The organism is Micromonospora sp. WMMD735 (assembly GCF_049178995.1).
Taxonomy (GTDB): Bacteria; Actinomycetota; Actinomycetes; order Mycobacteriales; family Micromonosporaceae; genus Micromonospora; species Micromonospora wenchangensis.
This window is the reverse complement of sequence record NZ_JBMHMJ010000002.1, coordinates 3,654,158-3,710,076: the sequence shown is the minus strand read 5'-3', so window position 1 is coordinate 3,710,076 and position 55,919 is coordinate 3,654,158. Positions and strand designations below refer to the sequence as shown.

Genomic DNA, 55,919 nt, shown 5'->3' with positions numbered 1-55,919 from the left:
GTGACCCAGTTCGCCGCTCCACCCCCGGGAGCCCCGGAACAGCGCCCCGTCGAGCACGATCCCGGCGCCGATGCCGATCTCGCCGGAGACGTGCAGGAAGCTCTGCGGGCCGCCGGGGCGGGCGTGCAGCTCACCCAGTGCGGCGAGGTTCGCCTCGTTCTCCACCACCAGCGGCGGCACCCCGTCGACCGGGTCGGTGAGGGCGGGGTGGTCGGCGAGCAGGGCCGGCACGTCGACGTCGCGCCAGCCGAGGTTGGGGGCGAGCCGGACCAGGCCGCGCGCGTCGACCAGCCCCGGCACGGCCAGCGCCGCCCCGGCCAGGCCGAGCCCGGCGGCGTCGGCGGCGGTACGCGCCCGGCGGGCCAGGGCGACCAGGTCGGTGAGCGCGTCGGCGGGGGAGAGGGGGCGCAGGTCGACCCGGCGCACCTCGTGGTGCCGGACGGCGCCGGTGAGGTCGACCACGCAGGCGGCGAGGTAGTCGACGTTGACCTCCAGGCCGAGCCCCGCCGGCCCGGTGTCGCCGAGCAGCAGTCCCCGGGCGGGGCGGCCGGCGCCGGTGCGGGGCGCGGGGTCGGCCTCGGTGACCAGCCGGCCGGCGATCAGGTCGTCGACGACGGCCGACACGGTGGCCCGCGTCAGGCCGGTGTCGGCGGCGATCTCGGCCCGCGACGGCGGCCGGCCGGTGCTGGCGATCCGCCGCAGCACCACGGCGAGGTTGAGTTCGCGCAGGCTTCCCTGGCGGACCGCGCCGACGGTCCGGGTCTCGGTCACCCCTTGACAGTGCCACAGCACGGCCATTTAATTCAACCACTGAACAAATTGCGGGCGACACACCCACCGCCACCACCATCATCACCACCGGAGGTCTGCCATGGCACCCCGTCCCACCCCCGCCGACAAGTTCTCCTTCGGGCTCTGGACGGTGGGCTGGCAGGCCCGTGACCCGTTCGGCGACGCCACCCGCCCCGAACTGGACGCCGTCGAGGCCGTGCACCGGCTCGCCGAGCTGGGCGCGTACGGCATCACGTTCCACGACGACGACCTGATCCCGTTCGGCGCCGACAACGCCGCCCGGGAGGCGCAGCTCGCCCGGTTCCGCAAGGCCCTCGACGAGACCGGCCTGGTCGTGCCGATGGTCACCACCAACCTCTTCACCCACCCGGTGTTCAAGGACGGCGGCTTCACCAGCAACGACCGTGACGTCCGCCGCTACGCGCTGCGCAAGGTGCTGCGCAACGTCGACCTCGCCGCCGACCTGGGCGCCAAGACCTTCGTCATGTGGGGCGGCCGGGAAGGCTCCGAGTACGACGTCGCCAAGGACATCCGGGCCGCGCTGGACCGCTACCGCGAGGCCGTCGACGTGCTCTGCCAGTACGTCGTCGACCAGGGCTACGACCTGCGGTTCGCCATCGAGCCCAAGCCGAACGAGCCGCGCGGCGACATCCTGCTCCCCACCGTCGGGCACGCCCTGGCGTTCATCTCCGAGCTGGCCCGCCCCGAGATGGTCGGCCTCAACCCGGAGGTCGGGCACGAGCAGATGGCCGGCCTCAACTACGCCCACGGCATCGCCCAGGCGCTCTGGCAGGGCAAGCTGTTCCACCTCGACCTCAACGGCCAGCGCGGCATCAAGTACGACCAGGACCTGGTCTTCGGCCACGGCGACCTGATGAACGCGTTCGCCCTGGTCGACCTGCTGGAGAACGGCGGCCCCAACGGTGGTCCGGCGTACGACGGCCCGCGTCACTTCGACTACAAGCCCTCCCGCACCGAGGACATCGCCGGGGTGTGGGCGTCGGCCGAGGCCAACATGGCGACCTACCTGCTGCTCAAGGAGCGGGCGGCGGCGTTCCGGGCCGACCCGGAGGTGGTCGAGGCGCTCGCCGCCAGCAAGGTCGGCGAGCTGGCCAGCCCGACGCTGGGCGAGGGTGAGGGCTACGCCGGGCTGCTCGCCGACCGGTCCGCGTTCGAGGAGTTCGACGTGGACGCGACGGCCGCGAAGGGCTTCGCCTTCGTCCGGCTCAACCAGCTCGCCGTCGAGCACCTGCTCGGCGCGCGCTGAGGCGGCCCGGCATGCCGCTCGTCGCCGGGGTGGACTCGTCCACCCAGTCCTGCAAGGTGGTGATCCGGGACGCGGAGACCGGCGCGCTGGTCCGTGAGGGCCGCGCGCCGCACCCGGACGGCACCGAGGTCGACCCACGGGCCTGGTGGGATGCCCTGCTGGCCGCCGTCGAGGCGGCCGGCGGGCTGGCCGACGTGGCGGCCGTGTCGGTCGCCGGTCAGCAGCACGGCATGGTCTGCCTCGACGAGGTGGGCGAGGTCGTCCGGCCGGCGCTGCTGTGGAACGACACCCGGTCCGCCGACGCGGCCCGGGACCTGATCGCCGAGGCCGGCGGTGGGGAGACCGGCCGCCGGTTCTGGGCCGACGCGGTGGGGCTGGTCCCGGTGGCCAGCTTCACCGCCACCAAGCTGCGCTGGCTGGCCCGGCACGAGCCGGAGCACGCCGCCCGGGTCGCCGCCGTCTGCCTGCCGCACGACTGGCTGACCTGGCGGTTGGCGGGTGCCCCCGGCCTGGCGGCGCTGCGCACCGACCGGGGTGACGCCAGCGGCACCGGCTACTGGTCCCCGGTGACCGGGCAGTACCGTCCCGACCTGCTGGAGAAGGCGTTCGGTCGGGTCGTCGAGGTGCCCACGGTGCTCGGTCCGGCCGCGCAGGCCGGCGTGCTCGACCCGGCCGTGCTCGGCGACGGCCGGGCGGTGCCGGGCGGGGACGTCCTGCTCGGCCCCGGCACCGGGGACAATGCCGCCGCCGCGCTGGGGGTCGGTGCCGGTCCGGGCGACGTGGTCGTCTCGATCGGCACCTCGGGCACGGTCTTCGCGGTGGCGGACACGCCGGCCGCCGACGCCGGTGGCGCGGTGGCCGGGTTCGCCGACGCGACCGGCCGGTTCCTGCCGCTGGTCTGCACGCTCAACGCGGCCCGGGTGCTCGACTCGGCGGCGACGCTGCTCGGCGTCGACCTCGACACCCTGTCCGAGCTGGCGTTGAGCGCCCCGCCCGGGGCCGACGGCCTGGTCATGGTGCCCTACCTGGAGGGTGAGCGGACCCCGGACCGCCCCACCGCCACCGGCTCGGTGCACGGCCTCACCCTGCGTACCGCCACCCCGGCGCACCTGGCCCGGGCGGCGGTGGAGGGGATGCTCTGCGCGCTGGCCGACGGACTCGACGCGCTGGTCGCCCAGGGCGCGACGGTCGAGCGGGTGATCCTGGTCGGCGGCGGCGCCCGCTCGGCGGCGGTCCGCCGGATCGCGCCGCAGGTCTTCGGCCGTCCCGTGGTGGTGCCCCCGCCCGGGGAGTACGTCGCCGACGGCGCGGCCCGCCAGGCCGCCTGGGTCGCCCTGGGCGGCGCGACGCCGCCCACCTGGGAGCCGAAGGACACCGAGGAGTACGCGGCGGAGCCCGTCCCCGCCATCCGCCAGCGGTATGCCGAGGCCCGCGACCACACCCTCGACCGGGTGGCCGTGCCGGGGGAGTGACCCACCCGACCGACGATGTCGGCCGGTGACCGGCGCACGGGGGCCGGTCACCGGCCGACGGCCGGTCCCGCCCCGCGTGGCCCGGCCCGCGTGGCCCCGCCCGGCGGGGGTGCCCGTCGGGTCGGGAGGCGCACCTGGTTGGCTGCCGGACATGACCGGCAGCAGGATCTCCCGGCGCGGGAACGCGGCGCACCGCCTCTACAGCGTCGTGGTGTTCGTGGTGCTCGCCTCCCTGGACAACGTGGCGATCGGCCTGGTGCCCCCGCTGTACGGGCCGATCTCCGGGGCGCTGGGCGTACCGCAGCGGATGCTCGGCCTGGTCACGGCGGTGAGCTTCCTGGTCAGTGCGGTCGCGGCGGTGGCCTGGGCGTACGTCGGCGACCGGACCAACCGCAAGCCGCTGCTGATGGTCGGCACGCTGGTCTGGGCGGCCGGCACCGGGGGCAGCGCGTTCGCCACCGGCTTCCCGACGTTCCTCGCCGCGCAACTGGTGGCCGCGGTCGGGTTGGGCGCGGTCGGCTCGGTCGGGTTCTCCGTGGTCACCGACCTGATCTCCCCGCGCCGCCGGGGGCTGGTGATGAGCTTCTGGGGGCTGTCGCAGGGGGTCGGCACCCTGGCCGGGACGCTCACCGGCGGGCTGCTCGGCGCGACCGACTGGCGACGCCCGTTCCTGCTGCTCACCGTCGTCGGTCTGGGCGCGACGGTGGCCTATCTGCTGACCTACGACATCCGGCGCGGGCAGAGCGAACCGGAGCTGGCCGCGGCGATCGAGGCCGGTGTCGAGTACGACTACCGGATCACCCGCTCCGACCTGCCGCGCATCCTGGGCCGACGGACCAACCGGTGGCTGATCCTGCAGGGCCTCACCGCGCAGGCGGCGTTCGGTTCGCTGGTGTGGCTGCCGGTGCTGTTCGCCGAGCGGGCGCAGGAGCAGGGCTACTCGACGGCGACGGCGGTCGTGGTGGGCAGCGTCTTCGCCACCCTGTTCCAGCTCGGTGGGGTGTTCTCCATCGTCGGCGGGCTGGCCGGGGACGCGCTGCAACGGCGTACCCCCCGGGGCAGGGCGCTGGTCGCGGCGGTCGGCGTGCTCGCGGCGCTGCCGTTCTACCTGGTGTTGTTCTTCGTGCCGATCCGGATCGACGTGCCCGACGGCGGCGGCACCGGTGCGGTGGTGGGTGCCGTGCTGGCCAGCGTGGTGACTGAGCCGACGGTCGGGCTGAGCCTGCTCACCGCCGTCGTCGCGTTGGCGTTGACCTCGGCGAACTCGCCGAACTGGTTCGCCCTGATCGCCGACGTCAACCCGCCGGAGCACCGGGGCACCGTCTACAGCCTGGGCAACCTGGTCAACGGGGTCGGCCGGGCCGCCGGCAACGGGCTGGTCGGCGCGGCCTTCCACGCGCTGCGGGCGGCCTTCCCGCCGCCGCTCAACTACGCCGTCGGGCTGGCCGCGTTCCAGCTCTTCTTCATCCCCACCGGGCTGATGTACTGGCTGGCCTCCCGCACGTCGCCCGGCGACATCGCCGCCGTGGGTGACCTGCTGCACGACCGCGCCGACCGCCACTGACCTGCTGGTGCCGGCCCCGCCCCGGGCTGGTTCTGCGCCGGTTGGTCTCGCGTCGGTTGGTCTGACGTCGGGTGGGTGTCGTACCGGGCTGCCCGTTCCCGCATCGACGGTCGCCATGCGGGCGTCCGTGCTGTCAGCGCCTGTCGCCTGTGCGCAAGCTCCTTGTGCCGCCCCCGTCCGGCGCAACTGGTAGCTGTCGCTGTCGGGGATGGATACCTCGGTCGGGTCCTTTCGAGCTGATGACGCCAACGAATCACCGCCAGGGGCGGGATCGGGTACGACCGAACCACCGCCCCGGGGAGACGGCTCGCCGCAGATCCGGGTCGCCGGTGACCTCACCCCGTGAATCGTTGACGCCATCAGCTCGAAAGGACGCGAAGAGCATTACCAAGGTCGCCGTGTCCCTCCGGGGCCTGCCGCCAGCCTCACACCGGCCCCGGCACGCCCCCGGCATCAGCATCAGGCACCCCGCCACCCCGCCACCCCTGCCACCAGGCCACCCCTGCCACCCCGGCCCGGTCCGGTCCGAAGTCCGGTCTGAACCGACCCTCGGTCCGAACTCCACCCCGGCCCGGGTCCGAACTCCGGCCCCGGACCGGCTGGGCGCCGGGGCCGGGGCCGGAGTTCAGGGCCGGGGGTGGGTCAGGAGTGCCGCACCCAGACCGTGACGTCGGTGGGGACCCGACCGTCGGCGTCCAGCGGCGCGCTGCTGTGCAGCAGCTCCCCGGCCGGCGGCGGCACCGCGGCCGTGCCGAAGTTGGTCAGCACGGTCAGCCCGCCGTTGCGGAAACTCAGCACCTCGTCGCCCGAGGAGAGCCACTCCAGCGTCCCCCGACCCAGGGCGTGCTCGCGGCGCAGCCGCAACGCGGTCCGGTAGGTCTCGTACGTCGAACCGGGCACCCCCCGCTGCCGGTCCAGGGCGTACTCGGCCCACAGCGGCGGCTGCGGCAGCCAACTGGCGTCGGCCGGGCCGAAGCCGTACGACGGGGCGTCGGCCTCCCACGGGATCGGCACCCGGCAGCCGTCCCGACCGCGCTGGGTGTGGCCGCTGCGTTCCCAGGTCGGGTCCTGCCGGGACTCGTCGGGCAGCGTGGTGTGCTCCGGCAGCCCCAACTCCTCACCCTGGTAGAGGTAGGCCGAGCCGGGCAGGGCGAGCATCAGCAGGGTGGCCGCCCGGCCCCGGCGCAGGCCCAGCGCGGCGTCCGGCTGGGGGTCGCCGATGCCGATGCCGTTGGGCCGCCCGCCCTGGGCGGACAGCCCCAGCCGGGAGGCGTGCCGGATGACGTCGTGGTTGGACAGCACCCAGGTGGTGGGGGCCCCGACCGCGTCGGTGGCCTCCAGCGAGCGGGTGATCACCGCATACTGGGCGGGAGCCGTCCAGGCGGCGAGCAGGTACTCGAAGTTGAACGCCTGGTGCATCTCGTCGGGGCGGACGTAGCGGGCGATCCGTTCGGCCGGCTCCACCCACGCCTCGGCGACGAGGATCCGGTCGCCGTCGTAGGAGTCCAGCACCCGCCGCCACTCGCGGTAGACCTCGTGGACGCCGTCCTGGTCCCACATCGGCGGGCGCGGCTTGTCCGCCTCGTTGCCGGAGAGGATCTCCTGCGGCTCCTCCCAGTTGGCCAGGTCGGCCTGCTTGATCAGGCCGTGCGCCACGTCCACCCGGAAACCGTCGACGCCCCGGTCCAGCCAGAACCGGAGCACGTCGAGGAACTCGGCGCGGATCTCCGGGTTGTCCCAGTTGAGGTCCGGCTGGGCGGTGTCGAACAGGTGCAGGTACCACTGGCCGGGCCGGCCGTCGGGCTCGACGAGCCGGGTCCAGGCGGGGCCGCCGAAGACGCTCTGCCAGTCGTTGGGGGGCTCCGCACCGTCCGGGCCGAGACCGTCGCGGAAGATGTACCGGCCCCGCTCGGGGCTGCCGGGGGCGGCGGCGACGGCGGCCCGGAACCACCGGTGCGCCGACGAGGTGTGGTTGGGGACCAGGTCGACGATGACCCTGAGACCCTTCGTGCGGGCTTCGGCGATCAACCTGTCGGCGTCGGCCAGGCTGCCGAACAGCGGGTCGACGTCACGGTAGTCGGCGACGTCGTAGCCCGCGTCGGCCTGCGGCGACGGGTAGAACGGCGACAGCCAGACGGCGTCGACACCCAGCTCGGCCAGGTGACCGAGCCGGGCGGTGATGCCGGGCAGGTCACCGATGCCGTCACCGTCGGAGTCGGCGAAGGAACGCGGATAGATCTGGTAGATGACGGCCTCGGTCCACCATCCGGGTGCCACGCCCACGGACTGTTCCTGCTGCCTCGCGTCGGTGTTCAGAGCCTTCTCCCTGTGTCGAGCCGGTCGAGCCGTGCGGTCGAATCCGTTCAGTTTGCCCGGGGCGGGCCGGTCGATTCCCGTACCACCAGGCGAGTGGGCAGGATCACCGGCGGGTGCGGCGCGGGGGCGTCCGCCCCGGCTGCGCGCGGGGCCGGCACCCGGCCGGCGTCCGGCTCGGCGGCGGCGACGCCCAGCGGGTCGAGCAGCATCCGGGCGGCGAGCCGGCCCTGCTCGGCGGCGGGTTGGGCGATGGTGGTCAACCCGAGCACGGCGGACAGGTCGTGGTCGTCCACGCCGATCACGCTGACGTCCTGCGGGACGCGCAGCCCGGCGTCGCGCAGCGCGGTCATCGCGCCCATCGCGATCTCGTCGCAGGCGGCGAAGATCGCCGTCGGTGGTTCGCCCCGGGCCAGCAGCTCGACGGTGGCCCGGTTGCCGCCGTCGATGGTGAACTGCGACTCCATGTCCAGGCGGGGGTCGGGGCGTAGCCCGGCGCGGCGCAGCGCCTCCTGGTAGCCCCGGCGGCGGTCGGTGTGGGTGGTGAAGGCCAGCTCGTCGTCGGGGTCGCCGGAGATGTGGGCGATCCGTCGGTGGCCCAGGTCGAGCAGGTGCCGGGTGGCCGTCCGCGCCGCGGCCACGTCGTCGATCCGCACGCAGGGCCAGCCGGGGACGGTGCTACCGGAGCTGATCGTGATGCCGGGCAGGTGCAACTCGGCCAGGGCGGTCAGGTCGGCCGGGCGCAGCGGGGTGGCGACCAGCATGATCGCGTCCACCCGCTTGTGCAGGTTGGCGGTGCGCAGCACCCGTTGCCGCACCTGCTCGCGCCCGCCGAGGTTGTAGAGCAGCAGGTCGTAGCCGGACTGGTGGAGGAAGTCCTCGACCGCCTCGACGACGGTGCCGAAGAACCACCTGGTGATCCGGGGCACCACCACGGCGACCGTGCCGGTGCGGCCACCGGCCAGCCGGGAGGCGCTCGGTGAGACCGCGTACTGGAGCTGTTCGGCGGCGGCGAGCACCCGGCGGCGGGTCGCGGCCGACACCGTCGGCAGGCCGCGCAACGCCCGGGAGACCGTGGCCGTGGAGACCCCGGCCAGCCGGGCCACGTCGTCGATTCTCGTCACGCTGTCGTTCCCCCGCTCCGCGCCGACCCCCGTCGCCGCCCGGCAGCACCGGGCGGCGACGGACGGCCGTCAACCCTTGACGCTCCCGGCGAGCAGGCCACGCACGAAGAAGCGCTGCAACGACAGGAACACCACCAGCGGTACGACGATCGAGACGAACGCGCCCGCGGTGAGCCGCTGCCACTCGTTGCCCCGGGTGCCGGCCATCTCGGCCAGGCGCACGGTGAGCGGGGCGGTCTCGTTGCCGCCACCGGCGAAGATCAGCGCGACCAGCAGGTCGTTCCAGACCCAGAGGAACTGGAAGATGCCGAACGCCGCCAGCGCCGGGGTGATCAGCGGCAGCACGATGGTGCGGAAGATCTTGGGGTGGGTGGCCCCGTCGACCCGGGCCGCCTCCATCAGGTCCCGGGGGAGCTGCGAGATGAAGTTGTGCAGCAGGAACACCGCGAAGGGCAGGGCGAAGCAGGTGTGCGCGAACCACACCTGGGCGAACTTCTGCTCGTCCACCAGGTTCCAGGCCGGCATGAGCTGGACGCCGGCGAGGGTGACCCCGGTGGAGAAGAACTTCAGCAGCGGCACCAGGGCCATCTGCAACGGCACGATCTGCATCGCGAAGATCGCGATGTAGAGCCAGTCCCGTCCCCGGAAGTTGATCCAGGCCAACGCGTACGCGGCGAGTGAGGCGAACGCCAGCGGGAAGAGCACCGACGGGATGGTGATGGCCAGCGAGTTGATGAAGTAGCTGGCCAGCTGACCCGACGACGAGGAGGAGCCGAACAGGACGTCCTGGTAGTTCTCCAGGGTGAACTGCGGGTCGGTGAAGAAGGTCCACCACCCGGTGGACTTGATCTCGGCCTCGGGCCGGAACGAGGAGACGAACAGGCCGAACGTCGGGATCGTCCAGAGCAGCGCGATGACGATCGAGACCAGGGTGGCCGTACGGCTGTTGAGCCGGCTACGGACCCGGCCGGCGGTGCTCGTCGGCTTCCCGGTGGCCTGGGCCCCGGCTCCGACGGTGGGCGTGGCGGTGGTCATCTCAGCCCTCCCGCTGTTGACGCAGGTTGCGGATCTGGTAGATCACGATCGGGATCACCAGGATGAAGAGGAAGACCGCCAGGGCGGAGCCCTGCCCGTTCTCGCCGTACCGGAACGCCTGGTTGTACATCTCGTTGGCGATCACGCTGGTGTCGTAGTTGCCGTTGGTGGCGGTCCGGACGATGTCGAAGACCTTCAGCGTGGCGATCGACAGGGTCACCACGACCACGATCAGCGCGGGCCGGATGCTCGGCATGGTGATCTGCCAGAACATCTGCCACGGGCTGACCCCGTCGAGGCGGGCCGCCTCGACGATGTCCGCCGGGATCGCCTTGATCGCGGCGGAGAGCACGACCATGGCGAAACCGGCCTGGATCCACACCATGATCACGATGAGCAGGAAGGTGTTCAGCGGTGAGTCGAGCAGCCACTGCCGGGGTTCACCGCCGAGGCTGACCACGATCTGGTTGAGCAGGCCGATCTGGTCCTGCTCCTCGCTGCGGTAGGCGTAGACGAACTTCCAGATGATGCTGGCCCCGACGAACGAGATCGCCATCGGCAGGAAGATCAGTGACTTGGCGATGGACTCGAACCGGGCCTTGTCCACCATCACGGCGTAGAGCAGGCCGAACGTGGTGGCCACCAGCGGCACCAGCAGCACCCAGATCAGGGTGTTGAGCAGCACCCGGACGATCGAGTCCTCGGAGAACATCCAGCCGTAGTTGCGCAGTCCCACCCAGTCGTTGCTGCCGGCGTCCATGAAGGAGAGCAGCACGGTGCGCAGCGCCGGCACCACCAGCCCGACGGAGAGCAGCAGCAGCGTCGGCAGCAGGAAGAAGAGCGCGAACAGGCCCTCCCTCGGCTTGCGTCGGCGGGGCAGGGGGCCGCCACCGGTCGAGGCGGCGACCAGCTGCGCCTCCCGACGGCGGGCGAACCAGGCCGGCACCACGTCGAGGAGCAGGAGCAGACCGCCCACCACCGCGACGAAAGCGATCAGCCCGTACATCAGCATGAGGAACTTCGGCTGTTCCTCAGCGAAGTCGAACTCCATCGACCCTCCCTCTCAAGGGTTCGTATCCGACGGGTGGCCCGGTCCGCACCGTGCGGACCGGGCCACCCGTCTCAGATCACTTCCAGCTGTTCTCGATGCCGTTCAGCACCGTGGTGGTGTCCTTGCCGTTGATCCAGTCGACCATGCCCTTCCAGAAGGTGCCGTTGCCGACCGCGGCCGGCATCAGGTCGGAGCCGTCGAAGCGGAAGACGGTCTTCGGGTCCTGGAGGATGCCCACGGAGAGCTTGTCCACCGGGTTCGGGACGTTGGCCAGGTCGAGCTTCTTGTTCGCCGACACCCAGTCACCGATCTTGGCGCGGCTGTTGGCGTACTCGCCGGAGGCGAGGTAGGTCTGCACCGCCTGGACCTCGGGACGGTCGGTGAAGGCCGCGACGAACTCGCCGCCACCCAGCACCGGCTTGCCCTTGGCCGCGTCGATCGACGGGAAGTAGAACGCGAAGACGTCGCCGTCCTCGGCCACCTTGGTGCCCTCGGGCCACTGGTTGGCGTAGAAGGACGCCTGCCGGTGCAGGGCGCACTTGCCGGTGGTGATCGGCACGCCGGCCTCCTGGAAGGAGGTGGTGGCGATGCTCTTCACGCCGCCGAAGCCGCCGTTGACGTACTTGTCGTTCTTGAGGATGGTGCCGGCCCGGTTGAGGGCGTCGGCGACCTGCGGGCTGTTGAACGGGATGCCGTGGGTGGTCCACTGGTCGTAGACCTCGGGCCCGGCCGTACGCAGCAGCACGTCCTCGATCCAGTCGGTGGCCGGCCAGCCGGTGGCGTCACCGGACTCGATGCCGGCGCACCACGGCTTGGTGCCGCTGGCCGCGATCGTGTCGGAGAGCTTGATCAGCTCGTCCCAGGTGGTGGGGACCGCCCAGCCCTTCTCCTTGAAGGTCTTCGGCGAGTACCAGACGAACGACTTGACGTTCGAGCCCAGCGGGGCGCCGTAGAACTGGCCGTTGATGGTGGTGTACTTCAGCCAGTCGGGGGAGAAGTTCGCCTCGGCCTCGGTCTTGGTGGCGGCGGCGACGGGCTTGAGGTTGCCGCCGTCGACGAACCGCTTGACCAGGCCCGGCTGCGGGATGAAGGCCAGGTCGGGCGCGTTGCCGCCCTGCACCCGGACGGGGAGCTGGGCCTCGAACTCGCCGGAGCCCTCGTGGTCGATCTCGATGCCGGTGCAGTCCTCGAACTGCTTCCAGGACTGGGCCAGCCGGTCGGCCTCGATGTCCCGGATCGACGAGTAGATCGTGACCTTCTTGCCGTCGTTGTCACCGTACTTCTCGTATGCGGCGCATTCGGCCGAACCCGCGTTGCTGCTCTTCTTGTCGTTGCCGGTGCCACAGGCGGCGGCGCCGAGCGCCAGCCCCAGCACGCCGGCGATCGCGAGAGCCTGGCGTGATCTGGCAAACGCCATGCCGTTCTCCTTCCTTGCCGGCGCGCCCACAGGTGGGGGAACCCGACGCCGGTCCGATGAGTCGTCCCCACATGTAAGCGCTTGCATGCCGATCGGTCCACCCCCTGGCGGACACGGCCCGGTAACAATCCCGAAATCCCCTCATCGCAGGTGGAGGCGCTCCCACCCGTGCTCACCGAGTAGGGGTCGACAGGGGTAGGCGCGGGTTGGCATCGATGGCGATATCTGCCACCCTCAACGCAAGACATTGAAGGATCTCGACATCGGAGGTGTGCGGTGCGCAGACGGTGGAGCCTGCTGGCGGCCCTGTTGGTCACCGGGACCCTGGTCCCGGCCGGTCCGGCCTGGGCCGCGCCCACGTTCAAGGTGCCCTTCCCCTGCAACCAGTCCTGGTCGGGTCAGACCCGGTCGGACCACAGCCCGGCGAACGCGATCGACTTCAACCGCACCGACGACCAGGGCGATCCGGTGGTCGCCAGTGCCCCGGGCACCGTCGACCGGGTCACCGACCTCGGTGGCACGAGCTACGGCAAGTACGTCCGGATCGACCACGGCGGCGGCTACACGACCTACTACGCCCACCTCAACGGCTTCAACGTCTCGGTCGGCCAGAAGGTCGGCTACGGCAAGGTGATCGGCTGGGTCGGTAGCACCGGCGGCTCCACCGGCCCGCACCTGCACTACGAGCAGCGCCTCAACGGCGACGACATCAAGGTCAAGTTCAACGGCACGCTCGCGCTGTACTGGGGCACCAAGACGTACACCAGCGGCAACGGCTGCTCCAGCGGCACCGGGTCGGGCACGGTCGACACCGCCGGCTCCCCGCTGACCGTGCGCTCCGGGCCGGGCACCGGCTACGCGTCGGTCGGCACGGTCGCCGACGGCGCCACGGTCACCATCGGCTGCCAGACCAGCGGCACCACGGTCACCGGCACCTTCGGCACCAGCTCGATCTGGGACCGGATCGGCTCCGGCCGGTTCATCGCCGACGCCTACGTCTACACCGGCCACGACGGCTACATCCCCAACGTGCCCCGCTGCTGACCCCGTCGGGCACCGGGCCGCCGGGCCCGGTGCCCGGTCAGCCGTTGAGCCGCCAGATCGAGAAGTTCAACGCGGCGGCGAAGGTGACCCAGGCCCAGTAGGGCAGCAGCAGGGCCGCCGCCGGCCGCCGGACCCGCCAGAAGGCGACCACCGTCACCGCGATCGCCAGCCACATCAGCACGATCTCGGCGAAGGCCAGGCCGTAGCGTCCCGCGCCGAAGAACAGCGGGGTCCAGATCGCGTTGAGCACCAGCTGGACCGTCCACGCCCACAGCGCCGGGCCGAAGCCGACCCGCCGCCAGACCAGCCAGCCGGCGACCGCGATCAGCGCGTACAACACGGTCCAGACCGGGCCGAACAGCCAACCCGGCGGGGCCCAGGCCGGCTGCTGGAGCGAGGCGTACTCGTCGCGGGTGCCGGACACCCCCAACCCGCCGATCGCGGCGGCGACCGCGACGGCCGCGCCGAAGCCGAGCAGCACCCACCAGGTTCGCGCCGTGCCGGTCCGCCGGTCGCTCCGGGTTATCTCCATGGTCAAGATATTTCCCGGGTACGCGATCCCAAACCCGTTGCGGCCCCGGACAGCACAGCGCCGGGGTCGTCGGTGCCGGATGCTCCTGTCTGGGAGGACGGAGCTTCCGGGGGCGACGACCCCGGCGGGTCAGGTGCGGGTACCGGCGTCAATTGAAGATGCTGACACCACCCGGGCCGACCAGAAGGCCGACGACGATGAGGACGATGCCCCACAGGATCTGCCGGCGGAACAGCGCGAGGATGCCGGCGACCACGAGTACGACTGCGAGAATCCAGAGAATCAGCTCCATGGCTGCTGAATACCCGGCGTCCCGATTCCGAAAACCTGCTTCTCAGTCGATCTGATCACCGCCGAGGTGGAAGACGCTGTACGCCTGTTTGATCACCGGATGGGCGACGTTGCGTACGCGTACCCCGCCCGGGGTGACACCACGTTCGCTGCCGGCGTGCGCGTGCCCGTGCAGGGCGAGCGCGGTCGGCGCCGAGTCGATCGCCTGACCGAGCTGGTACGACCCGAGGAACGGGTAGATCTCCAGCGGCTCGCCGGCCAGGGTGTCCGGCACCGGGGCGTAGTGGGTCAGCGCGACGAGCAGGTCGCAGTCCAGCCCGCGCAGCGCCTCGCCCAACGCCGCCGCGCTCTCGTTGCTGGTCCGGACGAACGACTTCATCTCCGGCTCGCCGAAGTCGCTGGCGCACCGCCCGGCGAACCCGCCGCCGAAGCCCTTGACGCCGGCCACCCCGAGCCGGCCGCCGGGGCACTCCAGCACCGTCCCGGTCCCCTCCAGCACGGTGATCCCGGCATCCTCCAGCACCTTGACCACCTGCGGCACCTGGTCGCACTGGTGGTCGTGGTTGCCCAGCACGGTGACCACCGGCACCCCGAGCCCGCCGAACTCCTCGGCGACGCAGCGCGCCTCGGCCTCGGTGCCGTGCCGGGTCAGGTCGCCGGCGAGCAGCAGCACGTCGGCGCAGTCGGGCAGCTCCTCCAGGGCCGGGCGGAACCGGCCCAGCACGTCGGCGTCCAGGTGCACGTCGCCGACCGCGGCGATCCGGATCATCGGGTCCTCCTCACGGCAGCTCCTCGACCTGCACCGGCGCCTGGGTGCGGATCACCCCGATGTCGCTGGTGATCGCCTCGTCGGGGAACCGTTCGGCCACCCGGCGCAGGATCTCCGCCCGGCGCTGCGGGCTCTCCACCTCGCCGGTGAGGACCAGTCCCGGTTCCCGGCGGACCACGGTGATGCCCTGCTCGGCGACGTCCGGGTCCTCGGTCAGCAGCCGTTGGATCTCCGCCTCGACGTAGGCGTCCGGCGGGCCGGCGCTGTGCTCGGTCACGGGGTCTCCCTTCCCTCGGGGATGCGGGCGTACGGCACCGGCGTGCCCCCGTACGGGACGACGTCGAGCCGGTCCAGCAGCATCAGGAACGCTTCGGCGTACGGCGAGTGCTGGGTCTCCTTGCGTACCCGCTCCCAGTCGATCTGTTCGCGCAGCGACCGGGCCAGCGGCAGCCCCCGGGCGAAGTCGCAGTAGTGCTGGGAGAAGCTGAGCAGCTTGTGCACCATCAGCCGGGTCGCCGAGAGCACCGGCATGCGGATGGCGTCCACCGGGCGGACCACCGTGTCGGCGAGGGTCTCGCGGGTCACCGGGGTCTCCACCGGCCGGTGGATCAGGTCCACCATCCGCCCGTCGTCGTAGACCTTGACCAGCCAGTCCTCCGGCGGGCGCTCGGCGGTGAAGCCCTCGTCGGTCAGCGCCTGCAGGGCCCGCTCGACGTCCGCCTCCTGGAGCAGGAAGTCCACGTCGTGCTCGCTGGAGTGGCCGCCGTGGGCGTAGACGGCGAAGCTGCCGCCGAGGGCGAAGGGGATCTCGTTCTGCTTGAGCACGGCGGCGACCCGCTTGAGGGTGTGCAGGAGGCTGACGTCCCCGCGCTCGGCCATCTGGTCTCTCCCGTCGTGAACGGTCGGTGGGAAATGACGTTGCGTACCCGGCGGTCCGCCCGCCCACACCTGCCGGGCGTGCCGGTCCGGTCATCGCGCCCGTCCGGGCATCGACCGGACGGGCGGGATGCGCCGGTCGGATATCCTGGGCAGGGTGGCCAGATCGCGGCGCGCGACCGACGGTGGGACCCGACTGCGGCGCGTCGCGCTGATCGGCATCGACGGTTCCGGCAAGACCACCCAGGCGTACCGGCTCGCCGCCGCCCTCACCTCGGCCGGGCGACCCGCCACCTACCACCGCAACGCGGGCGGCCGGCGCTGGCTGGGCCGGCTCGCCGCCCGGTTCGGCCGGGCCGACGCGCAGCTGCTGGTGGGCCGGGACGGGATGCTCGCGGTGGAGTCCGTGCTGCGCTGGCTGGCGATCGCCGCCGCGCTGCTCAGTTGCCTGGTGACCGGCCGTACCGCCGTGATGGACCGCTACTCCGCCTGCCAGTACGCCAGCATCCGGGCGCACGGTGGGCAGCGGTGGGAGCGGCTGGCCCGGGCCGGCTACCGGGTCTTCCCCGCACCACAGGTCACCTTCCTGCTCGCGGTCGACCCGGTCGAGGCGTACCGGCGGATCGAGCGGCGGGGCGAGGACCACGAGACGATGGGTTGGCTGACCGCCGCCGACGCGGCCTACCGGTCGCTGCCCGAGTACCCGGGTTTCGTGGTGGTCGATGCCGGCGGCGGGCCCGACGAGGTGTCCCGGCGGATCCGCGCGCACCTGGCGCGCTGGTTGCCGCCGGAGGAGGCCGGGCCGGTCGTCGATGATGCGCCGGACGGCACCGGACCGTCCACCCCGCAGGCCGCTGGCGGGCCCCGCGAGCCGGTCGCCGCGCAGACCCGCCCGTAGACCGAGCCGATTCCACCGGACCGGCCGAGGCGCGTCAGGCTGCGCAACTGGGAGTCTGGGCCGGCACGCCCCCGGAGCGGGGGATACTTCCTGTCGGATACGCGCGGTCGTGGTTGACGCTCGCGGCTCATGAAAGTAAGTTTCATCCGTGGCGAAAAGTCCGAAGATTTCCGCGAGTCACGAGCCGGGTGGACTCATCGTCCACATCAGTGGCCTGCTCCCGTCGCTGTCCCCCGCCGAGCAGCGGGTCGCCCGACTGGTCGTCGCCGACCCGGCCGATGCCGCCCGACGGACGATCACCGACCTCGCCACCGCCGCCGAGACCTCCGAGGCCACCGTCATCCGGTTCTGCCGGTCCGTCGGCATGGACGGCTACCCGCAGTTGCGGATCCGGCTCGCCGCCGAGGCCGCGCGCCGCATCGAGCCGCCGGACGCCCGGGTGGTCGGCGGGGACATCCCGCCCGGTGCCGACCTGGCCCAGATCATCGCCACCATCTCCTTCAACGACGCGCGGGCCGTCGAGGAGACCGCCGAGCAGCTCGACCCGGCCGTCTGCGAGCAGGTCGTCGAGGCGATCGTCAGCGCCGGCCGGATCGAGGTCTACGGTGCCGGCGCGAGCGGGTTCGTCGCCTCGGACTTCCAGCAGAAGCTGCACCGCATCGGTCGGGTGGCGTTCTCCTTCCCCGACGTGCATACCGCGCTGACCTCCGCCGCCCTGCTCGGCAGGGGCGACGTGGCGATCGGCATCTCGCACAGCGGCACCACCTCCGACGTGATCGAGGTGCTCGAACAGGCCCGCTCCCGGGGGGCGGTCACCGTCGCGCTGACCAACTTCCCCCGCTCGCCGATCACCGAACGGGCCGACTTCGTCCTCACCACCGCCGCCCGCGAGACGACCTACCGGTCCGGGGCGATGGCCAGCCGGCTCGCCCAGCTCACCGTGGTGGACTGCCTCTTCGTCGGGGTGGCCGCCCGGAACCGGACCCGGACCCGGCGGGCGCTGGAGGTCACCGCCGAGGCGGTGCGAACACGCCGGGTCGGCGGCGGTCGGAGGCGCTCGTGACCGCCGGTCGGGTCGGGCCGGACGACGTGGTGGGGCAGCGGGGCGGCGAGGGCGTGGTCGACCTGCGGCCGGTGGTCCGCGTCGGGGCCCCGACCGAACAGCGCAACCCGCACAGCACCGACCTCGACCTGATGTCGACCCGGGACGTGCTCACCGTGATCAACGACGCCGACCGGCGGGTGCCGGCGGCGGTGGCCGCCGTCCTGGACGAGATCGCGGTGACCGTCGACCTCGCGGTGACCGCACTGCGCGGCGGTCACCGGGTGCACTACTTCGGGGCGGGCACGTCCGGCCGCCTCGGGGTGATCGACGCCGCCGAGCTGGCCCCCACCTTCAACTCCCCGCGCGGCTGGTTCTGCGCCCACCTGGCCGGCGGGCCGGACGCGATGTGGCAGGCCGTGGAGGACGCCGAGGACGACCTGGCCGGCGGGGCCGACGAGGCCGCCAGGTGCGTCACCGCCGGGGACCTGGTGGTGGGGCTGGCGGCGAGCGGACGCACCCCGTACGTCCTGGGCGCACTCGACGCGGCCCGGCAGCGGGGGGCCGCGACCGTGCTGCTGTGCGCCAATCCGGAGGTCCGGGCGGCGGCCGGGGTCGACGTGGTCATCGGGGTCGACACCGGTCCCGAGGTGGTGACCGGCTCGACCCGGATGAAGGCGGGCACCGCGCAGAAGCTGGTGCTGAACACCTTCTCCACGGCGGTGATGGTGCGGCTGGGTCGGGTCTACTCCAACCTCATGATCGATATGGTGGCCACCAACGCCAAGCTGCGGGGCCGGATGATCTCCATTCTGATCGAGGCGACCGGCTGCTCCGAGGAGGTCTCCCGGCGGGCTCTGCACGAGGCCGACGGCGACCTGAAGACGGCACTGGTCTCGCTGCTGTCCGGGGCCGGGACCGACGCGGCCCGCGCCGCGCTGGCCCGGACCGCGCACCAGGTCCGGGGTGCCATCGCCCTGCTCGCCTCCTGACCGCCCCGCCGGCCGACCCTGCCGAGGGTGCGCGGGGGTGTCACCCTGCGGGGGTGACACAGAACACCGTGTCGCCGGGACGTCCGCCACGCCACGGATTGTTGTTCGGGGCGTGGGGTAATCCAGGACCGCCTGGTGAACCGACCGGTCCACCGGCCCGTATCTGGCAGTGACTCCGGTCGCAGCCGGACGGTGACGAGGATCGCGGTTTACCGGGGCGCCGCAATGACGCGGGGCCCGGCGTACCACCGCCGACAACCGTGCCGACCAGCGGCGATCGCGCAGCCGGCAGCCGGCCCCACGGGGCCGCTGACAGCAAACGTGGACCGGGCTTTCAGCTGGTACTCAGGCATTCGTGACACTTTCGACTCACGACATGGAATCCCCGACCCGTCTCGACTGTTGTGCAGGTGTCAGCACCGGCGGGCAGCAGGGGCGTTGCACGGGGGAGGGCTGATGGACGTGGGGATGGCAAGGAACCGGGCAACCGGCGCGAGCGAGGGGACCGTGGACACCGTGGACAAGAACATCGGCATGCGAACCGACGAGGTCGCCGAGGAGCGTGACCTGGTCGGCGTCTACCTTCACGAGATCTCCCGGACGCCACTGCTGGACGCCGCCAAGGAGGTCGACCTCTCCAAGGCGATCGAGGCCGGCCTCTACGCCGAGCACCTGCTCGGCGAGGACCGCGTCCCCGCCGGGGTCGACCGGGACGACCTGGAGCGGCTGGTCGTCGAGGGGGAGCGGGCGAAGGATCTCTTCATCCGGGCCAACCTGCGACTGGTCGTCTCGATCGCCCGCCGGTACGTGCGCTCCGGGATGCCCATGCTGGACCTGATCCAGGAGGGCAACACCGGTCTGGTGCGCGCGGTCGAGAAGTTCGACTACGAGCGGGGCTACAAGTTCTCCACCTACGCCACCTGGTGGATCCGGCAGGCGATCAGCCGGGCCATCGCGCAGCAGGAACGCACCGTCCGGCTGCCCGTGCACCTGGTCGAGGACGTCAACCGGATGCGCAACGTGGCCCGGCAGCTCACCCGTGAGCTGGGTGGCGACCCGGAGCCGGAGCAGATCGCGGCCGCCCTCGGCGTCACCGTCGAGCGGGTCAACGAGCTGGTCCGCTGGTCGCAGGACACGGTGTCGCTGGACACCCCGGTCGGGGACGACGGCGACACCAACCTCGGTGACCTGGTCGCCGACAGCGACGCCCCGTCCCCGGAGGACATCGTCCTCACCGGGTTGGAGCGGCAGCGCATCGAGGGCCTGCTCAACCACCTCGACGACCGGTCCGCCGGCATCATGCGGGCCCGGTACGGCCTGGAGGACGGGCGGGAGCACTCGCTCACCGAGGTGGCGTCCCGCTTCTCGCTCTCCCGGGAGCGCATCCGCCAGCTGGAGATCCAGGCGCTCGGCCGGCTGCGTGAGCTGGCCCGCGCGGAGGGCCTCCAGGCGGCCTGAGCTGGCCGTCCCGCAGGTGACCTGAGCTGGTAGTAATGACGGCGAACGGCCGGCGTCCGATAGGGGGACGCCGGCCGTTCGCCGTTGTCGTGCCGGTCAGCGGACCCGGCCGTAGCCGGCGATGCTCATCATGTTCATCTTCCGCTTGAGTACGTTGCGCCCGGCACTCGGCGCGTCGATCACCTGACCGTCGCCGACGTAGAGCGCGACGTGCCCCAGCCCCGAATAGAAGACGAGGTCACCGGGGCGCAGCTCGCTACGGCTGACCCGGGAGGTGGCGTTCCACTGCATCGCCGCGTTGTGCGGCAGCCGCTTGCCGGCGGACCGCCAGGCGGCGAGCGTCAGGCCGGAGCAGTCGTACCCGCGGGGCCCTTCGGCCCCCCAGACATACGGCTTGCCGATCGCCCCGTAGGCGTACCGGACGGCGGCCCCGGCACCGCCGGAGACGGCCGGCGTGTCGGAGGTGTCGGGTGGCGCCGCGCTCTTCGGCTTCTTGACCGGGGCCTCGGTCGCCCGACCGTACGCCGCCCGCCGCATGTCGTAGAGCTTCGACAGATCCTGCTCGATCCGCTTCTTGGTCTTGGTGAGCGCCTTCGACTGGGCGGCCTGCCTGGCGAGCGTCGCGTCCAGCTTGGCCTTCTGGTCGAGCAGCGCCCGCTGGTCGGCGGTGTACCCGTCGATCTGCTGTTGCCGGTGCCGGGTGAGCTGGTCGAGGGTGCCGAGCCGGTCGACCAGCGAGCCACCGGCCGGGTCGAGGATCGCCTCGGCCGTCCGCAACCCACCGGTCTTGTACGCGGTGGCCGCGATCTCGCCCACCGCCGCCCGGCTCTGGGCGGCCTGGGCCTCCAGGGGGCCGATCCGCGCGTGCAGTCCGGCCGCGGTGGCCTGGTTCGTCTTTATCTCCTCGTTGAGCTTGTTGTACGACTCGACGATCCGTTCCAGCTCGGCCGAGGACCGCTCGATCCGGGCGGTGAGGTCGGCGACCGAGGGCTCGGCCCGGACCGGGGCCGACGGGGCGATCAACGCGGCCGACAGGCCGGCGACCACCAGGGTGCGCAGCAGCATCCGTAAGGACGACAAGAGCGGAAGACTCCTCTCCCACCGGTCACCGGAGGATGCTGAGCCCCCGGCGACACCGGCCCGGGCCCGTCCGGATGGACGGCCGTGTACCGAGCCGGCCCGATCAACCTAACCTGTGGCGGGAGTGACGCGCAGACAAAGCAGCGGCGAATGTTGGCTGAGCGCTCCGGCGGGTCGTTGTGGCAGGTGACGCCGCTGATGCGGGACGGACGGCCGGTGCCCGGGTTCTGCGAGGTGTGCGAGGAAGGTCTGATTCGTCGTTCCAGACGGATACCGGTGTGGAACGCGTGCTAATAGTCGGATAAAACCGGAATGGTGGTCAGATGCCGGCGACGCGGGGACGTCGCGCTCGCCGGATGTGTCGGAAATCGGAGAGCGGTCCGGGCGGGTCGGCACCAGACTGGAGCCCCGGCCGGGAATCCCGCCGTACGCAGGTGGCGTGGTGGTGGGGCGACCGGCTCCGTCGGCCCCGGGAGGACGCCGTGCAGGCAGACCGCGCCAGCACCCGACCGCCACACTGGTCCCGACCGACCACCCTGCTCTACGCCCGGCCCGGCATCGTGGTGACCACCGAACGGTTCACCGCCGGCCGCAGCAGCTACGCCGTCGCCGACCTCACCCACCTGCGTACCGGCCGCGGGCCGCACGACCGGCTCGCCGTCCGGGTCGTCACCTGCGCCGCCGTCGGGGCGGGCACCGTCGGCGTCCTGCTCGGTTTCACCGGCGGGCTGGAACGACTCACCGCCGGGGCCTACCTGGCGCTGGGTGTGGTGTGCCTGCTGCCGGTGCTGCTGGTGCTGCTCGGCGACCGCTGGCGGCCACCGGCGCACGAGCTGTACGGCCACTGCCACGGCACCGAGCTGCTGTTGTTCAGCAGCGACGACCGGGAGCAGTTCGAGCAGGTGGTCGACGCCCTGCACCGGGCCCGGGAGCAGCACCGCTACCCCGACGCGGACGACCCGTCACCCACGGCCACCTACTGGCGACCGGCCCGCTGAGGCGGCGGCCCGTGCCGCCCGGTACGGGCCGCCGCCTCAGCGGGCCGGCGTGGTCCGGTCGGGCGGCGGCCGGTTCCGGGTCAGCGGCCGACCGGCTCCGGCGTACGGGTCGGCGCGCTGGCCGCCAGTTCGCGGGTCACCTTGCGTTCCGCGACGAACGACACGAACGGCACCGTGCCGGCGAGCATCACCAGCAGCATCCGCTTGAGCGGCCAGTCCACCCGCCGGCCCAGGTCGAAAGTGGCGGCCAGGTAGAGCAGGTAGAGCCAGCCGTGCGCGGTGCCGACGACGGCCACCACGATCGGCTCGTCGAACACGTACTTCAGCGGCATGCCGATCAGCACCAGCACGGCCAGCGCCACGCCCACGATCCAGGCGATCACGCGGTACCGGGTAAGGGCTCCGCCCACCGTCGTCCGTCCTTCCGACCGGCCTCAGCCGGGATAGTCGCCGGGTCTCGCGCCCGGATTGTCGTTCAACCAGGTCAGATAGCGGTTGTACGCGGCCAGGTCGGCGTCGTCCGCGCCGTCGACCGGGGCCGCCGGCACCCGGGCGACCCGCACCGGCCGCCGCACCACCGGGGTACCCGGCCCGGGGGTGGCCGGCTCGGCCGGTGCCGCCCCGGCCGGCGGGGGCGCGGCGGTGGGGGCGCGTAGCGCGTGCCGGACCTCCCGCCACCAGACGAAGACCACGAAACCGGCGAAGATCGGCCACTCCACCGCGTACGCCCAGCTCAGCGTGTTACCGGAAGCGGCCCGGCTGATCTGCCACCAGCCCAGCGCCAGGAATCCCGTGACCAGGACGACCAGGGCCACGTGGCGGACGATCCACGCCGGTGTCCAGAGCCGCTTCATGCCGTCGAGGGTACCGGGAGGACCCGGCGTCTCCGACGCGACGTCGTAGTCGCCGCGCCGTCGGGCGGTCCGCCGCCGCCGCGCCGCTGGTTTGGTGCCAGCCCGGCTGGGCAACCGTCTAGACAGCCAGACCAGTCGAACCCGAGGGGACGACATGACCGACTCAGCACACCGCTCCGACGACTCCAGCACCGAACAGCGCATGCCGCAATGGGACGGTGACCACGTCCACCGGGCCGCCACCGTGGTCACCGAGACCGACGGCGAGCTGCTCGGGGTGGACCCGGCGGAGCTCGCCGACGACGACCTGATCCGCGAGTTGCAGAGCCTGCACCGCACCCGGCTCGACACGCTGCGCCACGCCGCCGACTCGGCGCTCGCCAACCACCTGCGCCGCACCGCCGAGCTGGAGACCGAGTACCTGGCCCGGCACCCCGGCCGCGAGGTGGACCCGCACCGGCTGCGGGACGCCTGATGGGCACCCGCGCCGAGCGCGGCATGTCCGCGCCGCCCGAGGTGGTGTTCAGCACCGCCACCGACCCCGAGCGGATCGACGCCTGGCTGCCCGGGGCGCTGCGGACCGACGGCCCGACCCCGAGCAGCCGCTCCGACGACGAACTGCACGCCCGCTGGGACGGCCCCGACGGCACGGCCGAGCTACGGGTCGCCCCGGCCGACGCCGGTGGGGCCCGGGTCCGGCTGGACCTGCCCGCGGGCGCGGACGCCGGCCTGGCCGACGAGTCGCTTGCCAACCTCGAACGTGAGGTCGCCGAGAACCTGACCGCGGGTTGACCCCACCCGCCCACCCCGACGCGCCGCACCCGACGGTGCGGCCCACGAACGAGGAGAACCGGTGACCGACGGTGGTCTGAAGCAGAAGGTGGCGCGGCTGCGCCAGGCGTACGCGCCGCACGAGCACCGACCGCTGGGCGGCTACCTGGCGGCGATGGGCACGTACGCCGGGGTGACCGCCTCCATCGCGGCGCTGGTGAAGGCGACCGGCCGGCCGGTGCCCGAACGGCCCTCCCCGGGTGACGTGGTGCTGCTCGCCGTCGCCACCCACAAGCTGAGCCGGCTGCTGTCCAAGGACGCGGTGACCAGCCCGCTGCGGGCCCCGTTCACCCGCTACGACCGGCCGATCGGCAGCGGCGAGGTGATGGAACAGGTCCGCGACCAGGGCAGCTCCACCCGGCACGCGATCGGTGAGCTGCTGAGCTGCCCGTTCTGCCTGGCCGTCTGGGTGGCCACCGGGCTCACCGGCGGCCTGGTGCTGGCCCCCCGGCTGACCCGGCTGGTGGCGACCGCGCTGACCGCCGTCGCCGCGTCCGACTTCCTCCAGATGGGGTACGCGGTGGCGCAGCAGGCCGCCGAGGGTGGGCGGCACGACGAGGGGTGACCCGTACGCGGAAGGGGCCGGCGGATCGTGTCCGCCGGCCCCTTTCCGTCATCCGTCGCCGCCCGCTCAGGTGGGGGTGGTGCCGTGGTCCTCGCCGGCCCAGCCGCGCGACGCCTCCGGTTCCCGCTCGTCGGCGTCCGCGCCGGTGATCACGTCGCGGTCGACCGCCGTCTTGTCGTGCTCGTTGGCGAAGTCCGGTTCGGGCAGGGTGTCCAGCCCCTCGGGGGGTTGGCCGAGGGCGGGCATCCGCTCGTGGTGTTCTGTCTGGTCGGACATCTCGATCTCCTCTCGCCGGCGTCGCCGGTCAGCCCGCCGACCCGCCCAGCAGGTCGGCCACCTCGTCGACCGCGTACTCCCCCTCGGGGAGGGCGGCGACCCGGGTGAGCAGCTCCGCCGGCAGGTCCGCCCCCACCGCCGAGCGGTAGATGTCGGCCTGGCTGAGCCGTTCCTGGCCGTGGTAGATCTCATCCAGCAGCTCGTCGAGCTGCCGGAGGTCCGGCTGGGCGGTCCCGGGCAGGTCGTCGGGCGTGGCTGCGTCGTCGGTCACCCCGCCCTGCTACCCGGGGCCGAAACGGTCAAACCCGTCAGGCCGGGGTGGGCAGGGCGGCCCGGCGGGCCCGCACCGCGACGGCGAGCCGCTCCAGCACCTCTGCCGTGGTGTCCCAGCCGATGCAGGCGTCGGTGACCGACCGGCCGTAGGTCAGCTCCCGGGTCGGGTCGAGATCCTGGCGGCCCTCCAGCAGGAAACTCTCCAGCATGATGCCGACGATGCCGCGCTGCCCGGCGGCGAGCTGGGCGGCCACGTCGTCGGCCACCCTGGGCTGGTTGCGGTGGTCCTTGCCGCTGTTGGCGTGGCTGGCGTCGACCACCAGCCGCTCCGGCAGCCCGGCCGCCCGCAGTAGTTCCAACGCCCCGGCCACCGATTCGGCGTCGTAGTTGGGGCGGCCCCCGCCGCCGCGCAGCACCAGGTGCCCATCGGCGTTGCCCCGGGTGTGCATGATCGCCGGGGTGCCCGAGACGTCGATGCCGGGGAAGACGTGCGGTACCCCGGCGGCCCGGATCGCGTCCACGGCGGTGCCGATGCTGCCGTCGGGGCGGTTCTTCATGCCGATCGGCATGGACAGGCCGGAGGCGAGCTGCCGGTGCACCTGGCTCTCCACCGTCCGGGCACCGATCGCGCCCCAGGCCACCGTGTCGGCGATGTACTGCGGGGTGATCGGGTCGAGGAACTCGCAGCCCACCGGGAGCCCCAGCCGGACCACGTCGCGCAGCAGCGCCCGCGCGGTGCGCAGGCCGGTGTTCACGTCGCCGGAACCGTCGAGCGCCGGATCGTTGATCAGGCCCTTCCAGCCGACCGTGGAGCGCGGCTTCTCGAAGTAGACCCGCATCACCACCAGCAGGTCGTCGGCGTGCCGGTCGGCGGCGGCGCGCAGCAGGTGCGCGTACTCCAGCGCCGCCGCCGGGTCGTGCACCGAGCACGGGCCGACCACCACCAGCAGACGGTCGTCGGCGCGGTCGAGCACCCGGCCGACGTCGCGCCGGCCGGCCAGCACGGCCGAGGCCAGCGGCGGGTCCAGGGGCAGCTCGTGCAGGAGCAGGGCGGGGGTGGTCAGCGGCACGACACGGTCGATCCGTTGGTCGATGACCGCGCCGTTGTCCGGGGTGGGCCCGTTGTCCGGGGTCGTCACGGTGGGAGTCCTTCCGCCGACCGTGCCCGGGGCCGGTGCCCGGGTCGAGCCGGCTGCTCGTAAACAGAAGGGCAGGAAGCTCGAAGGCTCCTGCCCGGCCGGCTCGAAACGCGGTGACGTCAGCTCATGGTGAGGTCACCGGCTCCGCAGCCGGCTGCCTAAACCATGGATACGTACGCGTCACGCCGGTAAGCGTACCCGAGGCGGAGGCAAGGACTCATCCGCCCGTCGGCCAACCCTCGCCTGACGTTCATCTCCGTCACTGCCACCGTCGGTAACTTCGGCGGCACCGCTCGCATCCCCCGGAGGTTCCGATGGACCGTCGTACCGTCCTGCGCGCCACCGTCGCCGGTGGGGCCGCCGCCTTCGCCGGCAGCCTCTGGTCCGGCGTCGCGTCGGCCGCACCGGCCCAACCCGGCACCGGTCCCTACGGGCCGCCCGGCAGCGCCGACGGCAACGGCATCCAGCTTCCCGCCGGCTTCACCAGCCGGGTGGTCGCCCGCTCCCGGCAGACGGTGCCGGGTACCTCGTACACCTGGCATCCCGCGCCCGACGGCGGGGCCTGCTTCGCCGCCGGCACCGGCTGGATCTACGTCTCCAACTCGGAGGTCACCCCGAGCGGCGGCGCGTCGGCGGTGCGGTTCGCCGCCGACGGCACGGTCGTCTCGGCGTACCGCATCCTGTCCGGCACCAACCAGAACTGCGCCGGTGGCGCGATGCCGTGGGGCACCTGGCTCTCCTGCGAGGAGACCAGCCGGGGCTTCGTCTACGAGACCTACCCGCAGGGCGGCACCGCCGCGGTGCAGCGCCCGGCGCTGGGCCGGTTCAAGCACGAGGCGGCGGCGGCCGACCCGGTCCGCCAGGTGGTCTACCTGACCGAGGACGAGACCGACGGTTGCTTCTACCGGTTCCGCCCCACCGTGTGGGGTGACCTCTCCGCAGGCACCCTGGAGGTGCTGGTCGCCGGCACCGCCACCAGCGGCGCGGTGAGCTGGGCCCGGGTGCCCGACCCGGACGGCTCGCCGACGGCGACCCGCAACCAGGTCGCCGGGGCGAAGCGGTTCACCGGCGGCGAGGGCTGCTGGTACGCCGACGGCACCTGCTGGTTCACCACCAAGGGCGACAACCGGGTCTGGGCGTACGACGCGGTCGGCCAGCGCATCGACCTGGCGTACGACGACTCGCTGGTGACCGGCGGTGCCGCCCCGCTGACCGGGGTGGACAACATCACCGGCACCCGCTCCGGCGACCTCTACGTCGCCGAGGACGGCGGCGACATGGAGATCAACCTGATCACCCCGAGCGGGGTGGTGACGCCGTTCCTGCGGATCACCGGGCAGTCCTCGTCGGAGATCACCGGCCCGGCGTTCTCCCCGGACGGCAGCCGGCTCTACTTCTCCTCCCAGCGCGGCACGGCCGGGATCTCCGCCGGTGGCATCACCTACGAGGTGCGCGGCCCGTTCCGCTGACCCGGCCGGTCGACGTGGCGGTGGGGCGGGGGCGGCGTGGCGGGCGTGGCGACTGGGTAACAGGATGCGCATGACCCACTTGCAGAGCGATCAGGACCGGGTGGAGTCCCGGGCCCACCTGCTGCCCGAGGAGGCAGCGGTCGGCAGTGACGACCCGCAGGCCCAGGCCGAGGCGATCCTCGCCGAGTCGGACCTCCGCGAGGCCGACCAGGGGGCCGCCCCCGACACGGTGCTGGAGCACCGCACCTCCGAAGAGACCGTCCCCCCGATCGAACCCCCCGACTGACCCGTCCCGACCGCTGACCCGCAGGCCCCGGTGGCGACACGTCGCCACCGGGGCGTGGAGATCGGATAGCGTCGGGTCATGCCCGACAGCGGTTACCCCTGGCCCATCGAGACGACCCGACTGGACAACGGCCTGCGCGTGGTGGTGAGCGAGGACCGCACCGCACCGGCGGTCGCGGTCAACCTGTGGTACGACGTGGGCTCCCGGCACGAGCCGACGGGACAGACCGGCTTCGCCCACCTCTTCGAGCACCTGATGTTCGAGGGCTCGGTCAACGTCGCCAAGACCGAACACATGAAACTGATCCAGGGCGCCGGTGGCTCGCTCAACGCCACCACCAACCCGGACCGGACGAACTACTTCGAGACCGTCCCGGCCGAACACCTGGAACTGGCCCTGTGGCTGGAGGCCGACCGGATGGGCGGGCTGGTCCCCGCGCTCACCCAGGAGACGCTGGACAACCAGCGGGACGTGGTCAAGAACGAGCGGCGGCAACGCTACGAGAACGTCCCGTACGGCGACGCCTGGCTGCGGCTGCTCCCGCTGCTCTACCCGCCTGGGCACCCGTACCACCACGCGACGATCGGGTCGATGGCCGACCTGAACGCCGCCGACCTGGGCACCTTCCAGGCGTTCCACCAGACGTACTACGCGCCCGACAATGCCGTGCTGACCGTGGTCGGCGACGCCACCGCCGCCGAGGTGTTCACGCTGGCGCAGCGGTACTTCGGGGCGATCCCGGCCCGCGGTGACATCCCCGCCGCACCGGACGGGCACACCGTCGCCGGCACCGGCCGACCCGTCGTCGAGACGGTCACCGCCGACGTGCCGGCCGCCCGGGTCTACGTCGCGCACCGCACCCACCCGTTCGGCAGCCCCGGCTACGACGTGGCCACGGTGGCCGTCACGGTGCTCGGCAGCGGCCGGGGCAGCCGGCTCTACCAGCGCCTCGCCGACGGCGAACGGCTCGCCCAACCCGACCTGGTCGGGGCGTACGGGGTGGACCTGGCGCACGCCCCGGCACCGGTGATCGCCACCGCCACCGCCCGCCCCGGGGTGAGCGCCGAACAGCTCGCCGCCGGGGTCGCCGAGGTGGTCGACGAACTCGCCACCGTGCCGGTCACCGCCGCCGAACTCGACCGGGCCAAGGCGCTGCTCAGCACCGCCTGGTGGCGGCAGATGTCCACCGTGGACGGCCGGGCCGACGCGCTCGGTCGGTACGCCACCCAGTTCGGCGACCCGGCGAAGACCGCCGACCGGCTGCCCGGCTGGCTGTCGGTGACCGCCGGGCAGATCGCCGAGCTGGCCGCCGACCTGCTCACCCCCGCCGACCGGGTGACCCTGACCTACCTGCCGGAGGAGACCCGATGACGCTGATCACCACCCGGCCGGGTCCGGGCACCGCCCGCCCGTACCGGTTCCCGACCGTGGTCCGGCGGGACGTCGCCGGTGGCCGGGTGGTCGCCGCGCACCTGCCCGGCCAGAACCTCGCCGTCGCGCTGCTGCTGCTCGACGCGGGCGCCGGCCGGGAACCGGTGGGCAAGGAGGGTCTCGGTGCGGTGCTGGCCAAGGCGCTGGAGGAGGGCACCGCGCAGCGGGACGCCACCGGGTACGCCCTCGCCGTCGAGGGCCTCGGCACCGAACTGGCCACCGGGCTGGACTGGGACAGCTTCCAGGTCAGCGTCCAGGTGCCGGTGGACCGCCTCGGTGCGGCGGTGGAACTGCTCGCCGAGGCGGTACGGACGCCCCGGCTCGACCCCGACGACGTGCGCCGGGTCCGCGACGACGAGGCGACCGCGCTGCGGATGGACTGGGCCAACCCCGGCCCGCGCGCCGACGCGGTGCTGCGCGCCGACCTGTTCGGCGCGGACAACAGGTGGGGCCGCCCGCTCTACGGCGACCCCGGCTCGGTGGCCGGGCTCGACGTGGAGGACGTCACCGTCTTCCACTCCGAGTGGTTCCTGCGCCCCGGCACCCTGATCGTCGCCGGTGACCTGGACCGCCTCGACCTGGACGCGTTGGGCGCGGCGGCGTTCGCCGGCACCGGCGGCGGCCCCGCCGAGCGGGGCGGCCCGATCGAGGTGCCGCTGCCCGCCGGCCGGCGGATCATCCTGGTGGACCGGCCCGGGTCGGTGCAGTCCACGCTGCGGCTGGGCCACCCGGCACCGCACCGCGCCCACCCCGACCACGTGCCGATGACGCTCGCCGGCACCGTGCTGGGCGGGGCGTTCACCTCCCGGCTCAACCACCTGATCCGCGAGGTACGCGGCTACACGTACGGCATCCGGGGCGACTTCGCCTCGTCCCGCCGGTTCGGCCGGTTCGCGGTCAGCTCCGGCGTGCAGACGGCGGTGACCGCGCCGGCCCTGGTCGAGGCGGTCGGCGAGATCAGCCGTACCCGGGCCGGCGGGGTGACCGAGGACGAGCTGGCGGTGGCCCGGTCCTGGCGGGCCGGGCAGCTCTCGGTCGAGCTGCAGAGCCCCCGGGCCATCGCCTCGGCGTTGACCACCCTGGTCGTGCACGACCTGCCCGACGACTACCACGCCCGGCTGCGGGAGGCGCTGCTCGCCGCCGACGTCGAGCAGGTGTCGGCCGCCGCCGCCACCCACCTGCACCCGGAGGCGCTGACCCTGGTCGTCGAGGGCGACGCGGCGGCGATCCGGGACGAGCTGGTCGCCTCCGGGCTCGGCGAGGTGACCGACCACGTCGGCTGACCGGCGTCGGCGCGACCGGGGCGGTGTGATTCCGGTCGCGCCGCCCCGGGAGCGCCGGGTCGGACCGGCGGTGCGGATGCTGCGGCCGGACGGCCCGGCCACGGCCGATCTTCCGGGGCGTCGGGGCGTACCGTCGGGGGTTTCCGGTAGGGCGACCGGCACGGGCGGTGACCGGACGGGCGGGCCGAGACCCGGGCGGTGGGAAAGGCTTCCCGGTGTGGGCCTGCGGCTGGGTAGCCTCGCGGGCATGAGGATCGGCATTGTGGGAGCCACCGGCCAGGTCGGTGGGGTCATGCGGCAGGTGTTGGCGGAACGCGAGTTCCCGGCGGAGCAGGTGCGGTTGTTCGCCTCGGCCCGGTCGGCCGGGCGTGCCCTGCCCTGGCGGGACGGCGAGGTCACCGTGGAGGACGCGGCCACGGCCGACTACTCCGGGCTGGACATCGTGCTGTTCTCCGCCGGCAAGGGCACCGCGAAGGAGTTGGCCCCCCGGGTCGCCGCGACCGGCGCCGTGGTGATCGACAACTCGTCGGCGTTCCGTACCGACCCGCAGGTGCCACTGGTCGTCGCCGAGGTCAACCCGCACGCCCTGGCCGACCGGCCGAAGGGCATCGTCGCCAACCCGAACTGCACCACGATGGCCGCGATGCCGGTGCTGCGTCCGCTGCACGACGAGGCCGGCCTGGTCAGCCTGGTCGTCGCCACCTACCAGGCGGTCTCCGGGGCCGGCCTGGCCGGTGTCGCCGAGCTGGACGAGCAGGTCCGCAAGGTCGTCGAGGGGGCCACCGCGTTGACCCACGACGGGTCGGCCGTCGAGTTCCCCGCGCCGCGCTCGTTCGCCCGGCCGATCGCCTTCAACGTGCTCCCGCTGGCCGGTTCGATCGTCGACGACGGCTCGTTCGAGACCGACGAGGAGCAGAAGCTGCGCAACGAGAGCCGCAAGATCCTGGAGATCCCCGAGCTGAAGGTCTCCGGCACCTGCGTCCGGGTGCCCGTGTTCACCGGCCACTCGTTGCAGATCAACGCCCGGTTCGCCAGGCCGATCACCCCGCAGCGGGCCCGGGAACTGCTCGACGGCGCGCCGGGGGTGGCGCTGTCGGACGTCCCGACGCCGTTGCAGGCGGCCGGCCAGGACCCGACGTACGTCGGTCGGCTGCGCGCCGACGAGACCGTCGAGCACGGCCTCGCGCTGTTCTGCGCCAACGACAACCTGCGCAAGGGTGCCGCGCTGAACGCCGTGCAGCTCGCCGAGCTGGTCGCCGCCGAACTGCGCTGAGCGGGGTGTTACCTGCTCGGGGCCGGCGGGTAGACCGCCGTGCCGACACCGAGAGGGGAGCACCATGACAACGGTCGGAGAGTTCATGACGACCCGGTTGGTGACGATGGACGGCAACGACACCCTCGCCGCCGCCGCGCAGGAGATGCGGGACAGCGCGATCGGCGACGTGGTGGTGACCAGCGGCGACGACGTCGTCGGAATCGTGACGGACCGGGACATCACCGTCCGGGGCGTCGCCGAGGACCTCGACCCGAACCGCACCCGGCTCCAGGAGATCACCAGCCGGGACGTCATCACGATCAGCCAGTACGACGACGCGGTCGCCGCCGCCGAGCTGATGCGCACCTACGCCGTACGCCGGCTGCCGGTGGTCGACGACGGTCGGCTGGTGGGCCTGGTGTCGGTGGGTGACCTCGCGGTGGAACGGGAACCCCAGTCGGTGCTCGCGGACATCAGCGCCGACGACCCCAACAACTGACGTCCGCCCCACCGACGCCGGCCCCCGGAACTCGTCCGGGGGCCGGCGTCGTCGTGAGCGCCGGTCGGGTTCACCCGATCCGGGCGAGGTTGACGCCGGGCGGGGCGGGGACCCCGTGCGGGTACCGGCAGGTCGAGGCGACGACGGGGGAGAGGGCCCGATGGTGGACGCGACCACGAGGTTCTTCGAGAGCCTGAACCGGCGGGATCACGAGCCGCTGCTGGACAAGGCGGCCGGGACACTGCGTTTCGATCTGCACGAGGGGGCGCAGACCACCCACTGGCTGCTACGGGTGGACCGGGGGAAGCTCACGGTCAGCCAGGAGGACCGGGAGGCCGACACCGTCATCGGCACCACGCCGGCGCTGTTCGAGGAGATCGCCGCAGGGCGGGAGAACGGCCTGGCGGCGGTGCTGCGCGGCGACATGACGGTGACCGGTGACGCCCGGCTGGTGGTGCAGATCGAACGGATCTTCCCCGGTTCCCCGGACGCGCAGGGGCCGCGCCGGCTCCACCATCGGGAGGTGCGGTGATGGGACAGAGCAACACGATCCGGATCCTGGACGGCAACACGTTCGTCGTCTCCGAGGAGACCGGTGACATCGAGGCGACGCCGACCGAGCCGACCGGGCTGTTCTCCCTGGACATGCGGTTCCTGTCCCGTTGGGTGCTGACCATCAACGGGGAGCGGCTCAACGCCCTGTCCTACGACGACCTCCAGTACTACGAGGCGCGGTTCTTCCTGGTGCCGGGGATGGCCACCCACTACGTCGACGCCAAGCTGTCGATCATCCGGGAGCGCGCGGTCGGCGGCAGCTTCCGCGAGAAGCTGACCATCCTCAACCACGACGAGAAGGCGGTCGACCTGGAGATCCGGATGGACGCCGGGGCCGACTTCGCCGACCTCTTCCAGGTCAAGGACGAGATCCTGAACAAGAAGGGCGAGCTGTACGCCGAGGCCGGGTCCGACCGGCTGCGGCTGGGCTACCGGCGAGGCAACTTCGTGCGGGAGACGGTCATCTCGTCGTCCCGGCCGGCCCGCTACGACCGCAACGGGTTCGCGTACTCGGTGCACCTGGAGCCCAACGAGCAGTGGAACGCCGAGATCGACGTGCAGACCTTCGCGGTCGGCCCCGGGGGGCGTGACCTGCGGCTCGGGGTGACGGCGCACGGCCACGAACGGCTCGCCCTCCAGCACGACCTCCAGGAGTGGATCGCCAAGGCCCCCAAGGTCAACAGTGAGCACGACCGGGTGGCCGCCACCTACCGGCGCAGCCTGATCGACCTGGCGGCGCTGCGGTTCGCGCCGCTGTCGCTGGGCGGCCAGACCCTGCCCGCCGCCGGCCTGCCCTGGTTCATGACCATGTTCGGCCGGGACAGCATCCTGACCTGCCTGCAGGTGTTGCCGTTCGCCCCGGAGCTGTCCAAGACCACGCTGCGCATCCTGGCGTCGCTGCAGGGCAGCCGGTTCGACGACTTCCGCGACGAGGACCCGGGCCGCATCCTGCACGAGATGCGCTACGGCGAGACGGCCGCGTTCGAGGAGCAGCCGCACTCGCCGTACTACGGCTCGGTGGACGCCACCCCGCTGTTCGTCGTCCTGCTCGACGAGTACGAGCGGTGGAGTGGTGACGTCGCCCTGGTCAAGGAGTTGGAACGGGAGTGCCGGGCCGCGCTGAAGTGGATCGACGACTACGCCGACCTGGCCGGAAACGGCTACATCTGGTACGAGCGGCGCAACACCGAGACCGGCCTGGAGAACCAGTGCTGGAAGGACTCCTGGGACTCCATCTCGTACGCCGACGGCAGCCTGCCGCCGTTCCCCCGGGCCACCTGCGAGGTGCAGGGGTACGCGTACGACGCCAAGCTGCGGGCGGCCCGGATGGCCCGGGAGTTCTGGGGTGACCCGGCGTTCGCCGACCGGCTGGAGCAGGAGGCGGCGGCGCTCAAGGAGCGCTTCAACCGGGACTGGTGGGTGGCCGACGGGGAGTTCTACGCGCTGGCCCTCGACCCGGACGGCCGGCAGTGCGACGTGCTCAGCTCCAACATCGGGCACCTGCTGTGGAGCGGGATCGTCGACCACGACCGGGCCGAGAAGATCGCCAGGCACATGGTCGGGCCCCGGCTGTTCACCGGTTGGGGCGTGCGCACCCTCGCCGAGGGGGAGGTGCGGTACAACCCGATCGGCTACCACAACGGCACCATCTGGCCGTTCGACAACTCGTTCATCGCCTGGGGGCTGCGGCGGTACGGCTTCGCCGAGGAGGCCGCCACCATCGCCAGCGGCATCCTCGACGCGGCGACGTACTTCGACGGGCGGCTGCCCGAGGCGTTCGGCGGCTACCCCCGGGAGCAGACCAAGTTCCCGGTCGAGTACCCGACGGCGTGCAGCCCGCAGGCCTGGTCGACGGGGGCGCCGCTGCTGCTGCTGCGCACCATGCTCGGGTTGGAGCCGCACGAGGGGCACCTGGCGGTGGAGCCGGTGCTGCCGGTCGGGATGGGACGCATCGAGGTGTTGGACATCCCGGGCCGCTGGGGACGAGTGGACGCCTTCGCCCGGGGCCGCCTCGATCTGCACCAACTGGCCGACTGACGGTGCGTCGGGCGGGCGCCACGGTGGGTCGAATCCGCCCCACGGCCGGGTAACCTACGCGGGGTAAAGTACGTGGATGCCGGAACTCGTGTACCCGCCCGTGATCGCCACCGCCAAGACGCTGTTCCGGGTCCTCGACCTGCGCCTGACCGTCGACGGTGACCACCACGTCCCGCGTACCGGTGGGGCGGTGCTGGCCAGCAACCACGTCAGCTACCTCGATTTCATCTTCTGCGGGTACGGGGCGCACCCGTCCCGGCGGCTGGTGCGGTTCATGGCCAAGCACGACGTCTTCGCGCACAAGGTGTCCGGCCCGCTGATGCGCGGCATGAAGCACATCCCGGTGAACCGGGCGGCGGGGGTCGGCTCGTACAACACGGCGGTGGACGCGCTGCGGCGCGGCGAGGTGGTGGGCGTCTTCCCCGAGGCGACGATCAGCCGCTCGTTCACGGTGAAGGAGCTGAAGAGCGGGGCGGCCCGGATGGCGCAGGCGGCGGAGGTGCCGCTGGTGCCGGTGGCGCTGTGGGGGACGCAGCGGCTCTGGACCAAGGGCCGGCCGAAGACGCTGACCCGGCGGCACACCCCGATCACCATCCTGCTGGGCGAGCCGATGGACCCGGCGGCGTACCCGGACGCCAACACGATGACGGCGGAGCTGAAGACCCGGCTGACCGCGCTCGTCGACCGGGCCCAGCAGGAGTACCCCGACAAGCCGGCCGGCCCGGACGACTCCTGGTGGCAGCCGGCGCACCTGGGCGGCACCGCGCCCACCCTCCAGGAGGCAGCCGAGCTGGACCGCCGCCCCCGCCGCTCGACCGCATCCTGACGTTCGTTCCCGTCGTCGTGCCCGCTGCTTGCTGCCCGCTGCCCGCTGCCCGCTGCGTGCTCGGCTCCCGGTCGGGGGCGGAGCGGGCATTTCTGGAATTTCGGGCGCGGCTGGAGTGTCGGGCGGCCTGGTGCTCCTGCCCGGCGGCGGGGACAGGATGGTGGGTTCGCATCCTTTCGACCTGATGACGTGAGCGATTCAGGGGTGCCCGGTCCGACGTCGGCCCACGGGGAACGGCCGTCCTGAGAAACGGCCGTCCTGAGAAACGGCCGTCCTGAGAAACGGCCGTCCTGAGAAACGGCCGTCCCGGGGAATAGCCGTCCCGGGGAACGGCCGTCCCGGGTGATTCGTCGACGTCATCAGGTCGAAAGGACGCTGAGGGGTATACCTACCCAGGCCGCCGGTCCGCGCCGTCCGCGCCCCGACTGCGCGCCTCCGCGCGCTGACCCGCGTCGCGCTCCACGCCCTGATCCGCGTCGCGACCAGGGCCGCGCCTCCGCGCCGCGATCAGCGACCTGCCGGTCGGGGCGGTCTCAGCTGCCGACCGCGTCGCGACTACTACCGGGTTCGGGAACCCGGTAGTAGTCGTCGCGGGAGAGGAACTCCACCGGCAGCGACCCGGGCAGGGTCACCCGCGCCTCACCGGTCAGCGGCGGGGCGGTCGCCCGGCGGATGAGCACGTCGCGCTCCGGCGGTGCCAGCTCGACCAGCTCGGGGTGGGTGACCCGGAAGCAGGCCACCGTCCGGCGGATCAGCCGGGCCAGCTCGGTCACCGGGCCCACCGCGCCGCCCAGCGCCAGGGCCGGCTGCTGGATCGTCCGCAGCGCGTCGCAGACCACCAGCAGTTCCGCCTCGGCGGTGCCCTGTGCCGTGGGCCGGCCGGTGGTACGCAGCTCCAGCCGGGACGGCCACTGCCAGCGAACCTGCCCGCTGACCAGGCGCGGCAGCCGGACGTTGCGCCGGTGCCGGACCCCCGTCGCGTCGATCTTCCCGGCGACCAGGGCCAGGTCACCGGCGAGGCAGACGTAGGCGAGCCGGCGGTCGGTGACGGTGATCGAGGCGGGGCCGGGCAGCACCCAGTGCCGCCGGGCCCCGGTCGGGCTGATCAGGCAGCCGGCCACCGACGTCGGATACCGGCCGAGCACCCGTTCGCCGGGCTCGGGGACGAGTTCGTAACGCCTGTCGAGCACGGGAGCGGAATCGTTCTCCGGCGCATCGAACCGGTGCGGTGCGATGAAGAACGGGGACATGTTCTCGCGCATCGTCACGACCTCCCCCGCGCAGTGGTCTTCTGGCGTCCAGCCTCGCCGAGGCGTGACGGGCTGTCATGACACCCGTTAGGGGGTCGGCCGGTCGTACGACGCCTGCGACCGGTAGATGCCGATCTCCTCCGGCCGGATGAGACCGTCCTCGATCGCCCGGGCCAGTAACGCCGCCTTCGTGGCGGCCGGTCTACCCGCCCGGGTGTACTTGATCCGGGCCCGGTCCACATATTGTTTGACGGTGTGCTCGCTGATCTGCATCCGGCGGGCCACCGACGCCTTCGACATCGACTGGAACCACAGCAGCAGCGCTTCCCGCTCCTTGTCCGACAGGGCCGGACGGTCCGGGCGCGGATCGCCCACCATCGCCCCGGCCAGGGCCGGCGGCACGTACGGGCGGTCGCTGGCGGCGGCCAGCACCGTGGCCACGCAGTGTTCCCGCCCCTCGTGCTTGGCCAGGAAGGCGGTCGCCCCGGCGTCGAGCGCGGTGAGCATGGTCGCCGGGTCGGTGTGCTCGGAGTAGACCACCACCCGCCGGCCGTCGGCGCTCAGCTCGGCCAGCTTGTCCAGCACCATCCGCCCGCGCAGCCGCAGATCCAGCAGGATCACGTCGGCCTCCGGGGCGGCCCGCAGCACCAGGTCCGGGTCGTCGCCGGTGGCGAGCACCCGCAGCCGGGGCTCGGTGGACAGCCAGGCCCGCACACCGTCGATCACCACCGGATGGTCGTCGACTATCGACACACCGACCGGGCGCTCCCCGCTCATGGCCTGCGCCATCGGGTCTGCGTCCACCTGATCTCCCCGTCCCGCTCATGTACGTGTTCCACCTGGTCGTCGTCGCCGGCCCCGGGGGCCGGCGGATCGGCCGCCTCCGGGTCCTGCCCGTCCGGGGTGACCAGACTGACCGCCACCTCGTCGGGGCCGGCCACCACGGTCAGCCGGGCCCAACCAGTGGCATCGGCCAGGGCGGCGGCCAGCGGGTCGGCCAGCCGTCGACGGACCTCCACGGGCAGCGGCGGCGGCGTGCCGATGGCGATCAGCTCGATCGGCAGCCCGTTGCGTTCGGCCAGGTCGGCGGCGGCCCGCAACTCGTGCAACAACGGGTCCGGCACGTCGTCGGACTCGGCGATCAGGCGACGTAGCCGGGTCGCGGCGAGCACGCACCGCCGTTGCACGAACGGGTCGCCCGGGTCGGCGCGACCGTCGGCCAGTTCCGCCAACACCTGCTCGGCGGCACCGCCGACCAGCGCCAGCCGGGCCCGCCGGTCCGCCCAGGCCCGTTCGGCGGCGTCCCGTTCGGCGCGGACGGCGAGGGTCGCCGTGGCGGTGTCGGCGCGTTCCCGGGCGAGGGTGGCGATCACCGCCGCACCGGTGAAGACCGCCACCGGCAGCGACGAGGTGCCGTAGACGTACATCGTGAAGCGGGTCAGGTCGGCGGGGGCGGTCGCCCCGTGACCGACCAGCGCGGCGAGCGCGATCGCCGCGTGCCCGGCCAGCAGGACGATCATCCAGCGGATCGGTCGACCCCAGAGCACCACCACGAAGAACCAGGCCAGCCCCGTCCATGCCCAGTTCGCGGCGGCGAAGAGCTGCTCCCGGCCGGCCGCCGCGAAGACCGCCGCGTCGACCGCCAGCAGGGCCGCCGCCAGTGGCAGCGCCGGTGGCGGCACGCCGCGCAGCAGCCGGTGTGCGGCGTACCCGCCGAGGGCACAGGTGGCCAGCCAGCCGGCCGCGACCACCGTGGGGGCGGCCAGCGTCGGCCAGGCGCCGAGCACCGCCGGCAGCCCGATCGCGAGGTGCCACACCAGGGCGATGGCGACCGCCGCGATCCGGGCCCCCCGGTCCGAGGCCCGGCCCACGTCCACCGCCGGGCCGTCGGCCGCCGCAGGGTCCGCCGTCCCGGGCACCGGCCGGGGTACGCGGACCGGCGCGGTCGCGCCGAGACCGGTGGTGTCGAGACCGTTCGCGCCGAGACGGTTCGCGCTGAGGTCGGTCGCGCTGAGGTCAGTCGACATGCGGCCACTCCAGCCTGATCCGGGTGCCCACGCCAGGGGCGGAAGTCACCACCGCCCGGCCGCCGACCTCGGCCATCCGGCCCCGGATCGACTCGCGTACCCCGTAGCGGTGCAGGGGGACGGCGGCCGGGTCGAAACCGGGACCGTCGTCGACCACCTCGACCGCGATGCCGCCGTGGTCGCGGCCGAGCCGCACGGTCACGGCGGCGTCCGGCGCGTGCCGGGCCACGTTGGCCAGCGCGGCGGCGGTGGCGTCGACCAGGGCGGCGGTCACCCCCGACGGTGCCGCGCAGGGCGGCAGCGTGGCCGTCACCCGTAACTGCGGGTGGGTGGCGAGCAGCGCGCGCAGGCCGGCGTCGACGTCGACCGGGCCGGTGTCGGCCGGCTCGCCCGCCGGGGCGGACCGGGCGTGCGCGAGGCGGACCAGGGTACGCAGGTCGGCGGCGGCCCGGTCCCGCAACGCCGCCGAGCCGGCCGGCAGGGCACCCAGCCCGACCATGGTGAGGGTGGCCAGGACGGTGTCGTGCAGGTCCCGGTTCTGCCGCCGTTCCACCTCGCGGGCCGTGCGGGCCAGCACCGCGTCCCGGCGCAGGCGCTGGAAGTCGGCGAAGGAGGTGTCGGCCCGGCCGATCCAGCGGCGCATCACCGCCGCCATCATCGCCGCGCAGGCCGTCTGCATGAGCAGGGTCGCCGCGTGCGCGCCGGCCTCGACCGTGTTGCCGGCGGCCGAGGTGCCGACCGCGTAGCCGGCGGTGACCAGCAGGCCCGCCGGCACCGACCAGCGGGCCGGTGCGGTGGCCTGCGCGTTGATCACGGTGGTGCTGGCCAGCACCGCGAGCCAGCTACCCTCGCCGGGCAGCACCTCCGGGGCGACCAGCACCGGGGCCAGCAGGCTCGCCGCGACGGTGACCGTGACGTCCCCGGCGACGAGCCCCGGGCCGATGCCGACCCGCAGGGCCCGCGCCGCGTACCACAGCGACCAGCCGGTGAGTGCGGCCACGGCGGCCAGCAGCAGCGGCACCCGCACCGGTGGGGTACGCACCGCGAGCGCGGTCACCGCACCGAACAGCCCGCAGGTCAGCCGCAGCAGTGCCGGCAGGGTGGTGAAGATGAGCTGGAGCGCGCCACCGGCCGGCCGCTCCAGTAACGACGGTGACGAGGTCGGAGCGGGTAGGGCCGACATCGGGGGGAGTGCGTCCTTCGGGCGGTGACCCGTCCGGGTCTGCTCGGCGGTGCATCGAAGCCGGAGAATAGCATGAGCTGCCCTAACTGTTCACCTTTGGTGTGCGGCGTGTCGCGTTGCGTTCGGTGAACGAATCGGGCAGGGCCCGGCGTCGATCAGCGGCGGAGCCACTCCAGGGCGGCCGGTGCGCCGCCGAGCACCGACAGGTGCCCGTCGTCGTCGGTGATCCGCAGCTCGGCCGCCGGGCAGACCCCGGCCAGCCAGCGGCTGTGGCTGGCCGGCACCACCCGGTCGCGCCCGCCGTGCAGCAGCAGCACCGGGACGGTCACCCGGGCCGGGTCGAAGCCCCACGGGGTGACGTAGGCGAGGTCGTCGTCGACCAGGCCGTCCGGGCCGCCCCGCACCGCCGGACCCACCACCTCGTCGAGCCAGGCCCACGGCCCGGCCAGGGTGGCCAGGTCGGCCGGGGTGAACTCCGGGTCGTAGTCGGTGTCGGACGCGGCGTGCCGCTCCTTGACCGCCCGGCCCTGCGTGGCGGCCCGCAGCGACGCCTGCCCGGACGGCGTCATCCCGGCGAACCAGTCCAGCCCGGCCGCATCGTAGGGGGCGAGGCCGGCGACGGCGACGACGGCGACCACCCGGTCGGGGTGCACCGCGCCGCTGGCCAGCGCGTGCGGCGCACCGCCGGAGTGACCCACGGTGGCGTACCGGTCCAGGCCCAGCGCGTCGGCGACCCGGGCGACGTCGGCGGCGGCCGAGGCCACGTCCCGCCCGGGGCGTCGGGTCGAACCGCCGTAGCCGGGCCGGTCGTAGGACACCCAGCGCAGGCCGAGCCGGTCGGCGGCGGCGAACAGCGGGGCCGGCGGTGCGCCGATGTTGGGGGTGCCGTGGTGCCAGACGACCGGCAGCCGGCCGGTGCCGTCGTCGCCGGTGTCGTAGACGTGCAGGGTGCCGCCGTCCGGCAGCGGCACGTCGCGTTCGCTCGGCCCGGTCGGGCGGCTCACTGGCCGACCCAGCCCGTCGGGTTGCTGAACGACTCGCGGGAGATGCCGGAGCCGGTGCGGGGCCAGTCGCCGAACCGCCTGTCGTGCAGGTGGGCGAAGAAGTAGCAGATGCCCTGGAGGTGGGCGTCGGGCACCGCCCGGGTCGGGTCGGCCCGGACCGCCTCGTAGAACTCCCGACCGAGCGCCACCACATGGCCCCGGGCGTAGAGGAAACCGTCGTCGGAGCCGTCGACCACCGCGTGCACGTCGGCCCGGTCGATGTCGTACAGCTTGCGTTCGACGACCCGGTCGAGGGCGGTCAGCTCGGGGCTGGACAGGTCGGCGCAGAGCTGGCCCAACTGGTCGAGGAAGGCGTCCCGCCAGCCGTCGAACGCGTACGCGTCGTCGTCGGAGGCGGACCGGTCGCGGGTGAGCAGCGCCCGGCGCAGCGCGGCCGGCTCGGGGCCGAGCCGTTCCCAGGCGGCCTCCACCAGGGCCCAGAACCGGGCCTCCTCCTCGGCCGTGGGCAGCCGGTTCGCGGTTTCCGTGTCGCTCATGGGCAGCACCGTAGCGGGACGCCCCGACGTTCTCCGGGCACCCCGGGCGCGGGTGGCGCGGATGTCGGGGCCGCCCACCCGGGTGGGCGGCCCCGACGGGGTTCAGCGCGGCCGGCGGGGTACCGCGCGGACGAAGGCGGACCAGGCGGCCGGGCCGAACCGTAACGCCGGGCCGGCCATGTCCTTGCTGTCCCGTACGCCGATCAGGCCGGGCAGGTTGTCGGCCACCTCGACGCAGTTGCCGCCGCTCCCGCCGCTGCGGGTGCTCTTGCGCCAGACGGCACCGGCCAGGTCAGTCATGCCCACTCCTCGATGATCGCAGTGATCAGCTTCTCGGTTGCCGCCTCGTCCGCCGCGAGCGTCTCCAGGTCGGCCCAGACGCGGTCGTAGGCGGCGACCTCCGCCGGCTTGTCCAGATAGAGCGCGCCGGTGATGTTCTCCAGGTAGACGGTAGTCGGCTCCGTCGATGCCCGCCCGAACGCCTGCGGGAAGTCCAGCAGGACGAAGGTGCCCGTCTCGCTGGCCAACGGCGGGCCGGCGGTGAACGGCAGGACGCGCAGGCTCACGTTGGGCAGGGTGGCCATGTCGAGCAGGTGCCGGAGCTGCCCGGCCATCGCCCGCCGGTCGGGGAGGGTGCGCCGCAGCACCGCCTCGCTCAGCACCACCCTGAGGGTGGGCGCGCTGGGCAGCCGGCGGGTCAGGACGTGCTGGCGCTGCATGCGGACCTCGACGAGCTTTTCGCGCTCCGCCGGGCTCATGGTGGGATTCTTGCGAAGAAACAGTTCTGCCGCGTACTCGCGGGTCTGGAGCAGACCCGGGATCAGTTCCGAATCGTATTGACGCAGCGTCGACGCCGACGATTCGAGGCCGACGTAGAGCGAGAACCAGGACGGGACCACGTCGCCGTAGGAATGCCACCAGCCCTTGGCGCGGGTCTCCCGGGCGAGCCCGGTGACGATGGACGTCATCTCCTCGGGCACCCGGTACATCGCACACATGGCGCGGGCGTCCACCACCCGCACCGGCACCAGGCCCTTCTCGATGCGCCACACCTTCTGCCGGGAGCAGTCCAGCCCCTCGGCCGCGCGGTCCAGGGAGACCGAGGCGTCCTCGCGGAGCTGGGTGAGCAGCCGGCCGAGCTGTCGCCGGGGGACGGTTGAACCGCTTGTTTCCTCCGTCATGCAACATCACCGCACCCCTGGTGCAACAACAATTGTTTCCCCTGCGCCATTTCCGTCCTCCGTCCCTCGCGCGTCAAATCGACACGACATTAGGGGGAGGGGGAGTTGTTGCGCAAGGTGTCGGTCGTGTCGCAGGCTGTGAATTACCGGACGGTGATCCGGGCGCCAAAAATGGCGTCGACAATAGCCCGCTGTCCCGCTCGTAGCGAATAGCGCGCGGGCGGGGCGGCGCTATTTCCGGAAAGGACACCCGATGTGTGCCACCTGCGAGCGCGGAGCCCCGCCCGGGGTGGCGTCGTGACCGCCCGCCGCGAGGTGCCGCTGCTGGTCCGGCTCGCCTGGGACTGCCTGGACCAGCACCGGCGCGGTCGCTGCGGGAGGTGCGCCGAGGCCGGGTTCTGCCCGGTGGTGGAGGCCGCCCGGCACCGGATCAGGCAGTGGCGCAGGTTCCGGCACGTCTGGGGGCGGCGGTGAGCACGCTGCCGCCGAAGGCGGGTGACCTGGTGGACGTCGGCCGGGCGGCCAGTGTGCAGTTCGTCAGGCCGATCAGGTGCCGGGTGATCCGGGTGCTCGACTGGATCACCTACGACGGGTGGTGCTGGCTCGACGTCTACCAACTCGACGCCAGGGGGGACGCGGTGCTCCGGCGCTCGATCTTCGTACGGCCGGCGGGGTTGGTGATGGTGCGGCCCGCGCCGGTGCCGCGTGCGCCGAGCCGGGCGGGGGTGACGCCGAACATGCGGCGGGGGCCCCGGCCGGCGGGGGTGCCGCCGGCGGACGGTGGACGGGGCGCGGCCGGTGCGTCGCCCGAGCGCCGGCCGGCGGGCGGTGAGCGGGGTGCGTCGCCGGAGCGCCGGCCGGCGGGCGGTGAGCGGGGTGCGTCGCCGGAGCGCCGGCCGGCGGGCGGTGAGCGGGGTGCGTCGCCGGAGCGCCGGCCGGCGGGCGGTGAGCGGGGTGCGTCGCCGGAGCGCCGGCCGGCGGGCGGACGGGGTGCGGCCGGCGGCGGGTGACGGGAGTCAGGGCGTCGTCGTGGCGGCGAAGTAGGGCTCGGCCGCCTCCAGCCGGGGGACCCGGATGCCCCGGCTGCGGGCCTCGGCCAGGGTGTCGCGGCAGACCGCGCGCAGCTCCTCGGGGTTCGCGTGCGCCCGGGTCACCCGGCGCATCGGCGGGAAGCGGTTGAGCAGCAGGGACATCGCCGGTGCCGCCAGCCACGGGGGCGCGGTGAAGGGCAGCAGCTCGGCGCGGTGCCGCCGCAGGTCGACGCCGCGCGCCTCGACCAGCGGCAGCAGCTCGCGGGTGGCGAGGATCGCCTCGCGGAGGTCGCCGGTGGTCAGGGTGGACAGTGCGCCCCGCCGCAGGCTCTGCGTGTGCAGCCCGGCATTCTGCACGAAGTGGACCGACAGCCAGCCACGGAAGTCGGCGTTCTCCCGGACCCGGAACCCGGCGGCGCGGAACACCCGGCGCACGGCCTGCTCGCGGTCGGTCGGCGGCCGGTCGAGCGTGCCGAGGAAGACCACGGGCAGCAGGGACGCGCGCAGCACGCCGTCGTCGCCGAACCCGCCGCCGGCCCCGGGGAAGCCCCAGGCCACCTGGCCGGCGGGGAGGTCGGCGGTCGCGGTCAGCGGCTCCACCCACAGGTTGTTGAAGACGAGGACCGTGGCTCGGCCCACCCGGGGCCCGAGGAAGGCCGCCGCCTCGGCGAAGTTGTAGTGCTGCACGCTCAGCACGATCAGGTCGAAGTCGTGGTCGGGCTCCAGCGTCTCGCGGTAGCGCACCGGCCACGTCCCGGCGACCCGCCGGCCCCACGGCCGCCGCCGGGCGTCGAGCAGGTCGAGGTCGATCGCCTCCCCGTACGCCGCCGCCCGCCCCGGGCGGACGTAGAACTCCACCTGGTGGCCCGCCCGTTCCAGGGCCCACCCGTAGGTCGCGCTGATCACGCCCCGGCCGAACATCAAGATTTTCACGCGCACCTCGGAGGCTACAATTGGAGGCCATCTCCACTTCCAAAATATGGAGACAGTCTCCACTTGTCAACGCGAGGCCCCCACATGACCGACGCCAAGCCGCTGCGCGCCGACGCCCGCCGCAACCGCGACGCCCTGCTCGCCAAGGCCCGCGAACTGTTCGCCGAGGGTCGCTACGACCTGCGCTTCGACGACTTCGCCAAGCTGGCCGGGGTCGGCACCGGCACGCTCTACCGGCACTTCCCCACCCGGGAAGCCCTGGCCGAGGCGGTCTACCGGGAAGAACTCGCCGCCATGTGCGACCGGGCCCGTGAGGCGCAGACCACCCTTCCCCCCGACGAGGCGCTGGAGTCCTTCCTGCGGGGATTCGTGGCCCACCTGCACGACCACGAGGGCCTCGCCCGCACCCTGTCCACGCTGATGGCCGCCCGCTCCGGCGCGCTGGCCGAGGGCGCCGAAGCCCTCGGCCGGGCCGTCACCGACCTGCTGGCCGCCGCCGTCCGGGCCGGGAAGATCCGCGACGACGTGGGAGCCGGCGCGGTCATGATGGCCCTCCAGGGCATCTGCGCGGCCTACGGCCACCCGGCCTACCGGCCCGACGCGGACGGGGTGATCACCCTCGTCCTCGCCGGCCTGCGCCGGCCGGCACGATGAGCGCGGCCCGCGCCCCCACCGCCGGTGGCGGGGGAACGCGGGCCGCGCGGGAGGCCGGGGCGGGGTACGGGCCGCTCGTGGCTGCCCGTACCCCGCCGGTGGCTGCCCGTATCTTGCTGGTGGCTGCCCGTATCCCGCCGGTGGCTCAGGTGTCGTAGCGGCAGGTGCCGCCGGTGTTCGCCGTACAGTCGTTGAGCTGGAGGCTGTCCAGGTTGATGGCCTGGTTGCCGGTGGTGGACTGCGGCGGCACGTTCACGGTGATCCGCACGCTTGCGGCGTTCGCCGGGGCGGTGGCGGTCGTCCGGTACTCCAGCCAGTTGCTGGCGAGCGTGTCGGTCGCTCCGGTGCTGGTCGACAGCAGGGTGCCGCCCGAGTTGTACCAGGCGAGCTGGAGCTGAGTGTTCACCGCCGTGCCGCTGCGCAACCGGGTGAACAGCTTGTACGTCCGGCCGGCGGTGACCGTGGCCCGGTTCGTCAGCGAGATCGACGACGTGTTGGACGGCCCGGTGTAGGTGTTGAGCTGGACCGACCGACGACCGTCGAAGTAGGTGCAGGAGTTCGTCGAGATGCCGCAGGCGGGCGTCACCTGGTGCCAGCCGCCCGACGTGGTGAACGTCGACGTGCTGCTGCTGGGGGTGGCGGCCTCGACCGTACGCTGCTCGGCGGTGAGCAGGTCGTTGTTCGCGCCCACGTCGCAGCAGACCGGGGCGGTCAGCATCGGGTGGTTCGCCACGTTCACCTTCGCCGTCGACGGGCTCGGGTCGATGTAGAAGCTGGCCGACAGCTCACTCGGGTCGTAGTAGCTGCGGAACCCCGGATCGGTGTTCCAGTTGTCCCACCAGCCGTACATGATGTCCGGCACGTAGGAGGCCCCCGTCTCGGCCATCCAGGCGTGCCCCGCGCCGAGCACGTGCAGCAGCTCGTGGCCGGCCACACCGGTCGTCCACGACTCGGTCACCGCCGAGCAGTGCACGCCGCTGGAGTTCCCGCCGGACGGGCACTGGTAGGCGTCGGAGTTCGACGCGAAATCGGTGAACACCAGGTAGATCCGGTTGCTGTCCTGGTATCCGGCGGAGACCAGGTCACTGCGGACCGTGCTGGCGGGGGTGTTCGGGTTCGCCCCGGCGTCGATCTTCTCGGGCACGACCAGGGACCTGGCGTAGCCGGCGTACGTGCTGGTGTCGTAGCCCGTACGGCAGCTGAAGTTGTAGTGCTGGTCGTAGTTGGTCGACTCGTCGAGCGCCCAGTCGATCCGGTCCACCACCTTGGCGATGTACTCGACGTTGGCCTCGTAGTTGTTGCCGACACCGTCGTGCCAGGCGTAGATCACCTGGACGGCGGGGGTCGCGCCGGTCGGTGCGGCCGGGTTGGCGACGGTGGACTGGCAGCCGCGCTTGGGCACCGTGGGCATGCTCGGCTGCGCGTACGGCTGGGCCGGCTCGGTGCCGGGCCCCCAGGCCAGGGCGGCGGTCGGGGCGGAGAGCACCGCGAGAGCGGTGGCCAGGGTGGCGGCGGCGACGGCGGTCAGGGTGCGCGGTCGTCGGGTCCGGAACGGGGACCGGGGCAAGGATGCTCCTCGGTTGGTGGTGGACACCGCCGGTTGACGGTGCGTGTCCATCCAAACGAGCTGCGTGACATTCATCAACATTGATCGATAGTGAAGAACGTCTCTCCCAGGTCCTGGATAAACGCTTGCCCTGTGACGAGTAACCTGTAGTGACAGATCCGTCACCTGTGGTGGGGTGGGTCGGTGTGGAGGTCGGCGTGGGTGCGCCCGGCAGGATTCGAACCTGCGGCCTTGGGATTAGAAGTGGTATTCACCCTTGATCCTTTGTATCACTAGCTTCGCTACCTGCAGAGACTCCTTTTTGTGTCCCTTCGCTTTCTTCGCATAGAAGATAGATCCGCGGGTATGCCTGAGGTGGACTATTCCTGATTAAGTCGCCCCTGCTTGCGCCCTGTGATAGTGGGCGCGTTTAGGTGGACCGCTGAGCATGCCAACATCTGACGCGATTAATCGGCGCTTGCTCCGACGCTGATCATGGCCCGCCCCTTAGGCGGGAACATGCTCAGCGCGTCGCATCGCCTATACCTTTGGGGCCGGAATCCCGTGGGCGCCGTCGCCGTATCGCAGTTTGGGGAGTGCCCTAACTCTGGGGATTTGAGTGCTCGAGAATCGCTGCGCGAAGATCCTGCGGCAGCGCAAGCCGATGCCATGTTGACTCTTCCATCAGGGCGCTCTTGCGAGCCGAAGCGATCCCATAAAGAGAAGCAGTGATAGTCGAAAGAAGACGAGTCTTGCCAAATTCACTCGCGATACCTTGTAACTTCAGGAGCTGATCTTGGTAGTCGGCATCGCGCAGGCGAGCGCGTAGCGCGCTGACCAGAATTTGATGCGATTCCTTGTCGTCAAGCTCTCTTATCCCATCGACTACTCGATCGACGTCGCCGTTCTTCCTTAGATCTAAGGCGATAGCCGAACTGAGTAGATCCGCGTAGCTTTTCCTCGAAATTGGCAGCCTGGGCTGCGGCAAGTCCCTGGAGGTGACCTCGGAGAAAGTCAGGCAAATGCTATAAGCTCCGAAGAGTTCTGGGGAAGGATCTCTCGTCCAGCAAGCTTGCAGGATCTTCAGCAGGCCTCCAACTGCGCCGCCATGGACGAAGAAGTCGTACCCGCGAATGGCTCGGATGTGCGGATCCCATGCCTCAGAGGAGGTGTCGTACGGCTGGCAAGCTTGAAGCGCGAAAAGCCCGAGGTATTTGGCGGGTCCAGCGAGGAGGATGCGCAGCAATTCGTCGAGCCAGGGAGACGGTTTCAGCCCCTGCTCTCCGCCCCATCTCAACCTATTGATATAGCTGTGCAGGCCGTAGGAGATTTCAGCGCTTCGACGCAGATCGGGGTGGCTGAGCGCGGCCACGACCTCTCGCCCATAGGCGTCGTCGAAACTAAAGCTGATCTCGGCTGAAGGGAGAAGTGAGACATACAAGTGAAGATCGGACAGCGAGATGCCTGCTATTAGATTCTCCTCCGTGTTCCGCCAATCACCAACATCACCAAACTCGCCCGCCTCCGCCGCTGCGGCAGTTCCGATCCAATCGTTGTCTTTTCGAGCAACATCCATGGCCTTCGTTAGCACCCAGGGCGTGATCGAATAGTAGAATAGCTCTGCTTCCGTTGGATCGGCTTCGCCTGCCGATCTGATAGCCTGAGCAAGGCGCTGTCTCGTCGGGCTCCTCAGGAGATCAACAATCTTGTTCAGGAAATCCCAGGTTGGGTTCTCGGTGAAGAAGCTAAATCCTGAAGCAAAGACCTGTTCGGGTTGCTCGATACTGATGAACCTTGCCTCGCCGGCCACGGATCCATCCTGCAGCCTGATCCGAGCTGCAAGGCGTCGTAAGCCGTCTTGCAGCGACGAAAACTCTCTTATGGAAGCCAGCGGAGCTGGCATGGTTTCAATAGGACTCCACACAGTGGGGTGGTGCACTTGCTTGTCAAGTAGCGATATGACCTCGCTTGGCTTGAGTGAGGGCAAAGCTCTGGTGATAGCGTCTCGAATGATGCCTGGCCGCCCGTCGCCAATGTTAATGAGACTCTGAAGTTCCTTCTCGTCAGGCTTTTCTAGCCAAGGTTTCGCCCTCTCTACTAGGCCATTGAGAGTTGTATTCCCAACGTCTGCGATGCGTGAGATCATGAACGCGGCCTGGGCGGCATGCGGCCCGGGCCCTAAAAGAAAACTCCCGAGAACCTCGATGTATATCGGAGCCGTCCGCTCCTGAAAGACGGAGACGAGGCGGTTAATCAGATCGTCATCGTGAGTGCCGACAAGTCTGAGAGCGAGACGAGTAAGGGTGCGTGACATAGCAGGCTGGCGCCCTGCCGGTCCGTCCTCTAGCAGATCCAATGCTAGACGTGATCCCGCATCTATTCTCGTGCTAATTTCATCATCTGGCTCGTCATTCAGTTCTTGGCAGATCTGTCCAATAGTGTCACGTAGGTAGCGTCGATCATTAAATGCTTTTCCGGCTGCAAAGAGAAAGACGTTTCGCCAGTTCGAGACCGCTGCGATGGAGCGCAACCGTGCTTGAGCGATGCCATCCTCAGCATCCATCAGGCCTTCTGCTGCCATGAACTCTTGGAGGGAACGGATTTCGAAGCCCACTAATCCGCTTTCGAGGCCTACCAGGAAGACCAAGCGATTGGTTGCAGCCTCAATAATGCTAGCAGATATTTCCCGTAGTTGGATCTCCTCATGGCCTTCGTCATTCAGATAGCTTGCTACGATCCCGGAAAACTGCTGGGTGGTCAGCCTTGAGTCGGTTCCTCCCGATCTTTCACTTTCGATCTGCAAGACCATGCCGACTCGCCTGTGAATTGCATCAATGTCTGTTCGGTAATCCCGAAGAATGGATGCGGCGGGGATATCGCGTTCGATTTCGCGCTGATAGATTAGGTTATAGTATTCGCTGAAGAGCGTCCATCTTTCTTGGGGGGGTTGCCCCATCCGATCGACAAGGAGGGTCATGATGGTGACTTGCAGGGGGCTTTTCATTAGCCTGGCCGTCGATGAGGCCTTGAGGGCTCTTTCGAGTCTACCGATGACCTTGTCAAATCGCGTAGGATCCTGGCCGAACCGGATTTGCGTTAGCCGTCGCGCATAGTCCATCGCAATGGTCCCAGGTAGAGGCTCTAGGTATAGATGCTGATAGAGTGATGGCGAAAAGTCTTCATTGTAGCCTTGCGGGCGGCTTGTGGCAATGATTAAGACGTCGATCTGCTCGGTCACGACGTCGATCCGGAAGTCTCTCACACAATCGAGTAGTTGGTCCCTGTTGGTGGAGGCGGGAACTTCGTCGAGACCATCCAATATTAGAATCGAAGGATATGCAAGCAGAAGCTCCTTCACTTCTGTCCCGCTGAGATTTCTGCCTGCCCGTTTAGATATATGTGCGCCCAGGTAATCCAGTAGGCTATCCACTTTTTCGTCGGCGAGATCTTTCGCGAACTCGCTAAGCACGATTCGAAAAGGAAGGCGGCGGGCATCTGGACGGGGAAGTTGCCCGACTTCCCATTGCTTCACGACCCCATTCATTGCAGCTACCGCAGGCGCGTCGAGGAGGTTAGGGTTGACATCGTCAAGCAGTGCGGTTCTAAAGATCTGGCAAATGAACTGTCCTAGAGTGGTCTTTCCCTGCCCTGGCCCTCCAATAAGTACGATGCGTCCAACTGCCTCAGCAGCAGCCGCACTGTGGCCCCGTTGCGTCCCGTCGGCACCCTTGATGAAACGCTGCTTTGACGCTTCGACAACGCTTGTGGCGAACTTGAGCCGATTACGGCTTCCCCGCTCCAAGCGGTCTGGGTCTCTCACTCGTTCGACAGATACTGGTAGGTCAACGAAGACCTGGGAAAGATGAATTGCTTCGTCGGCAGAGTGCCCCGCCTGCTCAAGCTTGGCGAACTGGTCGGAGAGTAGCTCCTTCTGCAGATAGTTGATGACTACTTTATGGTAGTCCGGGCGCTGGGGTCTTAGGTGCTTCGCAAGTTCAAATAGGACGTCGCCCGGCATGATCCATGCTGCGAATGCGATTCGAACGGAGTGGTTGTTGTTGAGTAAGACGCGAATCTTGTCATAATCCCAAATGTCAAATCCTTTGAGGTTGTTCTCCTTTGCAAAATCCTTTAGTAGTCGAGATATGCGGTCCTTGCCTCCTGTGTCTGCGGCGGGAGTGAGGGTCGCATTAGTCGCGAAGATATAGTAATCTGGCTTCTGTCGCTTTCGGCCTCTATCGCTATATGCATGAAGTTCCTTCCGGAGTTCGCTCTCAGCCCAACTTGTATCGTTTTGCCCGGGTCTCTGTCGGAACTTGGCTTGTATCACTCCATAGCCATGCCACGGGTGGCCTTCGGGGCCGTAATTAGTCGGGCCGTCGAACGTCGCTTCCCTGCCGCCGTCCGGACCGTCCCCGAAGGGTGTTGCCTCCGGTGTGACGGCTGCATGAGTCAGAGACTGAATCAAGTGCTCGAAGGTGCGAGGGGAAAGTCCGTCGAGTCGATAGTCCAACGCTGTCTCTTTCTGCTGAGGAGTCGGCGGGCTGGAGTGCAATGGCAGGCAATTTACCAGAACGTACCTTGTGGACAGAGCCCTGATCGGCTTCAGTTTGCGAGCGCGACGACTGCTGCTCGACGCGATACGGGGGGCGGCTGAACCATCTCTGGGTCTCCACATCTCCGCAGGGACGGCATGATCTGGGCCAATTGGTGCGGAGGTGGAGAACTTCTGAGGCTTCATCTCCGCGAGGTGCCGTCATCTCCGCAGCAGGTGGCGGAGATCAAGACCTCTACTCATTTCGGACAGTCTGATCTCGGCAGAGGTCTTGGAGTATCGCGAAGCTACGAAGTTGGTTCAGCGGGTTGCACCCGTAGTGCTCGACCCAGAACACGGTCTGGTCTCGGCCGTTGCGACCAGCGCGGATGCGTGGCCTCGTCATCGTCCGGCCTACCCGGTGAGGATTTGGCCAAATTGCAACAGGTTTGGCAGTCTTTCGGCATGGTTGGTGATGAATTGTCCATCCTCCCCGGGTCGATGATGTCGCTGCCGAGGTGCATCGGCTCGGCGTCGCGACGCAGATCTGCGAAGGTCATCGCACGGCTACCGTGGCGGCCGAAGAACGCGCTTCGGCGTGCGTCGACTTCGTTGATCTCGCAGACGTCGGCGGCGTTGGTGAGCAGTCTGTCAATGCCGTGGTCGGTGATGAACCCGCTGGCTTGCGCCCATGGGGTAAACCGCCGTCTGCGGGGTGGAGCCAGAAAGTTGGTCGGGCGCGCCCGTAGGCCAAGTGACCGCACTGACCTATACATCATCGTCGGCCATCGGCCAAGAGCAGCGCTCGCCGGCCTCCACCCAGTACGCAGACCTCGCCGGCACGCTTCATCCAACGTCTGGGACGTACGGGCTGCAAATGACGTTGGTGAACTGGCACAACGAATCCGATGTGGCCCTGATCTGCTGCGCTCGTGTGATGCGGGCAGCTCCCGAGGGTGAGCCGAAGCTCCGTCTGCAGCGATGTGCGCCTCGGCCTGGTGCTCCGGCCTGTTTCGTACCCCATGCGGGTGGTGGCCTCGATGTCGGCCACCTCTAGCCACCGGTCCAGGAGTTGGTCGAGCGTGGCGCGGGTGCGCGGGTTACGTCGCTCGTCGACCTGGGCCAGCAACCGGGTACGCGCCTTCTCGGCTTCCTTGGCGGCGGTGCGGCCGGCGGGGATGACCTCGGTCAGGCAGTGCCGTTTGCCGCTGATCGGGTCGACGCCCGCATAGACCTTCACGCGGAGTGACCCGCTGGGTAGGGTTTCGATCTCGCCGCGCTGGCGCTTGCTGCGTCCGTTCGAGGCTGCCACGCGGCCACCGTGACGCGCTCGCACCACGGATAGCCCCACGCGAGCTGATCAGAAGGGGAAAGTATCTGTGCGCCCGGCAGGATTCGAACCTGCGGCCTTGGGATTAGAAGTCCCCTGCTCTATCCGCTGAGCTACGGGCGCGCGGCGTACGTGTCGCGCCAAGAGGGTACCGCCGACCCCCCGTCGTACGGCGGAACGGGTCGCATCCGGACACGCGTGATCAGCGTCGCACGGCACCCCCGATCCGGGCACCCCTCTTCCGCCCGGCGCGGCGGGCCGTACCCTCGGGTCCGTGCTGCTGGAACCCGACGCCGAAGACGAGGTCGCCTACGAGCTGTGCCAGCTCCTGGGCCGGGCCATCCTGCCGGTCGACACGGCCGGCGACCCGGGCACCGCCTTCTTCCTCGGCCATCCGGCCGGCGAGTTCCTGCTCACCGCCGACGTGGTCGCCGGGCGGGCGCAGCGGCTCGGCCTGCGGTCCAGTGTCACCGAGCCGGCCGGCGTGGCGGGCGCGTCGCTGCCGCTGGCGGATCTGTCGGCGGGCTGGAGCCGGGACGCACGGCTCGGCGTGGCGGCCCGGCCCACCGGCGAGCTGCACGGGTACGCCGCCGGGCAGGGCTGGCGGTGGCGGGTGCAGCCGGTGCCGGCCGCGGTCGCCGTGACGGCGGACGATCTCGACGCGTTCGGTGCCGGGCCGGTCACCGCGATCGTGCTGGCCCTCGGCGTCGGCGGCGACGGTAGCCGACCGCTGGAGGTCGCCGTCGAGCGGGCCGTCCGCGACGGCGACCGGCTGCGGATCACCGCCGTGCTCCCCGCCGGCTACGTCGGCGCTCCCGTCTTCGGGGTACGTTCCGACGCCGCCGGGGAGGTCGGCCTGCGCTGCCTCGGCGTGCTCCTACCCGCCGACGAAGCGCCCAACGGCGAAGCGCCCGCCGACGACGCGCCCGCCGACGAAGCGCCCGCCAGCGAAGCGCCCAACGGCGAAGCGCCCAACGGCGAAGCGCCCGGAGGCGGCCACCCGGTGGCGACCCTCGACCGCGTGCTCGCCGCCCTGCCCACCTCCTGAACGCCCCTCCGCCTCCCGGCCACCGCCGGGCTGCCTACCCCGACGGCTTGATCGACTCAAGTGGGCCGATGTGGCGGCATCCCGCGTGCCGGTTACCGCTGCATCGGCCCACTTGAGTCGATCCTCGACCCGGAGGAGGCCCCGGGCTCAGGTCCGGGGGTCGGTGGGGCAGCGGGCGCGGGCGGGGGCGGATCGGCGTCCGGCAGGGTGGGGCCGGCACCGAGGAACGCGTCGGCCCACCGGCCGACCTCGGTGAAGACCCGTTCGCGTACGGCGGGGCCGGAGAGGACCAGGTCGTGCTTGCCGCCGTCGAAGCGGGCCACTGTCACGTGCCGGCCGAGCCGGGGCGCCCAGCGGACCATGTGCTCCACGTCCAGCACCGCGTCGGCCAGGGCCGCCGAGTCGTGCCAGCGGGTGCCCCGGAAACTCCGGGTCGAGCAGGCCACCAGCACGGGGACGGGAATGTCCAGCCCGGCGCGGAGCTGCCGCTGGGCGGTGCGGATGGCGGTCAGCCAGCCGGCCCGGACGGGGAACCCGGCGAGCGGCTTCCAGGCCAGGTCGTACGTCCACTCGCCCCGATGGTCGGCGTGCAGGCTCTCGCCGTACACGGTGCCCAGGCCGAAGGGGAGGATGCGGTGCGGCGCGCGACGGCCCAGCCGGGAGACGGCGGCCGCGAGGGGGCGACGGACCAGCCAGGGGGCGTTGAGGTCGAAGAAGGGGCTGTTCAGGACGAGCCCGTCGACCGCTGCGGCGTCGCGGCGGGCGTGTGCCCACAGCGAGATGATCAGGCCGCCGGTGGAGTGGCCCATGGCGAGCAGGGTGTCGTGCCCGTCCTCGTCGCGGATGATCTTCGCGGCGGCGTCCAGCTCGGGGAAGTAGTCGCTGAGGTCGCGGCAGAAGTTCGGGGTCTGGTGCGGTAGCAGGCTGCGGCCGTACTTGCGCAGGTCGAGGGCGTAGAAGTCCCAGCCGCGCTCGGCGTAGAAGTCGGCCAGGTGGGTCTGGAAGAAGTAGTCGACGAAGCCGTGCACGTAGAGCACCGCCCGGCCGGTCGGGCGGTCGGCGCGCCGCCGGACCAGGGTCGCGACCACCGGACCCTCGTCGTCGGTGCCCAGGTCGATCGTCTGCCGCTCGTACGGCGGCCCCAGCACGTCCTGTTCCACGACCGCGACGCTACGCCCCGCAGGCTACCGGGCGGTAGCCCCGGGTCGGACGTCGTGCTGGAGGGCGTCGGCGCGGCCGATCGCCCGCTGCCCGGACGGTGGCGGGCCGCCCGAGCCGGGCCGTTCCCCTCCGGCGGGGGAGGGGAACGGCCCGGTGTCAGGTCAGGCGGTCTCGGCGTCCACCCGGTCGAGGTTCCCGTCAGCGTCGAGTTCCGGGGCGGGGGTGGGCTGGGCCATCTCCCGGATGTGCTTGTTGTGCCGGGGCTCCTGCCTGGTCTTGGCGTCGTTGAGCTTGCGGCGCAGGTCGTCCCGGGCGTCGTTGAGGGCGGCCCGCAGGTCCTCCTCGCTCGACGTGGTGACGATCTTCTGCCGGCCGGCGATCCAGCACTCCAGGGTGACCTTCTGCCCGCGCGCCTCCCGGTCCTTGACCGACACCTCCAGCTCGGTGGCGTCGGCGTGGAAGGCGGCCAGCCGGGCGTCCAGGGTGCCGAACTGCTCGACGATCCAGTTCCGGTCGCCCTGGGAGAAGCCCGCGCCCATCCGCAGGCACTCGGCCACGGTCGCCGGGTTCGCCACCGCGCTCATCGCCGCACCTCCCGCTCGGTGCGGACGGAACCGGTCGTACGCAACGGGGTCCGAATCATCAGCGTTGCCTTTCTCGTCGGACGTCGTGCCTGGTGGTGCCTGGGTGATCAACTCTTTACCCAGCCGGGGTCGACCTCACTCCGGGTGACGCCACCTTCCCCTGACGTCGTGACCCGGGGGGTGGGATCGGCTCCGCCCCCTGATCCTCGCCCCGGCCGGTCGGGCCACCCCAGGGCCTGATGGCCTAGCACACCGGGACCTTGATCAGGTGGCCGTCCACAGGCGCTCCGGTTGTCCACAGGACCGGGGTCGGGGCCTCGCGT

Annotated in this window: 54 protein-coding genes, 1 tRNA gene and 2 pseudogenes (1 of these 57 cut by a window edge); 25 read left to right on the top strand and 32 right to left on the bottom strand. The window is 71.4% G+C overall.

Features of this window, described 5'->3' with window-relative positions; translation table 11 throughout:
• On the bottom strand, nt 1-798 hold the 5' portion of the coding sequence (locus ACN268_RS15730; protein WP_357927961.1) for an ROK family protein. The gene continues 465 nt to the left of window position 1, outside the view; 798 of the gene's 1,263 nt are visible here — the first part of the coding sequence; it begins with the start codon at nt 796-798; its stop codon lies off the left edge, out of view.
• Nucleotides 799-871: 73 nt separating this feature from the next.
• On the opposite strand from ACN268_RS15730, the gene xylA reads away from it, so the two are divergent.
• The 3 genes from xylA (at nt 872) to ACN268_RS15715 (ending at nt 5,095) form a co-directional block, all read left to right on the top strand.
• Nucleotides 872-2,059, top strand: coding sequence for a xylose isomerase (xylA, locus tag ACN268_RS15725; RefSeq protein ID WP_282267598.1), 1,188 nt, complete (start codon nt 872-874; stop codon nt 2,057-2,059).
• Between the two features lie 11 nt (nt 2,060-2,070).
• Nucleotides 2,071-3,531, top strand: coding sequence for a xylulokinase (gene xylB, locus ACN268_RS15720; protein WP_421483835.1), 1,461 nt, complete (start codon nt 2,071-2,073; stop codon nt 3,529-3,531).
• 151 nt (nt 3,532-3,682) lie between these two features.
• On the top strand, nt 3,683-5,095 hold the full coding sequence (locus ACN268_RS15715; protein ID WP_421483834.1) for an MFS transporter: 1,413 nt from the start codon (nt 3,683-3,685) through the stop codon (nt 5,093-5,095).
• A 642-nt stretch (nt 5,096-5,737) separates the two neighbouring features.
• Here ACN268_RS15715 and ACN268_RS15710 read toward each other — a convergent pair.
• The 5 genes from ACN268_RS15710 to ACN268_RS15690 all read right to left on the bottom strand — a co-directional run bounded on the left by ACN268_RS15710 (nt 5,738) and on the right by ACN268_RS15690 (nt 12,035).
• Entirely contained in the window at nt 5,738-7,411 is a 1,674-nt protein-coding gene (locus tag ACN268_RS15710; RefSeq protein WP_421486907.1) for a glycoside hydrolase family 13 protein, read from the bottom strand.
• 47 nt (nt 7,412-7,458) lie between these two features.
• The gene (locus ACN268_RS15705) at nt 7,459-8,532 is read right to left on the bottom strand and encodes a LacI family DNA-binding transcriptional regulator (protein WP_421483833.1); all 1,074 of its coding nucleotides are present in this window, start codon (nt 8,530-8,532) and stop codon (nt 7,459-7,461) included.
• Between the two features lie 69 nt (nt 8,533-8,601).
• Nucleotides 8,602-9,567 carry a carbohydrate ABC transporter permease gene (locus ACN268_RS15700; RefSeq protein WP_204928097.1) on the bottom strand — a complete coding sequence of 322 codons (966 nt, stop codon included), beginning with the start codon at nt 9,565-9,567 and terminating at the stop codon, nt 8,602-8,604.
• A 1-nt stretch (nt 9,568) separates the two neighbouring features.
• Complete coding sequence (locus tag ACN268_RS15695) at nt 9,569-10,618, bottom strand: carbohydrate ABC transporter permease (protein WP_421483832.1); 1,050 nt, start codon at nt 10,616-10,618, stop codon at nt 9,569-9,571.
• A gap of 76 nt (nt 10,619-10,694) precedes the next feature.
• Nucleotides 10,695-12,035 (bottom strand): ABC transporter substrate-binding protein, encoded by a 1,341-nt coding sequence (locus ACN268_RS15690; protein WP_204928095.1) that lies wholly within the window; start codon nt 12,033-12,035, stop codon nt 10,695-10,697.
• A 276-nt stretch (nt 12,036-12,311) separates the two neighbouring features.
• Between ACN268_RS15690 and ACN268_RS15685 the strand changes: the two genes are divergently transcribed.
• Nucleotides 12,312-13,079 (top strand): peptidoglycan DD-metalloendopeptidase family protein, encoded by a 768-nt coding sequence (locus ACN268_RS15685; RefSeq protein ID WP_421483831.1) that lies wholly within the window; start codon nt 12,312-12,314, stop codon nt 13,077-13,079.
• A 37-nt stretch (nt 13,080-13,116) separates the two neighbouring features.
• Here ACN268_RS15685 and ACN268_RS15680 read toward each other — a convergent pair whose 3' ends face one another.
• From ACN268_RS15680 to ACN268_RS15660, 5 genes are all read right to left on the bottom strand, one after another.
• Entirely contained in the window at nt 13,117-13,611 is a 495-nt protein-coding gene (locus tag ACN268_RS15680; protein WP_421483830.1) for a TspO/MBR family protein, read from the bottom strand.
• A 148-nt stretch (nt 13,612-13,759) separates the two neighbouring features.
• Entirely contained in the window at nt 13,760-13,903 is a 144-nt protein-coding gene (locus ACN268_RS15675; RefSeq protein ID WP_007464364.1) for a GPGG-motif small membrane protein, read from the bottom strand.
• Between the two features lie 42 nt (nt 13,904-13,945).
• On the bottom strand, nt 13,946-14,671 hold the full coding sequence (locus tag ACN268_RS15670) for a metallophosphoesterase family protein (protein ID WP_357927978.1): 726 nt from the start codon (nt 14,669-14,671) through the stop codon (nt 13,946-13,948).
• 10 nt (nt 14,672-14,681) lie between these two features.
• Nucleotides 14,682-14,948 (bottom strand): hypothetical protein, encoded by a 267-nt coding sequence (locus ACN268_RS15665; protein WP_204928092.1) that lies wholly within the window; start codon nt 14,946-14,948, stop codon nt 14,682-14,684.
• On the bottom strand, nt 14,945-15,550 hold the full coding sequence (locus tag ACN268_RS15660) for a nucleotidyltransferase (protein WP_421483829.1): 606 nt from the start codon (nt 15,548-15,550) through the stop codon (nt 14,945-14,947). The genes ACN268_RS15665 and ACN268_RS15660 overlap by 4 nt, the downstream gene beginning before the upstream one ends.
• A gap of 127 nt (nt 15,551-15,677) precedes the next feature.
• On the opposite strand from ACN268_RS15660, the gene ACN268_RS15655 reads away from it, so the two are divergent.
• The 4 genes from ACN268_RS15655 (at nt 15,678) to ACN268_RS15640 (ending at nt 19,937) form a co-directional block, all read left to right on the top strand.
• Nucleotides 15,678-16,445 (top strand): dTMP kinase, encoded by a 768-nt coding sequence (locus tag ACN268_RS15655; protein WP_421483828.1) that lies wholly within the window; start codon nt 15,678-15,680, stop codon nt 16,443-16,445.
• Nucleotides 16,446-16,593: 148 nt separating this feature from the next.
• Nucleotides 16,594-17,508 (top strand): MurR/RpiR family transcriptional regulator, encoded by a 915-nt coding sequence (locus tag ACN268_RS15650; RefSeq protein ID WP_204928089.1) that lies wholly within the window; start codon nt 16,594-16,596, stop codon nt 17,506-17,508.
• A complete protein-coding gene (murQ, locus tag ACN268_RS15645) occupies nt 17,505-18,479 on the top strand; it encodes an N-acetylmuramic acid 6-phosphate etherase (RefSeq protein WP_421483827.1) in 975 nt (324 codons plus the stop codon). The genes ACN268_RS15650 and murQ overlap by 4 nt, the downstream gene beginning before the upstream one ends.
• Before the next feature lie 468 nt (nt 18,480-18,947).
• Complete coding sequence (locus ACN268_RS15640) at nt 18,948-19,937, top strand: sigma-70 family RNA polymerase sigma factor (RefSeq protein WP_211291410.1); 990 nt, start codon at nt 18,948-18,950, stop codon at nt 19,935-19,937.
• 96 nt (nt 19,938-20,033) lie between these two features.
• Here ACN268_RS15640 and ACN268_RS15635 read toward each other — a convergent pair whose 3' ends face one another.
• Entirely contained in the window at nt 20,034-21,017 is a 984-nt protein-coding gene (locus tag ACN268_RS15635) for an NlpC/P60 family protein (protein ID WP_421483826.1), read from the bottom strand.
• A 482-nt stretch (nt 21,018-21,499) separates the two neighbouring features.
• Here ACN268_RS15635 and ACN268_RS15630 point away from each other — a divergent pair, with 482 nt between their 5' ends.
• On the top strand, nt 21,500-22,015 hold the full coding sequence (locus tag ACN268_RS15630) for a DUF6232 family protein (protein ID WP_421483825.1): 516 nt from the start codon (nt 21,500-21,502) through the stop codon (nt 22,013-22,015).
• Nucleotides 22,016-22,095: 80 nt separating this feature from the next.
• On the opposite strand, the gene ACN268_RS15625 is transcribed toward ACN268_RS15630, so the two are convergent.
• Nucleotides 22,096-22,425, bottom strand: coding sequence for a DUF3817 domain-containing protein (locus tag ACN268_RS15625; protein WP_421483824.1), 330 nt, complete (start codon nt 22,423-22,425; stop codon nt 22,096-22,098).
• A 24-nt stretch (nt 22,426-22,449) separates the two neighbouring features.
• Nucleotides 22,450-22,869, bottom strand: a complete 420-nt coding sequence (locus tag ACN268_RS15620; protein ID WP_421483823.1) for a hypothetical protein — start codon at nt 22,867-22,869, stop codon at nt 22,450-22,452.
• Nucleotides 22,870-23,023: 154 nt separating this feature from the next.
• Between ACN268_RS15620 and ACN268_RS15615 the strand changes: the two genes are divergently transcribed.
• The 3 genes from ACN268_RS15615 to ACN268_RS15605 all read left to right on the top strand — a co-directional run bounded on the left by ACN268_RS15615 (nt 23,024) and on the right by ACN268_RS15605 (nt 24,265).
• The gene (locus ACN268_RS15615; protein ID WP_421483822.1) at nt 23,024-23,344 is read left to right on the top strand and encodes a DUF6158 family protein; all 321 of its coding nucleotides are present in this window, start codon (nt 23,024-23,026) and stop codon (nt 23,342-23,344) included.
• The gene (locus ACN268_RS15610) at nt 23,344-23,661 is read left to right on the top strand and encodes a hypothetical protein (protein WP_421483821.1); all 318 of its coding nucleotides are present in this window, start codon (nt 23,344-23,346) and stop codon (nt 23,659-23,661) included. The genes ACN268_RS15615 and ACN268_RS15610 overlap by 1 nt, the downstream gene beginning before the upstream one ends.
• A 61-nt stretch (nt 23,662-23,722) precedes the next feature.
• Nucleotides 23,723-24,265, top strand: a complete 543-nt coding sequence (locus ACN268_RS15605; RefSeq protein WP_421483820.1) for a DUF1360 domain-containing protein — start codon at nt 23,723-23,725, stop codon at nt 24,263-24,265.
• Nucleotides 24,266-24,331: 66 nt separating this feature from the next.
• On the opposite strand, the gene ACN268_RS15600 is transcribed toward ACN268_RS15605, so the two are convergent.
• The 3 genes from ACN268_RS15600 to ACN268_RS15590 are packed head-to-tail and all read right to left on the bottom strand — an operon-like array spanning nt 24,332 to nt 25,953.
• Nucleotides 24,332-24,541, bottom strand: coding sequence for a hypothetical protein (locus ACN268_RS15600; RefSeq protein ID WP_421483819.1), 210 nt, complete (start codon nt 24,539-24,541; stop codon nt 24,332-24,334).
• Nucleotides 24,542-24,569: 28 nt separating this feature from the next.
• On the bottom strand, nt 24,570-24,812 hold the full coding sequence (locus tag ACN268_RS15595; RefSeq protein ID WP_421483818.1) for a hypothetical protein: 243 nt from the start codon (nt 24,810-24,812) through the stop codon (nt 24,570-24,572).
• A 37-nt stretch (nt 24,813-24,849) separates the two neighbouring features.
• Nucleotides 24,850-25,953, bottom strand: a complete 1,104-nt coding sequence (locus ACN268_RS15590) for a 3-deoxy-7-phosphoheptulonate synthase (protein ID WP_421483817.1) — start codon at nt 25,951-25,953, stop codon at nt 24,850-24,852.
• A 314-nt stretch (nt 25,954-26,267) separates the two neighbouring features.
• On the opposite strand from ACN268_RS15590, the gene ACN268_RS15585 reads away from it, so the two are divergent.
• From ACN268_RS15585 to ACN268_RS15545, 9 genes are all read left to right on the top strand, one after another.
• Nucleotides 26,268-27,422: an alkaline phosphatase PhoX gene (locus tag ACN268_RS15585; RefSeq protein WP_421483816.1), complete on the top strand. Its 1,155-nt coding sequence runs from the start codon at nt 26,268-26,270 to the stop codon at nt 27,420-27,422.
• A 70-nt stretch (nt 27,423-27,492) separates the two neighbouring features.
• The gene (locus ACN268_RS15580; protein ID WP_421483815.1) at nt 27,493-27,708 is read left to right on the top strand and encodes a hypothetical protein; all 216 of its coding nucleotides are present in this window, start codon (nt 27,493-27,495) and stop codon (nt 27,706-27,708) included.
• A 78-nt stretch (nt 27,709-27,786) separates the two neighbouring features.
• The gene (locus ACN268_RS15575) at nt 27,787-29,079 is read left to right on the top strand and encodes a M16 family metallopeptidase (RefSeq protein ID WP_421483814.1); all 1,293 of its coding nucleotides are present in this window, start codon (nt 27,787-27,789) and stop codon (nt 29,077-29,079) included.
• Nucleotides 29,076-30,422 carry a M16 family metallopeptidase gene (locus ACN268_RS15570; protein WP_421483813.1) on the top strand — a complete coding sequence of 449 codons (1,347 nt, stop codon included), beginning with the start codon at nt 29,076-29,078 and terminating at the stop codon, nt 30,420-30,422. Before ACN268_RS15575 ends, ACN268_RS15570 begins: the two co-directional genes overlap by 4 nt.
• 247 nt (nt 30,423-30,669) lie before the next feature.
• Nucleotides 30,670-31,695: an aspartate-semialdehyde dehydrogenase gene (locus tag ACN268_RS15565; protein WP_088642711.1), complete on the top strand. Its 1,026-nt coding sequence runs from the start codon at nt 30,670-30,672 to the stop codon at nt 31,693-31,695.
• Nucleotides 31,696-31,759: 64 nt separating this feature from the next.
• On the top strand, nt 31,760-32,176 hold the full coding sequence (locus ACN268_RS15560) for a CBS domain-containing protein (RefSeq protein WP_421483812.1): 417 nt from the start codon (nt 31,760-31,762) through the stop codon (nt 32,174-32,176).
• Between the two features lie 160 nt (nt 32,177-32,336).
• Nucleotides 32,337-32,708: an SCP2 sterol-binding domain-containing protein gene (locus ACN268_RS15555; RefSeq protein WP_421483811.1), complete on the top strand. Its 372-nt coding sequence runs from the start codon at nt 32,337-32,339 to the stop codon at nt 32,706-32,708.
• Nucleotides 32,708-34,768, top strand: a complete 2,061-nt coding sequence (locus ACN268_RS15550; protein WP_421483810.1) for a glycogen debranching N-terminal domain-containing protein — start codon at nt 32,708-32,710, stop codon at nt 34,766-34,768. Before ACN268_RS15555 ends, ACN268_RS15550 begins: the two co-directional genes overlap by 1 nt.
• A gap of 76 nt (nt 34,769-34,844) precedes the next feature.
• Nucleotides 34,845-35,594: a lysophospholipid acyltransferase family protein gene (locus ACN268_RS15545; protein ID WP_421483809.1), complete on the top strand. Its 750-nt coding sequence runs from the start codon at nt 34,845-34,847 to the stop codon at nt 35,592-35,594.
• A gap of 533 nt (nt 35,595-36,127) precedes the next feature.
• Here ACN268_RS15545 and ACN268_RS15540 read toward each other — a convergent pair.
• From ACN268_RS15540 to ACN268_RS15505, 8 genes are all read right to left on the bottom strand, one after another.
• Entirely contained in the window at nt 36,128-36,856 is a 729-nt protein-coding gene (locus ACN268_RS15540) for a hypothetical protein (protein WP_421483808.1), read from the bottom strand.
• 75 nt (nt 36,857-36,931) lie between these two features.
• Nucleotides 36,932-37,648, bottom strand: a complete 717-nt coding sequence (locus tag ACN268_RS15535; protein WP_421483807.1) for a response regulator — start codon at nt 37,646-37,648, stop codon at nt 36,932-36,934.
• Nucleotides 37,618-38,871 carry a hypothetical protein gene (locus tag ACN268_RS15530; protein WP_421483806.1) on the bottom strand — a complete coding sequence of 418 codons (1,254 nt, stop codon included), beginning with the start codon at nt 38,869-38,871 and terminating at the stop codon, nt 37,618-37,620. Before ACN268_RS15530 ends, ACN268_RS15535 begins: the two co-directional genes overlap by 31 nt.
• Complete coding sequence (locus ACN268_RS15525; protein WP_421483805.1) at nt 38,861-40,054, bottom strand: sensor histidine kinase; 1,194 nt, start codon at nt 40,052-40,054, stop codon at nt 38,861-38,863. Before ACN268_RS15525 ends, ACN268_RS15530 begins: the two co-directional genes overlap by 11 nt.
• Before the next feature lie 155 nt (nt 40,055-40,209).
• Nucleotides 40,210-41,058 (bottom strand): alpha/beta fold hydrolase, encoded by an 849-nt coding sequence (locus ACN268_RS15520; protein WP_421483804.1) that lies wholly within the window; start codon nt 41,056-41,058, stop codon nt 40,210-40,212.
• Nucleotides 41,055-41,594, bottom strand: coding sequence for a DUF4240 domain-containing protein (locus tag ACN268_RS15515; RefSeq protein ID WP_421483803.1), 540 nt, complete (start codon nt 41,592-41,594; stop codon nt 41,055-41,057). Before ACN268_RS15515 ends, ACN268_RS15520 begins: the two co-directional genes overlap by 4 nt.
• Before the next feature lie 102 nt (nt 41,595-41,696).
• Complete coding sequence (locus tag ACN268_RS15510; protein ID WP_421483802.1) at nt 41,697-41,894, bottom strand: DUF397 domain-containing protein; 198 nt, start codon at nt 41,892-41,894, stop codon at nt 41,697-41,699.
• On the bottom strand, nt 41,891-42,775 hold the full coding sequence (locus ACN268_RS15505) for a helix-turn-helix domain-containing protein (RefSeq protein WP_421483801.1): 885 nt from the start codon (nt 42,773-42,775) through the stop codon (nt 41,891-41,893). The genes ACN268_RS15510 and ACN268_RS15505 overlap by 4 nt, the downstream gene beginning before the upstream one ends.
• Nucleotides 42,776-43,072: 297 nt before the next feature.
• Here ACN268_RS15505 and ACN268_RS15500 point away from each other — a divergent pair, with 297 nt between their 5' ends.
• Nucleotides 43,073-43,249 carry a hypothetical protein gene (locus ACN268_RS15500; RefSeq protein WP_421483800.1) on the top strand — a complete coding sequence of 59 codons (177 nt, stop codon included), beginning with the start codon at nt 43,073-43,075 and terminating at the stop codon, nt 43,247-43,249.
• Nucleotides 43,250-43,254: 5 nt separating this feature from the next.
• Nucleotides 43,255-43,542, top strand: a pseudogene (locus tag ACN268_RS15495) (hypothetical protein); the annotation flags it as partial.
• 249 nt (nt 43,543-43,791) lie between these two features.
• On the opposite strand, the gene ACN268_RS15490 reads toward ACN268_RS15495, so the two are convergent.
• Complete coding sequence (locus tag ACN268_RS15490) at nt 43,792-44,739, bottom strand: ketopantoate reductase family protein (RefSeq protein ID WP_421483799.1); 948 nt, start codon at nt 44,737-44,739, stop codon at nt 43,792-43,794.
• 84 nt (nt 44,740-44,823) lie between these two features.
• Here ACN268_RS15490 and ACN268_RS15485 point away from each other — a divergent pair, with 84 nt between their 5' ends.
• Complete coding sequence (locus ACN268_RS15485; protein ID WP_421483798.1) at nt 44,824-45,393, top strand: TetR/AcrR family transcriptional regulator; 570 nt, start codon at nt 44,824-44,826, stop codon at nt 45,391-45,393.
• 145 nt (nt 45,394-45,538) lie between these two features.
• On the opposite strand, the gene ACN268_RS15480 is transcribed toward ACN268_RS15485, so the two are convergent.
• The 4 genes and pseudogenes from ACN268_RS15480 to ACN268_RS15465 form a co-directional block, all read right to left on the bottom strand.
• Nucleotides 45,539-46,960 (bottom strand): hypothetical protein, encoded by a 1,422-nt coding sequence (locus ACN268_RS15480; RefSeq protein WP_421483797.1) that lies wholly within the window; start codon nt 46,958-46,960, stop codon nt 45,539-45,541.
• Nucleotides 46,961-47,540: 580 nt separating this feature from the next.
• Complete coding sequence (locus tag ACN268_RS15475) at nt 47,541-51,452, bottom strand: NACHT domain-containing protein (RefSeq protein ID WP_421483796.1); 3,912 nt, start codon at nt 51,450-51,452, stop codon at nt 47,541-47,543.
• Nucleotides 51,453-52,488: 1,036 nt separating this feature from the next.
• Nucleotides 52,489-52,824: pseudogene (locus ACN268_RS15470) on the bottom strand (site-specific integrase); the annotation flags it as partial.
• A 29-nt stretch (nt 52,825-52,853) separates the two neighbouring features.
• Nucleotides 52,854-52,926 (bottom strand) — tRNA-Arg (locus ACN268_RS15465).
• Between the two features lie 151 nt (nt 52,927-53,077).
• On the opposite strand from ACN268_RS15465, the gene ACN268_RS15460 reads away from it, so the two are divergent.
• On the top strand, nt 53,078-53,851 hold the full coding sequence (locus tag ACN268_RS15460; protein WP_421483795.1) for a hypothetical protein: 774 nt from the start codon (nt 53,078-53,080) through the stop codon (nt 53,849-53,851).
• 92 nt (nt 53,852-53,943) lie between these two features.
• On the opposite strand, the gene ACN268_RS15455 is transcribed toward ACN268_RS15460, so the two are convergent.
• Nucleotides 53,944-55,011 (bottom strand): alpha/beta hydrolase, encoded by a 1,068-nt coding sequence (locus ACN268_RS15455; protein ID WP_421483794.1) that lies wholly within the window; start codon nt 55,009-55,011, stop codon nt 53,944-53,946.
• A gap of 162 nt (nt 55,012-55,173) precedes the next feature.
• Nucleotides 55,174-55,596, bottom strand: a complete 423-nt coding sequence (locus tag ACN268_RS15450) for an HPF/RaiA family ribosome-associated protein (RefSeq protein ID WP_421483793.1) — start codon at nt 55,594-55,596, stop codon at nt 55,174-55,176.
• Nucleotides 55,597-55,919 lie beyond the last annotated feature (323 nt).

Bases quoted from the DNA above. Each gene is read 5' to 3' on its own strand.
- xylA (WP_282267598.1), top strand. From the start codon at position 872: ATGGCACCCCGTCCCACCCCCGCCGACAAGTTCTCCTTCGGGCTCTGG.
- xylB (WP_421483835.1), top strand. From the start codon at position 2,071: ATGCCGCTCGTCGCCGGGGTGGACTCGTCCACCCAGTCCTGCAAGGTG.
- ACN268_RS15715 (WP_421483834.1), top strand. From the start codon at position 3,683: ATGACCGGCAGCAGGATCTCCCGGCGCGGGAACGCGGCGCACCGCCTC.
- ACN268_RS15700 (WP_204928097.1), bottom strand. From the start codon at position 9,567: ATGACCACCGCCACGCCCACCGTCGGAGCCGGGGCCCAGGCCACCGGG.
- ACN268_RS15695 (WP_421483832.1), bottom strand. From the start codon at position 10,618: ATGGAGTTCGACTTCGCTGAGGAACAGCCGAAGTTCCTCATGCTGATG.
- ACN268_RS15690 (WP_204928095.1), bottom strand. From the start codon at position 12,035: ATGGCGTTTGCCAGATCACGCCAGGCTCTCGCGATCGCCGGCGTGCTG.
- ACN268_RS15680 (WP_421483830.1), bottom strand. From the start codon at position 13,611: ATGGAGATAACCCGGAGCGACCGGCGGACCGGCACGGCGCGAACCTGG.
- ACN268_RS15675 (WP_007464364.1), bottom strand. From the start codon at position 13,903: ATGGAGCTGATTCTCTGGATTCTCGCAGTCGTACTCGTGGTCGCCGGC.
- ACN268_RS15670 (WP_357927978.1), bottom strand. From the start codon at position 14,671: ATGATCCGGATCGCCGCGGTCGGCGACGTGCACCTGGACGCCGACGTG.
- ACN268_RS15660 (WP_421483829.1), bottom strand. From the start codon at position 15,550: ATGGCCGAGCGCGGGGACGTCAGCCTCCTGCACACCCTCAAGCGGGTC.
- ACN268_RS15655 (WP_421483828.1), top strand. From the start codon at position 15,678: ATGCGCCGGTCGGATATCCTGGGCAGGGTGGCCAGATCGCGGCGCGCG.
- ACN268_RS15640 (WP_211291410.1), top strand. From the start codon at position 18,948: ATGGCAAGGAACCGGGCAACCGGCGCGAGCGAGGGGACCGTGGACACC.
- ACN268_RS15620 (WP_421483823.1), bottom strand. From the start codon at position 22,869: ATGAAGCGGCTCTGGACACCGGCGTGGATCGTCCGCCACGTGGCCCTG.
- ACN268_RS15615 (WP_421483822.1), top strand. From the start codon at position 23,024: ATGACCGACTCAGCACACCGCTCCGACGACTCCAGCACCGAACAGCGC.
- ACN268_RS15610 (WP_421483821.1), top strand. From the start codon at position 23,344: ATGGGCACCCGCGCCGAGCGCGGCATGTCCGCGCCGCCCGAGGTGGTG.
- ACN268_RS15600 (WP_421483819.1), bottom strand. From the start codon at position 24,541: ATGTCCGACCAGACAGAACACCACGAGCGGATGCCCGCCCTCGGCCAA.
- ACN268_RS15585 (WP_421483816.1), top strand. From the start codon at position 26,268: ATGGACCGTCGTACCGTCCTGCGCGCCACCGTCGCCGGTGGGGCCGCC.
- ACN268_RS15580 (WP_421483815.1), top strand. From the start codon at position 27,493: ATGACCCACTTGCAGAGCGATCAGGACCGGGTGGAGTCCCGGGCCCAC.
- ACN268_RS15575 (WP_421483814.1), top strand. From the start codon at position 27,787: ATGCCCGACAGCGGTTACCCCTGGCCCATCGAGACGACCCGACTGGAC.
- ACN268_RS15570 (WP_421483813.1), top strand. From the start codon at position 29,076: ATGACGCTGATCACCACCCGGCCGGGTCCGGGCACCGCCCGCCCGTAC.
- ACN268_RS15565 (WP_088642711.1), top strand. From the start codon at position 30,670: ATGAGGATCGGCATTGTGGGAGCCACCGGCCAGGTCGGTGGGGTCATG.
- ACN268_RS15560 (WP_421483812.1), top strand. From the start codon at position 31,760: ATGACAACGGTCGGAGAGTTCATGACGACCCGGTTGGTGACGATGGAC.
- ACN268_RS15555 (WP_421483811.1), top strand. From the start codon at position 32,337: ATGGTGGACGCGACCACGAGGTTCTTCGAGAGCCTGAACCGGCGGGAT.
- ACN268_RS15550 (WP_421483810.1), top strand. From the start codon at position 32,708: ATGGGACAGAGCAACACGATCCGGATCCTGGACGGCAACACGTTCGTC.
- ACN268_RS15545 (WP_421483809.1), top strand. From the start codon at position 34,845: ATGCCGGAACTCGTGTACCCGCCCGTGATCGCCACCGCCAAGACGCTG.
- ACN268_RS15540 (WP_421483808.1), bottom strand. From the start codon at position 36,856: ATGCGCGAGAACATGTCCCCGTTCTTCATCGCACCGCACCGGTTCGAT.
- ACN268_RS15530 (WP_421483806.1), bottom strand. From the start codon at position 38,871: ATGTCGACTGACCTCAGCGCGACCGACCTCAGCGCGAACCGTCTCGGC.
- ACN268_RS15525 (WP_421483805.1), bottom strand. From the start codon at position 40,054: ATGTCGGCCCTACCCGCTCCGACCTCGTCACCGTCGTTACTGGAGCGG.
- ACN268_RS15515 (WP_421483803.1), bottom strand. From the start codon at position 41,594: ATGAGCGACACGGAAACCGCGAACCGGCTGCCCACGGCCGAGGAGGAG.
- ACN268_RS15510 (WP_421483802.1), bottom strand. From the start codon at position 41,894: ATGACTGACCTGGCCGGTGCCGTCTGGCGCAAGAGCACCCGCAGCGGC.
- ACN268_RS15505 (WP_421483801.1), bottom strand. From the start codon at position 42,775: ATGACGGAGGAAACAAGCGGTTCAACCGTCCCCCGGCGACAGCTCGGC.
- ACN268_RS15485 (WP_421483798.1), top strand. From the start codon at position 44,824: ATGACCGACGCCAAGCCGCTGCGCGCCGACGCCCGCCGCAACCGCGAC.
- ACN268_RS15450 (WP_421483793.1), bottom strand. From the start codon at position 55,596: ATGAGCGCGGTGGCGAACCCGGCGACCGTGGCCGAGTGCCTGCGGATG.